The following is a 57,040-nucleotide window of genomic DNA, read 5'->3' as shown; positions in this document are numbered from 1 at the left end:
CCGTACTCCGCTGCCGAGCACCGCCAGGGACGGGCTGAAGATCGTGATCGTCGGCGGGTTCGGCGTCGGCAAGACGACCATGGTCCGTTCGGTCAGCGAGATCCGCCCGCTGAGCACCGAGGAAACCATGACGCAGGCGGGCGTCGGGATCGACGAGGGCGCCTCGCCCGGCAAGACCACCACCACGGTCGCGTTCGACTTCGGGCGGATCAGCCTGAACGAGCACATGGTGCTGTACCTGTTCGGCGCGCCGGGCCAGGAGCGGTTCTGGTTCCTCTGGGACCGGCTGTTCGCCGGGACCCTGGGCGCCGTCGTGCTGGTGGACACCCAGCGGCTGGCCGACTCCTGGTACTCCATCGACCGCCTCGAACACCACGGGACGCCGTTCATCGTCGCGCGCAACAACTTCGGCGAGCCGCAGCACTCCCTGGACCAGGTGCGCCACGCTCTCGACCTGTCCGCCGATGTCCCGCTGATCGACTGCGACGCCCGACGGCGCGATTCCAGCAAGACCGTCCTGCTCTCCCTCGTCAACCACCTCTTCGCCCTGTCCTCCGCACGGGAGACCACGCCATGAGCACCCCTCAGCCCGCACTCGCCACGCCGTTGTCCGGGCCGCTGTTCCAGCAGACGTCCGCGGATCTCTACGCGGAGATGCGGCGCGCGCACGGGCCGGTGGCCCCGGTCCTGCTCGACGGGGACGTACCGGCGTGGCTGGTGCTGGGCTACCGCGAGGTGCAGCACGTCGTGAGCAATCCGGAGGTCTTCGGGCGGGACTCACGGCGGTGGAACGCCTGGGACCGGGTTCCGGCCGACTGGCCCTTGCTGCCGCTGCTGGCCTACCAGCCCACGATGATGTTCGCCGAGGGCGCCGAGCACCGGCGGCGGGCCGGGGCACTCGACGAGGCACTCGGCGCCGTCGACCAGTTCGACCTGGGCGCACGGGCGCAGCAGGTGGCCGACGAGCTCATCGACGCCTTCGCCGGATCGGGCGAAGCGGACCTGATCACCCAGTACGCCGACGGGATACCGCTGCCCGTCGTGGCCCGGATGATCGGCGTGCCGGACGCCGAGACCGCCGACCTGGTCCAGGACGTCTACCGGACGCACGCCGCCGGCGAGGGCGCGAACGACGCCTACGCGCGCGTCCGGGACAAGGTGCGGCGCATGGTCGAGGCCAAACGACGCGCTCCCGGGCCGGACGTCACGTCGCGGCTGCTGGCCCACCCGGCGGCGCTCGCCGACGAGGAGATCACCGAGGACCTGCTCCACCTGATGAACGCGGGCCAGCTGCCCACCGCCTACTGGATCGGCAACACCCTGCGGCTGATGCTCACCGACGACCGCTTCGCGATGACCCTGTCCGGCGGACGCCGGAGCGTCGGCCAGGCGCTGAACGAGGTGCTCTGGGAGGACACGCCGACCCAGAACTTCCCGGGCCGGTTCGCCGTCCACGACCTCCGGCTGGGCGGCCGGCAGATCCGCCAGGGCGACCTGCTGATCCTCGGGCTCGCCGCGGCCAACCAGGACCCGCTCGTCCGGCCGGTCCCGCAGGCCTCGACCGGCAACCAGGCGTACCTGTCGTTCAGCCACGGCGAACACCGGTGCCCGTACGCCGCCCAGGAGATCGCCAAGGTCATCGCCGAGGCGGCGATCGAAGTCCTGCTCGACCGGCTCCCGGACGTGGTCTTGGCGGTGCCGGCCGACGCGCTGGAGTGGCGGCCGTCGCCGCTGTTCCGCGGCTTGGCGGCGCTGCCGGTGAAGTTCTCCCTGGCCTGGTGACGCCGAGCGCGACAACGCGGATATCGAGCTCATCTGGCCCTTCGCCACCACAATCCGCCCCGCCCGGCCGGCTTTTGTACGAAAGCTGTACGCCGCCGCGGAAGGGTCCGCGGCATGGACATCGCACACCTCCCGCGGCGCAGCTTCCTCCGCGGTGCCGCCGGGCTCGCCGTCGCCGGGGCCGCCGGACTGGTCCTCCCGAACGCCGCCCGGGCCGCCACCACGCCGCCGCGGATCTACAGCTGTGCCGAGTGGGGGGCCCGGCCGCCCGCCGATGCGCTCACCACCCTCGACCACCCCGCGAACCGCATCCTCATCCACCACATCGCCAGCGCCAACAGCACCGACTACTCCCTGGCCCACGCCTTCCAGGTCGCGCGCGACGACCAGCACGACCACATCGACAACAACGGCTGGTCCGACACCGGCCAGCACTTCACCGTCAGCCGCGGCGGGTACCGCCTCGAAGGGCGCCACGGCAGCCTGGACGCGCTGCGCGGCCGCACCACGATGATCCAGGGCGCGCACTGCCCGGGGCAGAACACGAACGCCATCGGCATCGAAAACGAAGGCCTCTACACCAGCGTCGAGCCGCCCGAGACGCAGTTCGCCTCGCTCGTCGTCTTCTGCGCCTACATCTGCCGCCAGTACGGCATCCCCGTCGAAGAGATCAAGGGCCACCGCGACTTCTACAACACCGAATGCCCGGGCGACCGCCTCTACGCGAAACTCCCGCAGCTGCGCACCGAGGTCGCCAAGGCGCTCAAGTCAATGTAGGTACCGCATCACCGCGCACAGCTCGTCCGGCGGCAGGGCGCCGAACCGGTCGAGCTCGCCGCGGCGGACGTCCACCAGCGTCGTCGCCAGCTCCGGGCCGAACGCGGAGGTCAACGCCGGGTCCGCTTCGAACGCCGTCACCGCGTCGGCCAGCGAGGTCGGCAGCCGCTCGGCGGAGGGGAGCGTTCCGGGGTCGACGTCGACCGGCTCCGGCAAGCTCTCCCCGGCCGCCACCCCGGTCAGGCCCGCGAAGATCAGCGCCGCCACCACCAGGTACGGGTTCGCCGTCAGGTCGAAGCACTTGACCTCGAAGTTCGCCGCCCGCTCGCGCTGCCCGGCCGGGCCCTGGACCAGCCGCAGTGGCGCCTCGCGGTTTTCCAGGCCCCACACCCGGAACACCCCGGCCCAGTGGTGCGGCTCGAGCCGCAGGTAGCTGACCACCGAAGGCGCGCCGATCGCCAGCAGCGCCGGCAGCCGGGAAAGGATCCCGGCGCCGAACGCCTCCGCCGTCTCCGTGAGCCCGAACCGCCGGTCGCCGCCGGCGCACAGGTTGCGGTCGCCGTCCCACAGGCTCAGGTGGACGTGGCCGCCGTTGCCGACGCCGTCCGGGGCGAACTTCGGCGTGAACGACGCCCGCAACCCGTGGTGCTCGCTGACCGTCCGGATGGTCTCGCGCGTCAGCACCGCGACGTCCGCCGCGCGCACCGGGTCGCCGGCCGCCACCGACACCTCGAACTGCCCGGCCGCGTACTCCGGGTGGATCTGTTCCACCGCGACCCCCTGGGCGGCCAACGTGGACACCAGGGTGCGCAGGTAGCGCGCCTGCGACGACAGCCGCGCGTAGCCGTAGGCCGGGCCCGCGGTGGCCGAGCGCGGGTCGTCCGGCGCGTCGGCCGCCGTGATGACCCACTCGATCTCGAACGCCGTCCGCGCGTTGTAGCCCAGCTCCGCGAGCCGGGCCGTCGCGGCCGCGGCCAGTGCCCGCGCGTCCTGCGGGTGCGGCTCGCCTTCCTGGTCGTACCGCCACGCCGGCGCCCACGCCCAGCCGGGCTGCGCGGCCAGCGGCACGAGCGCGTCGAGATCCGGGTGCAGCCGCAGGTCACCGACCGGGCCACGCGAATGCGTACCGCTCACGATGTCGTCGTTGGCGAGGAAGAAGTCGAACGAGTTCGACGCGCCGACGCCCCACGCAGCCGCCGACCACAGCCGGTCCACCGGCACGGCTTTCACCCGTGCGATGCCGCTGTTGTCCACGAAGGTCAGCGCGACGAGCTCCACGCCGGCGGCACGCAGGCCGTCGGCCCGGAGTGCGCCTTGTTGTGCGAGTTCCGCCCGATCGAGCTGGCTCATCCTGCCCCCGTGCCTGTTCACTGGATCCGCTCACCTGAGAAAGAGGTGAAGATCTTGTCAGACACCGCCGAAACCCGTCCAGGGCTGCGCCGGTCCCTCTCCGTCTGGCAGGCCGTCGGCCTGTCCGTGGCGTTGATGGCCCCGAGCATGGCCGCCAACATCAACCCCCAGCAGACCGCCGCGGCCGCCGGCCGCGCCGTGCCGCTCGCCTTCCTGCTCTCGGCGATCGGCGTCCTGCTGGTCGCGTACGGCTTCGTCAAGCTCTGCCAGTACTACCAGCACGCCGGTTCGGTGTACGCGTTCGTCGGCGCCACCCTCGGCCCGCGGGCGGGCGTCGTCTCGGGCATCGGTCTGCTCGGGACGTACACGTTCTACGCCGTCGTGACGAGCTCGGCCGCGGGCACGCTGGGCACGGCTTTCCTGACGCAGGTGGGCATTTGGCCGGACCCGCCGTCCTGGGGCCCGTTCGTGCTGACGGCCGTCGCCCTGGCCGGTGCCTGGCTGCTGTCCGTGCTGCCCGCCCGCCGCGGCACGAGCACCCTGCTCGCCGTCGAAGGCGCGACGATCGCGGTGATCCTGCTGGTCACCGTCGTGATCGGAGTCCGGCTCGTCGCCGGGAACGCCCCGGGCGGCGCCCGGTTCACCATGGCCGTCTTCGTCCCGGAAACCGGGCTGTCCGGCGTGTTCCTCGGCGCGGTCTTCGGGTTCCTGTCCTTCGCCGGGTTCGAAGCCGCCGCGACGCTGGGGGAGGAAACCCACGACCCGAAGCGCAACATCCCGCGCGCGATCCTCGGCACGGCGATCTTCGGCGGCCTCTACTTCGTGGTGGTGACGGCGGTCGAGATGATGGCGTTCGGCAGCGACGCGAGCGCGTTCCACGACTCGCCGTCCCTGCTCGGCGACCTCGGCAGCCGGTACGCGGGCGCCTGGGTCGGCGACGTCATCAGCGTCGGCGCCGCGATCAGCGCGTTCGGCTGCTGCCTGGCCTGCGTCGTCGGGGGTTCGCGGCTGCTCTACGCCCTGGGCCGCGACGCGGTCGGCGGCCGGGGCATCGGCCGGACGTCTTCGCGCGGCACACCGGTGGCCGCGGTGAGCGCCGTGACCGCCGCGGCGGCGCTGATCATCCTGGTGTGCGCGCTGTTCTTCGGCGCGACGGCGTCGGACACGTTCGCCTGGTCCGGTTCGATCGGGACGCTCATCCTGCTGGTGATCTACCTGCTCACGACGGTCGGCGCGATCCTGCTGCTGTTCGTGAAGCGGCGGATGCGCGTGCCGGGGTGGCACCTCGTCTTCCCGGTCGGCGCGCTCGCCGTGCTCGGGTACACCGTGTACGTCAACGTGGTGCCCTACCCGACCGAAGGCCCGGCGCGGTGGTTCCCGGTCGTCGCCGCGGCGGTGCTCGCGCTCGCGGTGATCTTGGTGCTGTCCGCGCCCGCTTACGCTCGTAGGGTGGGGGAAAGGCTGACGAGTGTGGACGGAGGCACATGACCGGTCTGCTCCCGTTCGTCGCGGACTTGCCGCTGGTGGACCACCACTGCCACGGCGTCGTCACCCGGGACGTCACCCGCGCGGGCTTCGAGGCGATGCTGACGGAGGCCGACGCGCCCTCGCCGCTCGGCACGAGCCTGTTCGACACGCTCATCGGGCTGGCCGTGCGCGAACGCTGCGCACCCGTGCTCGACCTGCCGAAGCACGCCCCGGCCGAGGACTACCTCGAGCGCCGCGCCGAACTCGGCGCGGCCGAGGTGGCCCGGCGGTTCCTGCGGGCGACCGGCACGACCGATTTCCTCGTGGACGGCGGCTTCCGGCCGGACTCGCTGACCACGACCGCGGAGTTCGCCGGGCTCGCGGGCACGCGCGCGCACGACGTCGTCCGGCTGGAACAGGTCGCGGAGGCGGTGATCGGCGGGACCACCGCGGCCGGCTTCGCCGCGGCCTTCGCCGACGAGCTGGAGAGGCGCGCCTCGACGGCCGTCGGGCTGAAGTCGATCGCGGCCTACCGCGCCGGCCTGGAACTGGCGGGGGAGCGGCCGACGCCGTCGGAGGTCGAAGCCGCCGCCGGGCGGTGGCTCGCCGCGGGCGGCACCCGGCTGGCCGACGAGGTGCTGCACCGCCACCTCGTGTTCACCGGCCTCGACCTGGGCCTGCCGGTGCAGTTCCACGTCGGCTACGGCGACGCCGACGTCGACCTGCACCGCGGCGACCCGCTGCTGCTCACCGGGCTGCTGCGGGCGACCCGCGGCAGCGGCGTGCCCATCCTGCTGCTGCACAACTACCCGTTCCACCGCCACGCCGCGTATCTGGCGCAGGTCTTCGAGCACGTGTTCGTCGACGCCGGGCTCATCACGCACAACGCGGGGTTCCGGGCGCCGGCCGTGCTGGCCGAGCTCCTGGAGCTCGCGCCGTTCGGGAAGGTGCTCTTCTCCACCGACGCCTTCGGCCTGGCCGAGCTGTACCACCTGGGCACCGCCCTGTTCCGGCAGGGTTTGTCGGACTTCGTCCGCGCCGCGTTGGCCGCGGACGCGATGTCCGAAAAGGACGCCGTCCGGCTGTGTGCTTTGGTGGGACACGAGAACGCGAAGAGGATCTACCGCTTGGAGCACGTGTGAGTGATCTGTGGAACCGGTGGACGCAGGCGATCGCCGACGAACTGCCCGCCGCCGTCGAGCTCCGGCACGCCGTGCACGCCGACCCCCGCGGATCCGGCGACGAGGAGGACACCGCCCGCCTGGTGGCCGGCGCGCTCGGCGCGGGCGACGGGACCCGCGTCGCCAAGACCGGCCGGGCCATCCCGGTACCCGGCGGGGACGGCCCGGCCGTGGCGCTGCGGGCCGAGCTCGACGCCCTCCCGGTGCTGGAGGGCACCGGGGTGCCGTGGGCGTCCGGGAACGAGTTCATGCACGCGTGCGGCCACGACGTCCACCTCGCCGCGCTGGTCGCCGTCTGCCGGGCCGCGCGGCGCGTCGCCGTGCCGCGGCCGATCCTGGCGCTGCTGCAGCCGCGGGAGGAGACGTCCCCGCCCGGCGCGCTCGACGTCGTCGAGTCCGGGGTGCTGGCCGAGCACGGGGTCGACACGGTGATCGGCGCGCACGTCCAGCCGCGGATCGCGCACGGCGTCGTCTCGGCGGCGCCGGGACCGGTGAACGCCTCCACCGACGAGTTCGAGGTGACCATGCAGGGTCAGGGCGGCCACGCCGGCTACCCGCACCTGCTGCGCGACCCGATCCTGGCGCTGTCGCAGCTGGTCGTGAGCCTGCAGCAGCTCGCGTCGCGCCGGATCGACCCGGTGTTCGGCGCGGTCTGCTCGATCGGCCGGATCCAGGCCGGCACGGCGGCCAACGTCGTCCCGAACAGCGCGAGCGCGTTCGGCTCGCTGCGCGTGATGCGCACGAAGGACCGAGAGCGCGCCCTGGAAACGCTTGCGGACATCGTGCACGGCACCGCGCGGGCGCACGGCTGCACGGCCGAGCTGGAGATCAGCCCCTGCGAGCCGGTGCTGGACAACGACCCGGCGCTGGCGGCGGGCGCACAGCAGTGGCTGCGGCACGCCGGCTTCGTCGTCGACGACCAGTTCCGCTCGTTCGGCGCCGACGACTTCGCCCACTACTGCGGCGGCGCGACCCGCGGGCTCATGCTGTTCGTCGGCCTCGGCGACACGGCGGGCGTGCCGAGCCTGCACGACGACCGGTTCCTCCCGCGTGACCAAGCCGTCACCCAGGTCGCGCACGCGCTGGTGGCGGGGTACCTGGCCGCCTTGGATGCTCCGGTGCCTTAGCAACCCGGCCAGAAAGTAGGGCCGCCCCCCTCCGAACGGCACGTGACCATTGCCGATAAGCCAGCGGCCGTAACTGCGGCCGGGTTGGTAACGAAGGGCACGCTAGCGCTACGGTGGCCGCGTGATGAGCGCCTACCTCGCGACGATCCCCAGCCCCGACCGCGGTGTCTGGCACCTGGGACCGATCCCGCTCCGCGCGTACGCCCTGTGCATCATCGCCGGCATCATCGTGGCGATCTGGTGGGGCGAGCGGCGCTGGGTGGCCCGCGGCGGCACCAAGGGCACGGTGGTCGACATCGCGGTGTTCGCGGTGCCGTTCGGCCTGGTCGGCGGCCGGTTGTACCACGTGATCACCGACCCCGAGCTGTACTTCACCGAGGGCCGCAATCCGTGGAACGCGTTCGCGATCTGGGACGGCGGCCTCGGCATCTGGGGCGCGATCGCCCTCGGCGCGGTGGGCGCGCTCATCGCCTGCCGCCGCAAGGGCATCCCGCTGCCGGCGATGGCGGACGCGGTCGCCCCCGGCATCGTCGTCGCGCAGGCGATCGGCCGCATCGGCAACTACTTCAACCAGGAGCTCTACGGCGCGCACACGGACCTGCCGTGGGGGCTCGAGGTCTTCCAGCGCTTCAACCCGGAGGACCCGGAGAACCTGCTGAACGGCGTCGCGACGGGCCACATCCCGCTGCCGGAGAGCCCGGTCCACCCGACGTTCCTGTACGAGCTGCTCTGGAACCTGCTGGTCGCGCTGCTGGTGGTGTGGGCGGACCGCAAGTTCAAGCTCGGCCACGGGCGGGCGTTCGCGCTGTACGTGGCGGGCTACACGGTCGGCCGCGGCTGGATCGAGATGATGCGGACGGACACGGCCAACCACATCCTCGGCCTGCGGGTGAACGTGTGGACGTCGATCCTGCTGTTCCTCGGGGCGGCGGCGTACTTCGTGGTCGCGGGCAAGCGGGGCCCGCGGGAGGCACCGGAGACGCTGGTGAGCAAGGACGCCCCGGGCCCGGACGAGGTCCCGGTGGCCGCGGAGGAGCCCGAAGCTTCGGAGGCCGACTCCGCCACCGCCGCCGAGCCCGAGCACGCGAAGGTCGCCGCCGAAGCCCCGGCCGAAAAGGCCCCGGCCGAGGAGGCACCGGCGGAAGAGCCGAAGAAGACCGACGAGAGCTGAGGGTCAGAGGTCGGGCAGGCCCAGCTCGAGGTTCGGCGCCTGCAACCCGCCGTCGACCTCGAGGATCTTGCCCGTGATGTACCCGCCGGCCCGCGACGCCAGGAACACCACCGTCGCCGCGATGTCCTCCGCTTCGCCGATCTTGTGCAGCGGTGTCGCCGACTCCATCTTCGACTTCAGCTCCGGGTTGCCGACCACGATCTCCAGCGCCGATGTCGCCACCGACCCCACCGAGATCGCGTTCACCCGCACCTTCGGCGCCAGGTCCGCCGCCGCCAGGCGCGTGTAGTGCGCCAGGGCCGCCTTCGCCGTCCCGTACGCCGCGAAGCCGCGGCCGCTGACCCGGCCCATCACCGACGAGATGTTGACCACCGAGCCGCCCGTCTTCACCAGCGACGGCGCCGCTGCGACCGTCAGCGCGTGGGCCGTGGCCACGTTGAAGCGGAACGCTTCCTCCATGAAGTCCACCGTCGACTCCAGCAATGGGCGCGGGTACGTGCCGCCGACGTTGTTGACCACCAGGTCGAGCCGGCCGAACTCCGACACCGCCGTCTCGGCCAGTGCCGCCGCGGCTTCGGGGGAGGAGAGGTCCACCGGCACCGGGAACGCCCGGCGGCCCGCGTCGGAAACGCGCGCAGCGACTTCCTTGAGCTGGGACTCGGTGCGGGACGCGATCACCACGTCGGCGCCCGCTTCGGCGAGGGCCAGAGCGGTGGCCGCGCCGATTCCGCGTCCGGCGCCGGTGACCACCGCGACCTGGTCGGTGAGCTTGAACCGATCGAGGATCATGCGGCGAAATGTAACACGTTCTAGTGAGCGGGGACACAGTGCGCCGATCACGGCACAGTGGTTTTGAGCCGGGTTCGCGGGCCGTATACTTAGCGGAACGAACTACCGGGAACCCATCAGGAACTATGTCGTTCCGCGCAGCCAGATCGTTACCGTCCGACGTCGTCCGAGGCGCTCTGAAGTGCTGCTGCGGTGTTTCCCAGGTGTTAAAGTCGCGCTAACAAGCGGGCCATCGTCGTCCCGTGCGCTCCCCCGGCCGGTAGCCCGGCCCCGCACGACAAGACGACGAAGGAGGTCCCGTTGATCTTCTCCGCCATGCCCGGCAAGCAGGGTCTGTACGACCCGGAGACCGAGCAGGACTCCTGCGGTGTGGCCATGGTGGCCGACATCCGCGGGCGCCGCTCCCACGGCATCGTCACCGACGGCCTGGCCGCGCTGACCAACCTCGACCACCGCGGCGCCGCGGGCGCCGAGCCCACCAGCGGCGACGGCGCCGGCATCCTGCTGCAGCTGCCCGACGCGCTGCTGCGGGCCGAAGCCGGCTTCGAGCTGCCCGAACCCGACGAGCACGGGCACCCCACCTACGCCGCGGGCATCGCGTTCCTGCCGCAAGACGCCGAGCAGCGCCGCAAGGCCGTCGGGCTCGCCGAACGCATCGCCGTCGAAGAGGGCCTGGAGGTCCTCGGCTGGCGGGAGGTCCCCGTCGACGCCGATCGCGCCGACATCGGCCCGACCGCCCGCTCGGTCATGCCGCACTTCGCCATGCTCTTCGTGGCCGGCGACCGAAAATCGGGCGTGGAGCTGGACAGGCTCGCCTTCTGCCTGCGCAAGCGCGTCGAGAACGAGAGCGCGAACGCCGGCTGCGGCACCTACTTCCCGTCGCTGTCCTCGCGGACGATCGTCTACAAGGGCATGGTGACGCCGGAGCAGCTGCCGGCGTTCTTCGCCGACCTGCGCGACGAGCGGCTGGAAAGCGCCATCGCGCTGGTGCACTCCCGCTTCTCCACCAACACCTTCCCGTCGTGGCCCCTGGCCCACCCGTTCCGGTTCGTGGCCCACAACGGCGAAATCAACACCATCCGCGGCAACCGCAACCGCATGCGGGCCCGTGAGGCGCTGCTGGAATCCGACGTCATCTCCGGCGACCTCTCGCGGTTGTTCCCGATCTGCTCGCCGGACGCGTCGGACTCGGCGTCCTTCGACGAGGTGCTCGAGCTGCTGCACCTGGGCGGCCGGTCGCTGCCGCACGCGGTGCTGATGATGATCCCGGAGGCGTGGGAGAACCACGCCACGATGAAGCCCGAGCGCCGCGCTTTCTACCAGTTCCACGCCAGCTTGATGGAGCCGTGGGACGGCCCGGCCTGCGTCACCTTCACCGACGGCAGCCTGGTCGGGGCGGTCCTGGACCGCAACGGCCTGCGCCCGGCGCGCTGGTGGCGCACGGCCGACGACCGCGTCGTGCTCGCCAGCGAGGCCGGCGTCCTGGACGTCGCTCCGAAGGACGTCGTCGCCAAGGGACGGCTCAAGCCCGGCAAGATGTTCCTGGTCGACACCGAGGCCGGCCGGATCGTGGACGACGAAGAGGTCAAGTCCGCGCTGGCCGCCGAGCTGCCCTACGACTCGTGGCTGCACGCGGGCCTGCTCAAGATCGCCGAGCTGCCCGACCGCGACCACGTCGTGCAGAGCCACGACTCCGTGCTGCGGCGCCAGCTTTCCTTCGGCTACACCGAAGAAGAGCTCAAGATCCTGCTCGCGCCGATGGCCGAGAAGGGTGCCGAGCCGATCGGCTCGATGGGCACCGACACCCCGCCCGCGGTGCTGTCGAAGCGGTCCCGGCTGCTCTACGACTACTTCAAGCAGAACTTCGCGCAGGTGACCAACCCGCCGCTGGACGCGATCCGCGAGGAGCTCGTCACCTGCATGGCGCGGATCATGGGCCCGGAGCGCAACCTCCTGGCCCCGGGCCCGGCGTCGTGCCGCCACCTGAAGCTGCCGTACCCGGTCATCGACAACGACGAGCTCGCCAAGCTCATCCACATCAACGACGACGGCGACCTCCCCGGCTTCGCCTGCAGTGTCCTTTCCGGACTGTACGAAGTGGACGGCGGCGCCGAGGCGCTGGCGTCGGCGATCGAACGTGTCCGGCGGGAGGCTTCCGAGGCGATCGCGGCCGGCGCGCGCACGCTCGTGCTGTCCGACCGCGACTCCGACCACCGGATGGCGCCGATCCCGTCGCTGCTGCTCGTGTCCGCGGTGCACCACCACCTGGTCCGCACCAAGGAACGCCTGCGCGTCGCCCTGGTCGTCGAATCCGGCGACGCCCGCGAGGTGCACCACATCGCGCTGCTGCTCGGCTACGGCGCCGCCGCGGTCAACCCGTACCTGGCCTTCGAGACCATCGAAGACATGATCGGGCAGGGCGCGGTCACCGGCATCGAAGCCGCCAAGGCCATCCGGAACTACGTCCAGGCGCTGGTCAAGGGCGTCCTGAAGATCATGTCCAAGATGGGCATCTCCACGGTCGGCGCGTACACCGCCGCCCAGGTCTTCGAATCCCTCGGCCTGAGCCAGGACCTGCTCGACGAGTACTTCACCGGGACGTCGTCGAAGCTCGGCGGTGTCGGCCTCGAGGTGCTCGCCGAAGAGGTCGCGACGCGCCACCGCCGCGCCTACCCGGAGAACCCGACCGACCGTGTCCACCGTGGACTCGACACCGGCGGCGAATACGCCTACCGCCGCGAGGGCGAGCTGCACCTGTTCACGCCGGAGACGGTGTTCCTGCTGCAGCACGCGTCCAAGACCGGCCGCGACGAGGTCTACCGCAAGTACACCGAAGAGGTGCACCGCCTCTACCGCGAGGGCGGCACGCTGCGCGGGCTGTTCGCGTTCAAGGACGGCGTCCGCGAGCCGGTGCCGCTCGACGAGGTCGAACCCGCCGAGTCGATCTTCAAGCGCTTCAACACGGGCGCGATGTCGTACGGCTCGATCTCGGCCGAGGCGCACGAAACCCTGGCCATCGCGATGAACCGGATCGGCGGCCGCTCCAACACCGGTGAAGGCGGCGAGGACCCCGAGCGGCTCTACGACCCCGAGCGCCGCAGCGCGATCAAGCAGGTCGCCTCGGGCCGCTTCGGCGTCACGAGCGAGTACCTGGTCAACGCCGACGACATCCAGATCAAGATGGCGCAGGGCGCGAAGCCCGGCGAGGGCGGCCAGCTGCCGCCGAACAAGGTGTACCCGTGGATCGCGCGCACCCGGCACTCCACGCCGGGCGTGGGCCTCATTTCGCCGCCGCCGCACCACGACATCTACTCCATCGAGGACCTGGCCCAGCTGATCCACGACCTGAAGAACGCCAACGAGCACGCCCGCATCCACGTGAAGCTGGTGTCCGCGCTGGGTGTCGGCACGGTCGCGGCCGGCGTGTCCAAGGCGCACGCGGACGTCGTGCTCATCTCCGGCCACGACGGCGGCACCGGCGCGTCCCCGATGAACTCGCTCAAGCACGCGGGCACGCCGTGGGAGATCGGCCTGGCCGAGACCCAGCAGACGTTGCTGCTCAACGGCTTGCGCGACCGGATCACCGTGCAGGTGGACGGCGCCATGAAAACCGGGCGCGACGTCGTCATCGCGGCGCTCCTCGGCGCCGAGGAATACGGCTTCGCGACGGCCCCCCTCGTCGTCGCGGGCTGCATCATGATGCGCGTCTGCCACCTCGACACCTGCCCGGTCGGCGTCGCCACCCAGAGCCCGGAACTGCGCAAGCGCTACACCGGCCAGGTCGAGCACGTCGTCAACTTCTTCAAGTTCGTCGCCGAAGAAGTCCGGGAAACCCTGGCGGCGCTGGGCTTCCGGACGCTCGACGAGGCCATCGGGCACGCCGAGCTGCTGGACACCGACGAGGCCGTCGACCACTGGAAGGCGTCCGGGCTGGACCTGACGCCGATCTTCGAGATGCCGTCGGAGACGCCGTACGGCGGCGCGAAGCGACGCACGCGCGGCCAGGACCACGGCCTCGAGCACGCGCTGGACCGCACGCTCATCCAGCTCGCCGAGGCGGCGCTGGAAGACGCGCACCACGTGAACATCGAGCTGCCGGTGCGCAACGTCAACCGGACCGTCGGCACGCTGCTCGGCTCGGAGATCACCCGCCGCTACGGCGGGGACGGCCTGCCCGAGGGCACGATCAACGTCACGCTCACCGGTTCGGCGGGCCAGTCGCTCGGCGCGTTCCTGCCGCGCGGCATCACCCTCGACATGGTCGGCGACGCGAACGACTACGTCGGCAAGGGTCTCTCGGGCGGCCGGATCATCGTCCGGCCCGACCCGGAAGCGAGCTTCGCGGCCGAGGCGCAGACGATCGCGGGCAACACGATCGCCTACGGCGCCACGGCCGGCGAGATCTTCCTGCGCGGCCAGGTCGGCGAACGCTTCTGCGTCCGCAACTCCGGCGCCACGGTCGTCGCCGAGGGCGTCGGCGACCACGCCTTCGAGTACATGACCGGCGGCCGCGCGGTGGTGCTCGGCCCGACCGGGCGCAACCTGGCGGCCGGCATGTCCGGCGGCATCGCCTTCGTCCTCGACGTCGACGCGAAGAAGGTCAACCAGGACATGGTGGACCTGCTGCGCCCGACCGCCGACGACCTGGCGTGGCTGAAGAAGACCGTGCAACAGCACTACGATCTCACCCGCTCCGCGGTGGCGGCCTCGCTGCTCGGCGACTGGCCGCGCCGGTCGGTGGCGTTCACGAAGGTGATGCCGCGCGACTACCAGCGGGTCCTGGACGCGGCGAAGGCGGCGCGCGCCGCCGGCCGCGACGTCGACGAGGCGATCATGGAGGCCGCTCGTGGCTGACCCGACCGGTTTTCTCAAGTACGAGCGCGAAGAGCCGAAGAAGAAGTCCAAAGAGGAACGGCTTTCGTCGTGGGGTGAGGTCTACGCGGACGTCGACCCGGCCGAGCGCAACGACCAGGTGCGCAAGCAGGCGTCGCGGTGCATGGACTGCGGTATCCCGTTCTGCCACTCCGGCGGCTCCGGCTGCCCGCTGGGCAACCTGATCCCGGAGTGGAACGATCTGGTCCGCCGCGGCGACTGGGCCGCGGCGAGCGACCGGCTGCACGCCACCAACAACTTCCCGGAGTTCACCGGGAAGCTGTGCCCGGCGCCGTGCGAAGCGGGTTGCGTGCTGTCGATCTCGCCGCTGTCCGGCGGCCCGGTGTCGATCAAGCGCGTCGAGCAGACGATCGCCGACCAGTCCTGGGAAGCGGGCTACGTCCAGCCGCAGGTGTCCGAGGTGTCCAGCGGGCGGCGGGTCGCCGTCGTCGGCTCCGGGCCGGCCGGGCTGGCCGCCGCCCAGCAGCTGACCCGCGCCGGGCACGAGGTCACGGTGTTCGAGCGCGACGACCGCCTCGGCGGGCTGCTGCGCTACGGCATCCCCGAGTTCAAGATGGAGAAGAAGGTCCTCGACCGGCGCCTGGCGCAGCTGCGCAAGGAAGGCACCCGGTTCGTGACGGGCTGCGAGGTCGGCGTCGACCTCTCGGTGGAGGACCTGCGCGCGCAGTACGACGCGGTGGTGCTCGCGGTGGGCGCGCTGCGCGGCCGCGACGACACGACGACACCGGGCCGCGAGCTGGCGGGCATCCACCTGGCGATGGAGCACCTGGTGCCGGCCAACAAGTACGTCGAGGGCGACGGCCCCCCGGCGATCGACGCGCGCGGCAAGCACGTGGTCATCATCGGCGGCGGCGACACCGGCGCGGATTCCTACGGAACGGCGACCCGCCAGGGCGCGCTGTCGGTGACCCAGCTCGACCAGTACCCGATGCCGCCGTCGGCCCGCGACGACGCGCGGTCGCCCTGGCCGACCTGGCCGTACATCCTGCGCACGTATGCGGCGCACGAGGAGGCGGGCGAGCGGAAGTTCGCGGTGGCGGTCAAGCGGTTCGCCGGTTCCGAGGGCCGTGTCACCGGAGTGGAGCTGCAGCAGGTCCGCGTCCAGAAGGACCCGGCGACGGGCCGCCGCGAGGTCATCCCGGTCAACGACGAGATCGAGACGCTCCCGGCCGACCTGGTCCTCCTGGCGATCGGCTTCGAGGGCGTCGAGGAGATGCCCCTGCTGGACGGGCTCGGCTTGTCGTTGACCCGCCGCGGAACCCTGTCGTGCGGCGCGGACTGGCAGACGGAGACGCCCGGGGTGTTCGTCTGCGGCGACGCCCACCGCGGGGCATCCCTGGTAGTGTGGGCGATCGCGGAGGGCCGGTCGGTGGCCAACGCGGTGGACACGTACCTGACGGGCGCGTCGGACCTGCCGGCCCCGGTGCACCCGACGGCGCTGCCGCTCGCGGTCGTCTGATCGGTTCGTCTCGGAGGCCCCCTCGCCACTGGTGAGGGGGCTTTCGGCGTAACGCCGGGCATTTCTGTAGCGACGCAGGGAAAGCCCCCGGTTCTGCAGCCGGACGAGCACCCCGGCCTGGCCGAGGTCGTCGACCAGTTCATCAGGATGCAGGAAGCTCGAATGGGACCTGACCCCGAGCCCGGCTGACCAGCCTGAACGCGTTACGCCGGACGGCGGCTGTGCAGTGTGTACACGGCCAACTACTTTCGAGTGGTTGTGTCGCCTTTGCGACGATTCACTTCTGCGGAAGGTGGGGCGTCTTGAAGCACACGAAACTCCGGGCCGCGGTGGTCACCGCCGTCCTCTCCCTCGCGTTCGCCCTGGTCGGCAGCCCCGCCCAGGCCGCTTCGAAACCGTTCTGGACGCCCGACGCCATGCGGGCGGCCGTGCCGATGGACTCGCTCGTCAAAGCCCCGGCCTTCACGCCGAAAGACGTGGCCAAAGGCCAGAGCGCAATCATCCGGAGCATCCCGAACGGCGGCGGGCCCTGGACCGGCGGCGGCAAGGTCACCCAGACCGCCGGGCGCGTGTTCTTCCTCTTCAACGGCCAAAAGGCCTCCTGCTCCGGGGACGCCGTCACCAGCACCAACGGCAGCGTCGTCGTCACCGCCGGGCACTGCGTGAAGTACCAGGGCACCTGGCACACCCAATGGGTCTTCGTGCCCGGCTACAACAACGGCAACGCCCCCTACGGCCAGTGGACGGCGAAGACCACCCTCACCACACCGCAGTGGGAAGCCAGCGAGGACATCAACTACGACGTCGGCATGGCCGTCGTCAACCCGCTGAACTCCCAGCGGCTCACCGACGTCGTCGGTGCGCAGGGCATCGCCTTCAACCAGCCGAAGAACCAGAGCATGTACACCTTCGGCTACCCGGCCGCGGCGCCCTACGACGGCACCAAGCTGATCTACTGCAGCGGTACCACCTTCACCGACTTCCTGCTGACCAAGGACCACGGCATGAGCTGCAACATGACCGGTGGCTCCAGCGGTGGCCCGTGGTTCCTCGCGTTCAACGAGGGCACCGGCGCCGGCGTGCAGGCCTCGGTGAACAGCTTCGGCTACAACTTCCTGCCGGGCTACATGTTCGGGCCGTACTTCGGCACCGACGCGCAGAACCTGTACAACCGCGCGCAAGCCGCGTGACCCACGTCAGCCCAGGGGCGGAGCCGGAGCTCCGGTCCCTGGGCTGACGTCCGCGCGAGCCCGCCGCGGCAGGGTCGGGGCATGCGAAAAACGCTGATCACGCTGGCCTTCCTGCCCTTGCTCGCCGCGCCGCCTGCCGAGGCGGCCCCGAGACTGCAGTGGACGGCCCCCTGCCCGGACTACGGCATGTCGCCGTCCCCGACCGCCGGCCTGGAATGTGCCACCCTGCGCGTGCCGCTCGACTACGCGCACCCGGATCGCACCATCGAGCTCACCCTGTCCCGCCGCCTCGGCACCCCCGGGAAGCGCCGCGGCGTGCTGCTGATGAACCCCGGCGGGCCGGGCAGCCCCGGGCTCGCCATGCCCGCCCAGCTGCAGCAGCGCGTGGGCGGCTCCGGCCTGCCGGACGCCTACGACGTCATCGGCTTCGACCCCCGCGGTACCACCTACAGCACGCCGGTCACGTGCGGCATGACGACTCCGGAGGAGCGCGGCGCCGTGCTCGGCCCGTACGCCGACGGGCCGCGGGACGTCGTCGCCACGGCGGCGAAAGCGCGGGCCGTGGCGGTGCGGTGCGGCTCCGCGTCCACAAAGGATCTCTTGCCGCACATGACCACCGCGAACACCGCCCGCGACCTCGACCGGATCCGGGAAGCGCTGGGGGAGAAGAAGATCTCCTACTACGGTGTCTCCTACGGCAGCTACCTCGGCGCCGCCTACGCGTCGATGTTCCCTGGCCGCACGGACCGGATCGTGCTCGACAGCGTCCTCGGCCCGCGCGGTCTCGACGTCCGCGCCAACCAGCGCTTCGCGGAGGGGTTCGAGGACCGCTTCCCGGACTTCGCCGCGTGGGCGGCCCAGCGCGACGACGTCTACCACCTGGGGCGGACCCCGGCGGCGGTGACAGCGAAGTTCTTCGAGCTCGCCGCCGTCCGCGGGCCCGGGTTCCGGTCCGACACGTGGAACGGCCTCTACGACGACGCGTCCTTCCCGGCCGTGGCCCGGGAGTGGGCGGGCACCGCGCGCGCCGCGGCCGGGCCGCTCGACGGCGACAACCACGCCGCGCTGCAGCTCCAGGTGCTCTGCAACGACGCCGACTGGCCCGAGCAGGTCGGCTACTACCAGCGCGCGGTCGAACGCGAACGGGCGCGGCACCCGATGTTCGGCCCGGCCGCGGCGAACGTGAACCCGTGCGCGTTCTGGCCCGTCGAACGCGCGGAGCCGCCGGTGCGCGTCGGCGGCCCCGGGCCGGCGAACGTCCTGCTGGTGCAGAACCTGCGCGACCCGGCGACCCCGCTGTCCGGCGCGCGCGAGACGCGGGCGGCGTTCGGGGCCCGTGCGCGGATGGTCACCGTCGACGCCGGCGGGCACGGGGTCTTCACGCGGGAAAACGCTTGTGGAAACGCGGCGGTGCTGGGCTACCTGCGTGACGGGGCCTTCCCCGCGGCCGACGGTTCCTGTCAGTCTGGAGGATGAGGGGGATCCCGCCGTTCGGGCCCGCACCGGACCCCGGGGGCCAACCGGGCGGAGGGGGCCGCGGCGCGAACCTTATCCTGGTCTGCGTGAACTGGACTGTGGACGTCCCCGTCGACACACTGCCCGAGCTGCCGCCGCTGCCGCCCGAACTGCGGACGCGGCTCGACAAGGCGCTGGCGCTGCCGGCCGCGCAGCAGCCGGAGTGGCCCGACCCCGAGGCGACCCGGCGGGTCCGCGGCGTGCTGGAGAGCGTGCCGCCGATCACCGTCCCGGCCGAGATCGACCGGCTGAAGGGCCGGCTGGCGATGGTCGCCAACGGCGAGGCCTTCCTCCTGCAGGGCGGCGACTGCGCGGAGACGTTCGAGTCCAACACCGAGCCGCACATCCGGGCCAACCTGCGCACGCTGCTGCAGATGGCCGTCGTGCTCACCTACGGCGCGAGCCTGCCGGTGGTCAAGGTCGGCCGCATCGCCGGCCAGTACGCGAAGCCGCGCTCGGCCGCGACGGACGCGCTGGGCCTGCCGGTGTACCGCGGCGACATCATCAACTCCCTGGTCGCCAAGCCCGAGCTGCGCGTGCCGGACCCCGGCCGGATGATCCGCGCCTACGCGAACGCGGGCGCGGCGATGAACCTGGTCCGCGCCCTCACCGCCGCCGGCATGGCCGACCTGCACCAGGTGCACGACTGGAACAAGGACTTCGTGTCGGCGTCGCCGGCCGCGCAGCGCTTCGAGTCGCTGGCCAACGAGATCGACCGCGGCCTGCGGTTCATGAGCGCCTGTGGCGTCACCGACACCTCGCTGCAGTCCACCGAGATCTTCGCCAGCCACGAGGCGCTGCTGCTCGACTACGAGCGGTCGATGCTGCGCCTCGACAACGCCGACGCCGCCAACCCGAAGCTCTACAACCTCTCGTCGCACTTCCTCTGGATCGGCGAGCGGACCCGCCAGCTGGACGGCGCGCACATCGCGTTCGCCGAGCTGCTGGCCAACCCGATCGGGTTGAAGATCGGCCCGACCACCACGCCGGAGCAGGCGCTGGAGTACGTCGAGCGGCTCGACCCGCGCTCCGAGCCGGGCCGGCTGACGCTCATCGCGCGGATGGGCAACGGCAAGGTCCGCGAGGTGCTGCCGGCGATCGTGGAGAAGGTCGAGGCGTCCGGGCACAAGGTCATCTGGCAGTGCGACCCGATGCACGGCAACACCCACGAGTCGTCCACCGGCTACAAGACCCGCCACTTCGACCGGATCGTCGACGAGGTCCAGGGCTTCTTCGAGGTGCACAACAAGCTGGGCACCTACCCCGGCGGCATCCACGTCGAGCTGACCGGGGAGGACGTCACCGAGTGCCTGGGCGGCGCCCAGGAGATCTCGGACGTCGACCTGTCGGGCCGCTACGAGACGGCCTGCGACCCGCGGCTGAACACGCAGCAGTCGCTGGAGCTGGCGTTCCTGGTCGCGGAGATGCTCCGCGGCTGAGGCCCGTTCACGCCCCGGCGCCGCCGTCGACCGGCACGATCGCGCCGGTCACCATGGACGCGCGGTCGCTGAGCAGCCAGGCCGCGGCTTCGGCGACCTCGCGGGGTTCGGCCATGCGGCCGAGCGGGATCGAGGCGTTGATCCGCTCGACGACCCCGGGGGCCGCGGCTTCCCACGCGTCGATCATGTCCGTGGCGGTGCCGCCGGGGGTGATCCCGTTGACCCGGATGCCGTGCGGGGCCCAGGTCACGGCCGCGGTCTCGGTGATGCTATTCAGCGCGCGCTTCATGGCGCCGTAGGCGGGCAGGGCGGGGTTGGCGCGGCGGCTGCCGATGCTGGAGGTGTTGACGATCGCCCCGCCGCCGCTGCGGCGCATGAGGGCGGCCTCGGCGGTCATGGCGGTCCAGTGCGCGCGGAAGTTCACCGCGAACTGCTCGTCGATCTCGGCTTCGGCGGTGGTCTCCAGCGGACCGGGCTGCTGGATGGCCGCCCCGTTGTTGAACGCCCCGTCGAGGCGGCCGTGCAGCCGCTCGACGTGGTCGACGGCGGCGCGGATGCTCGCGGGATCGGCCAGGTCCAGCGCGACGGCGTCGGCGGTGCCGCCCGCGTCGCGGATCTCGCCGGCGATGCGGTCGAGGGACTCGGTGCCGCGGGAGGCCAGCACGACTGCGGCGCCCTCCCGGGCGAACAGGCGGGCCGCGGCCGCGCCGATGCCGCGGCTGGCGCCGGTGATGAGCACGACCTTCCCGGTGAGCAGGCCGATCGAAGGAAACTCGCTGGTGTTCGTCATGCCCACGACGCTGCCCCGGTCCGCGGCCGCGAGACAGGCATCATCCGTACCAGGATCGGGCACCGGGGGCGTCCGCATACTGAAGACATGGACAAACAGGAGCTCGGGGCGTTCCTCCGCAGCCGTCGTGAGCGGCTGCGGCCGCAGGACGTCGGCCTGCCCGCCGGGCCACGCCGGCGAACGCCGGGCCTGCGCCGCGAGGAGGTGGCGGTGCTCGCGCACATCTCCACCGAGTACTACGTCCGCCTCGAGCAGGGCCGGGCGCCGCGTCCGTCGGGCGAGGTCCTGGCCGGGATCGCCGCTGCGCTGCGGCTGACCGAAGCCGAGTCCGAGCACCTGCACGTCGTGGCGGGCACCGCGCCGATCCGGAGCGGCCGGCACCGCCGTGACGTACGCCCCAGCATCCTGGCGCTGCTGCAGCGGCTGCCGCAGACGGCGGCCTTCGTCATCTCCGCCACGTTCGAGGTGCTGGCTTGGAACGACCTGGCGGCCGCGCTCATGGAGGACTTCGCCGCGGCCTCTCCCGACGGGCGCAACCTCGCCCGCAAGGCGTTCCTCGGGCCGGCCGAGCCGCCGTACGGGATCTCCGACGCCGCCGAGTTCCGGCTCACCGTCGTGATGGAGCTGCGCGCCACACTGGCCCGCTACCCCGCCGACCCCGCGGTGTGCGGGCTCGTCGACGAACTGCGGGCGGCCAGCGCCGATTTCACCCGGCTGTGGGACCGGCACGACGTGCAGGCGACGCCGGTGCTCACCAAGACCTTCCGGCACCCGGTGGTGGGCGAGGTGACCGTCGACTGCGACTCCCTCGCCCTGCCGGAGGGCGACCAGCACCTCGTGCTGTACACGGCACCGCCGGGCTCTCGGGGGGCCGAGGCGCTGGCGTTCCTGGAAGTGGTCGGATCGGCGGGCGTCACCCCCTGAGGAGCACCGTCAGGAGGCGTCGAGCAGCCGGGCCGCGGACTTCAGGACCGCGTCCCGCAGCGAGCCGACGTCCGGCACCGCCGCGCCGTTGGCCTGCAGTCCGATGTGGACCGAATCCCGGTACGTCGCGACCGCGATGCCGACCGCGTGGCGCGGGGCCAGCGGCACGAACGGGTAGACCTCCGCCATCCGGGCGCCGTCGAGGGACAGGCGGGCCGGGGGCACCGGGACCGTGGTGATCACCAGGTCGAACAGCATCGGCGCGGCCTGGCCCGCCGTGCGGGCGCCCAGGCGGTGCAGCAGCGGCGGGACGCGGCCGGCCAGCAGCGGCAGCGCGCCGGCGCCGCGGCTCGGGCCCGCCGCCTTGTTGCGGGTCATCGCCCGGCGGACCACCCGCAGCCGCTCGACCGGGTCGTCCTCGCCGACCGGCAGGTCGCACAGGTATCCCGAGAGCTTGTTGCCGCCGAGCTGCGCACCGGCCCGGCCGCGCACGCTCACCGGGATCAGCGCGCGCAGCGTGCGGCCGTCGGCACGCTGCCCGCGGTTCACCAGCCACTCGCGCAGGGCCCCCGCCAGCACCGCCAGCACGACGTCGTTGGTCGTCCCGCCGTGGGCGCGGCGCACCTGGCGCAGCTCGGCCAGCGGCAGCCGGACGAACCCGAGGCGCCGCTCGGCCGACGGCGGGGCCGACACCGGCGAGAGCGGCGGGCGGGCGGCCCGCACCAGCGACGACGCGATCCCGGCGGCCTCGTGCGCCTGGCCCCACGCCGTGCCCAGCGCGCCCTTCACCGTGTCCAAAGTGGAGCGCGGCGAGGGGATCGGGTGGGCCGGCGCGGAGGTGCGTTCCGGCGGCCTGACGCCGTCGAGCAGCCCGGCCGCGACCGCGTACGCGCCGGCGCCGTCGGTCAGCGCGTGGTGCAGTTTCAGCAGCAGCGCGAACTTCCCGGCCGGCAGCCCGGTGACCAGGGTGAGGTCCCACAGCGGCCGGGAGGTGTCGAGCGGCTCGGCGATCCACCGCGACGCGTACGCGGCCAGCGGGTCCGGCTCGTACAAGGAACTCAACACGACGTGGTGAATGTGGTCGCCCGCAACAAATCCCGGGTCGTCGGCCCAGCTGGCCGAGCCCGGCGGGAACAGTTCCGCGCGCGCCCGCTGGCGCAGTTTCGGCAACCGGATGGCCCGCTGCGCGAGCAACGCCGTCAACGCGGCCGGTTCGACCGGGCCGCGGGCGGTGAAGGTGACCACCGCCCCCATGTGCATCGGAGTGGTTTCGCTTTCCAGGCACAGAAAAGCGACGTCGAGTGCGCTGAGCGGCGAGCCTGCCATGGGCGACCTTTCCGGGTTCGCGGGGGGCGCACGGCCACGTGCGTCGGAAGGGAAGGAACCCACTGCACCAGCCCGACGTGACGGCCGGGTGGTCGAAGTGTTTCCACCACGCTAACGAGCGACCCCGTTCATCCATTCGAGATACCCCGGGCCGCGGTGCCCGGGCTCACAGAACGAGAAAGGGATTCATTCCCCCGGCGCAGGGCGGGGTTCTTCCGCCCGGGCGACCGGCGTCCCCCAATCGGGGGTGAGCGCGACCTGCTTGCCGACGCGGCGCACCGGCAGGCCGTTCACCTGGCGCCGGCCGAGCCCCGGCCAGATCTCCGCGGCGTCCTTCGCCGCGGACCGGATCGCGCCGCCGTCGAGCGTCGTGCGGGTTTCCGGGATCTCCCGCTCCGTCCACTGCACGACCAGCTTCAGCGGGCCGGCCGAGGGCAGCGGCCACAGGAACACCTCGTGCTCGACGGCGAACCGCGTGCCGCCGACCGGCTGGGCTCGCAGCACCGGGGCCTCCGGTTCGGACGCGGACGGCACCGAGATCGTCTCGGAGCTCGCCCGGCTGCCGTCGGCGTAGAGCACGCCGATCAGCAGCCCGTTGTAGTCGGGCTTGCGCCGGTGGTCGATCAGCCCCTCGGCGGGGTCCTCGACCAGGCTGTCCCGGGAGTACACCGTGACGCGCAGTGTCACCGCCTCCGGCCACACCTCGATGATCCGCAGCGCGACCACCGTGCGCTCGGACCGGCCCAGCGGCTGCGCCCACGGCAGCACGGCCGGGACGATGTGCTCGCGCGGGGGATCGGTCCAGTGCCGTCCGCTGAACGCGTAAAGCTCCTGCTCCGGAACGGGGAACAGGGGACGCTCACGGGGACCGCCGGTGAAGAAGCTCATCGGACGGCCCGCGAAGCACGGTCCGGCACCATGCGCCCACGGTAGGACAAGCGAGCGGGAATTTCCGCCCCCGAACGGGGGTACGGCCCCTGCGGCCCGTGATCCGGGACACAGAGGCCGTACGCAGAGCGTGATGGATCAGTCGCTGAGCTTCAGTTCGCCGTTGCGCCGGGCGGACTCGTCGAGCTCCTTCTCGGCCGGCTTGCCCATGGCGTCCATCAGCTGCCGGGCCAGGCCGAGACCGGTCCCGCCGAGCGACAGCGCCTTGGCGAACATGTCGGACATGCCGTCGGCGCCGTTGAGCACGACCATGTGGTCGATGTTGCCGAACGCGCTCGCGCCCGCCTCGACGATCTCCGGCCAGCGTTCGGCCAGCTGCTGCGCGACGACGGCTTCCTGGTTCTCCGCCAGCGCCGCCGCCCGCGCCTTGATCGCGTCCGCCTCGGCCAGGCCCTTCGCCCTGGCCGACTCCGCTTCGGCGAGCCCCTTCGCCTTCGCGGCTTCCGCCTCCGCCAGGCCGCGGGCCTTGGCCGCGGCGGCTTCGGCCTCACCGGTCGCCCGGGTCGCGCCCGCCATCGCCTCGGCACGGGCCTTCGTGGCCTGGGCCTCGGCCTCGGCGGCCGTCTTCACGCGGGTCGCGTCCGCCGCGGCCCGCAGCTCCGTCTCCCTCGCCTCGGCCTGGGCCTTGGCGATCGAAGCGTCACGGGCGGCGTCGGCCGTGGTCCGCGTGTCGTAGGCCTTCGCGTCGGCCGGCTTGCGGACCTGCGACTGCAGCCGCTGCTCGGCCAGCGCCGCCTCCAGCTCGGCGGCCCGGGTCTCCTGGACGACGACCTCCTGGCGCGCGGTCGCCTCGGCGAGCGGGCCCGACTGCGACGCCTTCGCCCGCGCCTGGTCGACCTCGGCCTGGTAGCCGGCCTGCTGGATCTGGCTTTCCCGGACCGCGGCGGCCTTCTTCGCGGCCGAGACCTGCTCGACCTCGGCGGCTTCCTGGTCGCGCTGCGCCTCGGCGATCCGGGCCGACGCGGCGATCGCGGCGGCGTGCGGCTTGCCGAGGTTGTTGATGTAGCCGGACTCGTCGTCGATCTCCTGGATCTGCAGCGAGTCGACGATCAGCCCCAGCTTGATCATCTCGGTGGCCGAGGACTGGCGCACCTCGCCGGTGAGCGCGTCCCGGTTGTGGATCATCTCCTCGATGGTCAGCCCGCCCACGATCGAGCGCAGGTGCCCGGAGAACAGCTCGTGGATCGTGTCGTTCATGCCCTTCTGCTGGTCCAGGAACCGGCGGGCGGCGTTGGCGATCGAGGCGAAGTCGTCCCCGACCTTGTAGATGACGACGGCCCGCACGGTGACCGGCAGCCCCTGCTTGGTGACGCAGGAGACCTGCAGGTTGACGCCGCGGGTGTCCAGCGACAGCCGGCGGGCGGTCTGGAACCCGGGGATGACGTTCACCCCGCGGCCGGTGATGATCTTGAAGCCCAGGCTGTCCGCGGTGTCCGCGCGGTCGACGCGGACCCCCAGCCCGGAGATGATCAGCGCCTCGTTCGGTTCGGCCACTTTGTACAGCAGGCGCAGGATCCCGAAGACGACGATCAGCACGGCGATGACGCCACCGGCGGAAACCAGCAGGATTTCCACGAGGCTCATGGCACCGACCCCCTCGCTCTTTTCTGTTGTGCGTGTGTTGGTGCCTCTTCCACGCCGTCAGCGGCTCAGGGGTTGCCACCGTTCGACATAAACCGTGCGCGGGGGCTCGAAGTCGACCACCAGCACCTGCGTGCCCGACTTGAACGTCTCCTCCGGGTCGGCCGGGTACGCGTAGAACGCCTCCGTGCCGCCCCGGACGTTCAGGAGCACCTCGCCGATGAGACCGGGGCCGATCGTGCCCGTCACGCGGCCCCGGCTGCCGATCATCCCCCGAAGCCCTTCAGCTTGACCTTGGAGTTCTTCGCCACGAACGTGCCCGGCTGCGGGTCCTGCTCGAAGACGAAGTCGAACCCGCCGCCGTTGCCGCGGCCGCGGCCGCCGTCACGATCGGCCTTCAGCCCGGCCTGCTCGAGGATCTTCTGCGCGTCGCCGAACGAACGGAACCGCACGTCCGGCACCTGGACGGCGTTGTTGAAGAACACGCCGATCCGCTTCGCCTTCGGCTGCGTGTTCGCCGGCGGGTCGGTGCGGGTGACGGCGCCGCCCGGGACGTCCTGCTTGAACTCCTCGCCCGCCTGGAACGGCTCGAACCCGGCCTGCTGCAGCAGCTTGAACGCGTCGTCCTTGGACTGGCCGGTGACGTCCGGGACCGGCGGCAGCGGGATCGGGCCCTTCGACACGATGATCGTGACCTGGCCGCCGATGGTCAGCTGGCTGCCCGCCGCCGGCGTCGTGCGGATGACCGCACCCTGCGGGACCTCGGCGTCGAAGTCGTCGGCGCCGCGCACCGGCGTCAGCTGGGCCGCCTTGATCGCCTGCTGGGCGTCGGGCAGCGCGGTGCCCGGCCGGATGTCCGGCACCTGCGGGCGGCCCTTCGACAGCACCACCGAGACCGTCTCGTTCGGCGAGAGCGACGTGCCCTCGGCCGGGTCGGCGCGCAGCACGGTGTTCGACGGCGCCGTGTTGTCGTACTCCTGGCTGAACCGCGGGTTCAGCTTCACCGCCCGCAGCGCGTCGCCGGCGGCGGCCTGGTTCAGCCCGACGAGCCGCGGCACCCGCGCGGTCTTGTCGCCGCCGGTGTCGGTGAGGATGAAGGCGAACGCCCCGATCAGCCCGCCGAGCAGCAGCACCGCGGCCGCGATCACGAGGATCCGCTTGCGGTTGTCCCGCGGCTTCTCCGGCTCGGGCCGGCTGCGCTGCCGCGGCGGCGGCGGGGTGAGCGACGGCGGGGCCGCCGGCAGCGGAGGTGCGGTGTGGCTCAGCGCCCGTGTCGCGTTCGGACGGTGCACCGGCATCGTCTTCGCGGTGTCCGGCACCTGCGGGATCCGCGGCAGCGTGCGCTCGGTGTCGGCGAGGTCGCCCTGGCCGTGGGACACCGGGATCGGCACGGTCACCGGCAGCAGCCCCAGCTGGGCGCGCACCGCGGTCAGCTCGGTGAGGAACTCCCCGGCGTCGGCCGGGCGCAGGTGCGGGTCCCGCCGCGTCGCGCGCACGACCAGGTCGTCGAGCGCCGGCGGCAGGTCCGGGCGCAGCTCGCTCGGCCGCGGCACGTCGTCGTTCACGTGCCGGTAGGCCACCGAGATGGCCGTGTCGCCGGTGTAGGGCACCCGGCCGGTCAGCATTTCGTAGAGCAGGATCCCGGCCGAGTAGACGTCGCCGCGCGAGGACGCCGCGCCGGTCGCGACCTGCTCGGGGGAGAGGTAGGCGACCGTGCCGAGGATGACGCTCGAACTGGTCGTGCCCGCGCTCGCCACGGCCCGCACCAGGCCGAAGTCCGCGACCTTCACCGCCCCGCCGGTCTGCTGCCCGACCCGGCCGATCAGCACGTTCTCCGGCTTCACGTCCCGGTGCACCAGGCCGGCCCGGTGCGCGGCGGCCAGCGCCGAGAGCACGGGCTCGGCGACGCTCAGCGCCAGCGCGACGTCCAGCGAGCCGTGGTCGTCCAGCAGGTCGCGCAGCGTCCCGCCGTCGACCAGCTCCATCACCAGGAACGCCAGGCCAGACTCCGCACCCTGGGGCAGGTCGAAGCCCTGGTCGTGCACCGCCACGACGTGCGGGTGGTGCAGCTGCGCCGCGGACTGCGCCTCCCGCACGAACCGGTCCACGAACGACCGGTCGTCGGCGAAGCGCGGGTCCATGATCTTGATCGCGACCGGACGGTCCAGCCGGGTGTCCGTCCCCCGATAGACGGAAGACATTCCGCCGTGGGCGAGCAGCCGGTCCACCCGGTAGCGCCGCTCCAAAAGCGTGCCGACCAGGCTGGGTTGGGTGCGTGTCACGAGTATGGATCGTACGGAACCGCGCACGCCTCGTGGAGGAGACCTCGCGGGTCACCCATGCGCACTAGCGGGTGAGGGGACGGAATGTGGCACAGTGTCACCTGTGAGTGGGATTCCTGTCGCCGAAGACGTCCTCGACGCCGCCATCGCGGTCCTTCCGCTGCCGGAGGTGGCGACCGCCCTCGGGACGTCGACAAACAAGGTCCGGCAGATGCTGCGCGACGGGCAGCTGATCGCGCTGAAGCGCGGCGGTGAACTGTGCGTGCCCAGCGACTTCTTCGTGCGGGACGGCGTCGTCAAGGGGCTGACCGGGACGATCACCGTGCTCGCCGACTCCGGGTTCTCCCGGACCGAGATGCTGCGGTGGCTGTTCACCGAGGACGACACGCTGCCCGGGAACATGCCCATCAAAGCGCTGCGGACCAGCCACGGCACCGAGGTCAAGCGGCGCGCGCAGGCCATGGCGTTCTGACCTGCAGCTCTTTCGGGGGTCCGGGTGGCGGAGCCCCCGGCCCGGGGCGAAGTCCCGGATGTCACTGGTGAAAGAGGTTGTCGCCGCGAGGAGCTGAACGGCCGCCGCCGTCACCAGGCACGCGGGCAGCGACCACGCGCCCAAGGGACCGGCGACGGCCGCGCCCGCGGCCAGTCCCGTGATCTTCACGCTCGCTGCGGTCGTGAACACCTGCGCGCGGACGTGCTCCGGTGCCTCCCGGTGGCGGATCGCGAACAACGCCGTGAGCTGCGGACCTTCGGCGAATCCGGCCAGCACGGCCGCGATGACGACGCCGTGCCCGCTCGCGGCGACGAGGCAGCTCGCCGCCAGGAGGAGCGTGCTCAGCCCGACGATCCGGTCGGGGGCCCACGGCAGCGGTTTCTTCGCGAGGACGGCGTTGGCCAGCAGGGACGCCACCGCCAGGACGGTGAGCAGCAGGGCGCCGTCCGCCGGGCCGCGCAGGTGCGCCGCGCCCAGCAGCGGGTAACACACGGTGACCATGCCGATCCCGGCGCAGGAGATCGTCGAGGCGACGGTCGCGCGCCGCAGCGGTGCGTTGCGGACCACAACCCTGAAGCCGTCCTTGAGACGGGTCTTCCGGGGCGTCCGCTTCGGCAGGGACCACGCCACCGGGAGAGCCGCGGCGACCAGGCCGACCGCGGCCACGAGCCCGGCCGGACCGCCGAGGAGCCCGGCCAGCCCGGGCCCGGCGAGCGCGGCGGCGGTGAACGTCATGGCGTCGAGGCGGCTGGCCTTCGGCAGGGCGGGCCCGGCGACCGCGGGCAGCTGCGCGGTCCAGCCACCGGCGATGGCCGGGTTGAGCAGGCCGGTCACGACCGCCACGGCAACGACGGCTTCCAGCGGCAGGCGGCCGAACACGGCGGTGACCAGCGCGATCCCGCCCGCGTAGCCGCCGAGGGCGACGGCGAGCAGCCGTCCCGGGGTCGCGCTGCGGTCCAGCAGGGCGCCGAACACCGGTCCGCCCACGGCGGCGGCCGCGGTCAGCCCGGCGAGCAGTGCCGCGCCGGCGTGCGGGCCTGCGGTCATCCCGAGCAGCAGCAGCGCGGGCCCGGACAGCTCGTCGCCGGTCCGGGCGAGCGTGGCACCGAGGAGGTAACGCCTTATCATTGGCAAGACGTTACAATGAGGAATGGCCTTTCCGCACCGGGATTCCGTGCAGCGCGCGGTGGATCTGCTGAACGTGTTGCTGGTTCCGGCCCCCGACCCGGCCTCGGTGGCGCGGGTGCTGCGCGATCACGGTGAACCGGAGCTCTCGCTGTCCCCGGAAGACGTCGCGGAACTACGCGCGGCGGCCCTGGAGCTGCGCGAGGTCTTCGCGGCGCCTGACGTGGCTTCGGCGGCTTCGGTGCTCAACGGGTTGTTCGCGGCGTACGCGGGCCCACCGCGCCTGACCGACCACGAAGAGGGCTACGGCTGGCACCTGCACGCGGACGCCGCCGACGACGGGCCATGGGGCGCGTGGCTGGTGACGTCGTCGGCGCTGGGCCTGGCAGCGCTGCTGGCGGAGCGCCAGGGAGTGCCGGGCGGGCTGTGCGCGGCACCGACGTGCGGCAAGCCGTTCGCGCACACGGGCGGCGGCAGCCCGCGCAGGTATTGCTCGCCCCGGTGCGCGACGCGCGAACGCGTCGCCGCACACCGGGCGCGATCGTGAAAGCTCAGCCCTGGGTCTTGTCGCGCCAGGCGATCCAGGACTTGAGGGCGTCGAGGTCGTAGTCCGGGCCGCCCACGCCCACCGTGAACGTCGTGACGCCCAGCTCCAGCAGCTTCGGGCCCAGCTCGTCCGGCTCGCCCTGGACGCCGCAGGAGCGCTCGATCTCGGCCGGGTCGCGGCCGACGTCCGCGCAGTGCTGGTCGAGGATCTTGACCTTGCGGCCGACGACCTCCGGGTCGCCGAAGCCGTGCCAGATGTCGCCGTGCTTGGCCACGAGGCGCAGTGTCTTCTTTTCGCCCCCGCCGCCGATCAGGACCGGGATCTTGCGGGTCGGCGCCGGGTTCAGCTTGGCCAGGCGCGACTCGATGCGCGGCAGGGACTCCGCCAGGTCGTCGAGCCGGCCGCCCGCGGTGCCGAACTCGTAGCCGTACTCGTCGTAGTCCTTCTCGAACCAGCCGGAGCCGATGCCGAGGATGAGCCGGCCGCCGGAGATGTGGTCGACCGTGCGGGCCATGTCGGCGAGCAGCTCGGGGTTGCGGTAGCTGTTGCAGGTGACGAGCGCGCCGATCTCCACCCGGGACGTCGACTCCGCCCACGCGCCGAGCATCGTCCAGCACTCGAAGTGCATGCCTTCGGGGTCGCCGTAGAGCGGGTAGAAGTGGTCCCAGTTGAAAACGATGTCGGCGCCGAGGTCTTCGGCGGCCGACGCGGTGCGCCGGATGCTGTCGTAGTCGGCGTGCTGCGGCTGGAGCTGCAGGCCGATCCGGATGCGTCGTTCGGTCATGATCGCAGCCTACGACCGCGGTCGAACCTCTCGCGCGCCCAGACGGTGGCCAAGGGGGGTAGCGCCACCACCAGCCGCCGCCGCTTCGGCACCACGGCCCGCCGCGTCAGGATGTCGTAATCCATGGCGACGATCTCGTCGAGGATCCCCTCGTACAGCGTCAACGCCGTCCGCGCGCACGGCCGCGATTCGGGACGCAGCAACGCCACGCCCGCTTCGGCCCGCCGGTACACCGCCCGGGTCCGCGCGACGAAGTACGCCAGCGCCGCCCGGATCCGCGGATCGGGCCGCCGCGCCTCGAGCAGCTCACGCGAAACGCCGAACGCGGCCAGCTCCGAAACCGGCAGGTACAGCCGTCCCCGGTCGAGGTCCTCGCCGACGTCGCGCAGGAAGTTCGTCAGCTGGAACGCCTCGCCGAGTGCCACCGCTCCCGGCTCGGCGTCGGCGAGCGGGCCGACCGTGCCGAACACCGGCAGCATCTGCAGCCCGATCACCGCGGCCGAGCCGTACATGTACTCGCCCAGCTCGGCGAAGGTCGCGTACTCGACCGGCGAAAGGTCCATCCGCATGGACTTCAGGAACGCGTCGAACAACTCACGTGAGAGGCCGTAGCGCCGCACAGTGTCCGACAACGCCACGAGCACCGGGTCGTCCGGGGTCCCGCCCGCGAAGACGACGTCGACCAGCTCGCCGACCCGGTCGAGGGACGCCGCCGGGTCGGTGCCCGGCGCCGGGTTGTCGACCAGTTCGTCGGCCATCCGCGCGAATCCGTACAGCGTGTGCGCGGCGGGCCGGGCCCGGGCCGGCAGCAGCCGCGTCGCGAGGAAGAACGTGCGTCCGTAGTGGGCGTTGATGCGCCGGCACTCGGTGTAGGCGGCGCGCAGGCCCGGTTCGGTGATGCCCGCCGCGTCGAGTTCGTTCACCGGCCGGTGATCCTTTCCGCCGCCAGTCGTCCGGAGATGAGCACCGGCGGGATGCCGACGCCGGGGGTGGTGCCGCAGCCGGCCAGCACGACGTTCCCGGCCGCGCGGACCAGGTTCGCCGGCCGGAACGGACCCGTCTGACTGAACGTGTGCGCGAGCGAGAACGGCGTTCCGGCGGTGAGGCCGCGCGCCGCCCAGTCCGCCGGGGTGATCGTCTCGTCGACGGTGAACTCGCCGCCGAAACCGGTCAGCCCGCGCGCCTCCAGCGTGCGAAGCAGCTCTTCGTGGTACGGCCCGCGGATGCGGTCCCAGTCGATCGGGCCGCGGCGGAGGTTCGGCGCGGGCGCGAGCACCGAGACGATCTCACCGCCGCGCCCGGCCAGTCCCGGATCGGTCGCCGTGGGCCGCGTGACCAGCAGCGACGGGTCGCTCATCAGCTTGCCCTCGCGGATGATCTCGGCGAACGTCCGCTCCCAGGCCCCGCCGAAGAAGATCGTGTGGTGGCCGAGGTCCCACTTCTCGCTCGTCCGCCCGTGCAGCACCACGGCCGACGGCGAGTAGCGCAGCGGCAGCGGGCGGCGGGGCCGCGCGCCGAGGAGCCGGTAGGCCGTGCCCAGCTCGGTGGCCAGCACCACGGCGTCGCAGGCGATCCGCTCGCCCGAGCGCGTCCGGACCGCGCGCACCCGCGAATTCACCCGTTCGAGCCACGCCGCTTCGGTGCCGAACCGCACGTCCGCGCCCGCCCGCGCGGCGGCCCCGGTCATCGCGCGGCCGATCTCGCCCATCCCGCCTTCGGGGTAGTGGACACCGCCGACGGTGTCCATGTAGGCGATGACGCCGTACGCGCCGATCGCGCGGGCCGGGTCGAGGCCCGCGTAGAGCGCCTGGAAGGTGAACAGCCGCCGGACCCGCTCGTCCCGCAGGTAGCGGGCGACGCGCGGACCGAGCCTGCCGAACCCGCCCAGCGCGCCGAGCTTCGCCAGCTCGGGGCGGGCCAGGTCGAGCGGCGAGTCGAAGTTCGCCGCCAGGAAGTGGTCCTTCTGCACGGCGTACAGCTCGGTCAGCCAGCGGCGCAGCGCCCGGTAGCCGGCCGCTTCGCGGGCGCCGGCGAAGGCGCGGATTTCGGCCTCCATCGCGTCGCCGTCCGTGCGCAGCGCCAGCGAGCTGCCGTCGGCGAACCGCGCCCGGTACGCCGGGTCGAGCCGGGTCAGACGCAGGTTCTTGGCCAGCGGCTCGCCGACCGCGGCGAACGCTTCTTCGAGGAGCTCCGGCATGGTGAGCACGCTCGCGCCGGTGTCCACGGCGTTGCCGTCGAAGCTCTGCTGCCCGGCCCGCCCGCCCGGGACGTCCGCCTGTTCCAGCAGCGTGACCCGACGTCCGGCGCCGAGCAGGTGCAGGGTCGCCGAAAGCCCGGCCAGCCCCGCTCCGATGACGACGACGTGGTCCGCGGGGCTGTCGATCGTCCGCACGTCAGTACGTCCGCTGGGTGGCCTTGACGACCAGCCCGGTCAGCGCGGCGGGCGCCGGCTCGGCCAGGTGCGCGCGGTCGAGGGCGGCCATCGCCGCCGTCGTCAGCTCGTCGATCCGCCGCTCGACCGCGTCGACCGCGCCGACCTGCTGCAACGCCATCCGGACGGTCTCGACGCCCCCGTCGGACAGGTCCGCGTCGCCGATCGCGTCCGCGATCACCGTGGCCGCGGCCTGCTCGCCCTTCTCCGCCGCGAGCTGCAGGCCGAGGGCGGCGAGCAGGGTGCGCTTGCCCTCGCGCAGGTCGTCACCGGCGGGCTTGCCGGTGACCGAGGGGTCGCCGAAGACGCCCAGCAGGTCGTCGCGCAGCTGGAACGCCACGCCGACCTCGCCGCCGAACTCCAGCAGCGTGGCGATCAGCTCGGCCGACGCCCCGCCGAGCGCGGCGCCCAGGTGCAGCGGCCGCTGCACGGTGTAAGCGGCGGTCTTGAGCCGGTCGATCTTGAGCGCGGCCTCGACGGAGGCGTCCCCGGTGGCCTGCGTGCGGACGTCGAGGTACTGCCCGGCGAGCACCTCGGTGCGCATCGCGCGCCAGGCCGGGCGGGCCGCGGCCAGGGTTTCGGCGGGCAGCGGCGCGTCAGCGAACATGTCGTCCGCCCAGGCCAGCGCCAGGTCGCCGACGAGCACCGCGGTGGCCAGGCCGAACGTGGCGGGGGAGCCGAGCCAGCCACGGTCGGCGTGCAGCTTCGCGCCCGCGATGTGCACGGTCGGGTTGCCGCGGCGGGAGTCGGAGGAGTCGATGAGGTCGTCGTGGATCAGCGCGCACGCCTGGATCAGCTCCAGGCTGGCCACCGCCTGCAGCACGCCCTCGGCGTCCGGGCCGGCCGGGTCGCCGCCCGCGCCGCGCCAGCCCCACCAGGCGAACGTGGGGCGCAAACGCTTGCCACCGCCCAGCACGAACCCGCGCAGCGCGTCGATCCCGGCGGCCACGGTGGGCTCGGTTCCGAGGATCGCGGTGCCCGCCCGATCGAGGAACCCGGCCAGCGCGCGCTCGACGTGGGCGGGCAGGTCACTGTCGGCGGCGGGCGCGTTCATCTCGCCATCCTCGCCGAACCCGCGGGCGCGCGGGCGCGCGGGGCACCCGGATGTGGCGAATCAGACTCCGGCCGCGGCGGCCCAGAACGGACCGGTGAGGCCCGCTTCGGCAAAGTACGCGACGGCGTCGCGCGGTTCGCGCCGCCGGTAGCCGCGCTCCAGCCGGCCCGCGTACCAGCCGCGCGCGAGCCGCCACAGGGTGACCAGGTCGAGCACGGAACCCTTGGCCTGCCCGGTTTCCGCCAGCCAAGCGTCCACACAGGACTCACAGCAGAAGAGGCGCTGGTTCGCGCACGTGTGCAGAACGTCGTCCCACATCCGGGCGGCGGGCACCAGGAAGTGCGCCACCTGAACGCCTTCTGGCGGCACGGTCCGGTTCACGACCAGCGCGTGCGGCTGCCCGCAGCCGGGGCAGCGGGTCGCGACGAGCACCTCCGGCTCGGCGTCGACCAGGTGCGGGATGGCGAACGAATCCCACGCGCAGCCGCCCCACCACAGCGTGCGCGCACCCATCACGGAGAAGCCGAGCGACTTCGCGGCGAAGGGGTGGGCCAGCACGACGTGCTCGCACTCGTCGAGCACCAGGTGGTGGGCGCCGGCGAGGCGGTGCAGGGCCTGCTTCGCGACGGCCAGCGACCCGCCCGCGGCGTCGGCCAGCTCCGGCGCGCCCGGCGCGCGGCCGTGGCGGGCGAAGGCGCGGTAGACCGCGAGGCGCACGTCCTCGTCCCAGCTCGCGTCGTCGTCCCGCACCACCCCAGCCTAATCCTCGAAGGTGACTCGAATGACTGTCCCGCGACGCGGACGGGGGCTCCCGCATGGCGGGCGGCGGCCCTTAACATGCCGGTATGACGTCGGTGATCGAGCGGTTGCGAGGAGACGGGCCGAAGTTCTCCATCGAGTTCTTCCCACCCCGGGACACGGCGGACGAGGCCGTCCTCTGGAAGGCGATCCGGGAGCTCGAGCCGTACGACCCGGCCTACATGTCGATCACCTACGGCGCCGGCGGCTCCAGCCGCGACGGCACGATCCGCAGCATCGCCCGCGTCGCGACCGAGACGACGCTGGTGCCGATGGCGCACCTGACCGCGGTCAACCACTCCGTCGCCGAGCTGCGCAACGTGATCGGCTGGTACGCCTCGGTCGGCGTCCGCAACATCCTCGCGCTGCGCGGCGACCCGCCGGGCGACGTCTACGGCGACTGGATCCCGCACCCGGAGGGCCTGACCTACGCCGAAGAGCTGGTCCAGCTGGTCCGGGAGCTGGGCGACTTCTGCATCGGCGTCTCGGCGTACACCTACGGCCACCCGCGCTCGGCAGACCTGGATTCGGACACGAAGTACCTGGTCCGCAAGCTGCACGCGGGCGCCGACTTCGCGATCGCGCAGCTGTTCCACGACGCCGAGGACTTCCTGCGGCTGCGCGACCGGGTGGCCGCGACCGGCTGCGACGTGCCGGTGCTGCCCGGCGTCATGCCGCTGACCACCATGCGGACGCTGCAGACGACGATCAAGCTGTCCGGCGCCCCGGCGCCCCGCAAGCTCCTGGACCGGCTCGAACCGCTGGCCGACGACCCCAAGGCGTTCCGTGCGGCGGGCATCGACGTCACGACGGAGCTGTGCGAGAAGCTGATCGCCGAGGGCGTGCCGAACCTGCACTTCTACACGTTCAACCGCTCGAAGGCGACGCGCGAGGTGATCGCCCGGCTGGGCCTCGTCCCCGCCCGTGCTTAAGGCTGTGACAACCGGGGCTTCGCCACCCGGACCCCCGAACTGAAGTCCGTACCACCGGGTACACGTGGCCCGGTAGCGTGCGGCGTATGGCTTCTACTGCTTCCGAAGGCGTGCACGAAATCTGTGACCGCTACGTCGACGACTACGTGGCCGCGGACCCGGTCGCGGCGACCGTCCACGGCGTCACCGGCCACGACCACCGGCTGACCGACTACTCGGCGGACGGCTTCGCCGAGCGCGCCGGCCTGGCCGCGCGAGCGCACGCCGCCGTCACCGCCGCCGAGCCGCGGGACGCCGCCGAGCGCGCCGCCAAGGCCGTGTTCACCGAGCGCGTCGGCCTGGAGCTGGAGATCCACGAGGCCGGCCTCGACGTGGCGAACCTGAACGTCATCTCCAGCCCGGTGCAGGACCTGCGGATGGCGTTCGACCTGATGCCGTGCGAGACCGAGCAGGACTGGGCGGTCGTCTCGGCCCGGATCGCCGAGGTGCCCCGGGCACTCGCGAACGTCCGCGGCGGCCTGCTCGCGGCGGCCGACGCGGGGCGCGTCTCGGCGCTGCGGCAGGTCGCGAAGGTGGCGGAGCAGTGCGAGACGTGGGCCGGTCTGAAGGAGGAAAAGGGCTTCTTCACCGCGCTGACCGGCGGCGCGTCCTCGCAGGGAGAAGCCTTGAAGGCGGACCTCGCGCACGGCGCGCGGGCCGCGGACGAGGCGTTCGCGGAGTTCGCCGGGTTCCTGCGGGCCGAGCTGGCGCCGAAGGCCCCGGTCAAGGACGCCGTCGGCGAGGACGTCTACCGCCTGTGGTCGCGCTACTTCGTCGGCGCGGCGCTGGACCTGCGGGAGGCCTACGAGTGGGGCTGGGCGGAGTTCGCCCGGATCGAGGCCGAGATGCGCGCGGTGGCGAACCGGATCAAGCCGGGCGCTTCGCCGGCCGAGGCCGCGGCGGTCCTGGACGCGGACCCGCGGTACCGCGTCCGCGGCCGTGCGGAGTTCGAGGCGTGGATGCAGCGCCTCTCCGACGACGCCCTGAAATCCTTGCGCGGCAAGCACTTCGACATTTCCGACCGCGTGCTGGCCCTGGAGTGCAAGATCGCTCCGCCGGGCGGTGGAGTGGGCGCGTACTACACGCCCCCGAGCGAGGACTTCGCGCGTCCGGGCCGCATGTGGTGGTCCCTGCCGGCGGGCCGCGACGAGTTCAGCACCTGGCGCGAGACGAGCACGGTGTACCACGAGGGAGCACCGGGTCACCACCTCCAGATCGCGACGGCGGTGGACCAGTCGAGCGGGCTGAACAAGTACCAGCGGCTGCTGGCGTTCACCTCGGGCCACGCGGAGGGCTGGGCCCTGTACGCGGAGCGCCTGATGGAGGAACTGGGTTACCTCTCGGACGACGGCGACCTCCTGGGCATGCTGTCGGAGCAGTTGTTCCGCGCGGCCCGCGTGGTGGTGGACCTTGGCATGCACCTGGAGCTGGTGATCCCGGCCGGAACGGGCTTCCACGAAGGCTCGCGGTGGACGCCCGAGCTGGGGCTGGAGTTCATGCTGACCCGCACGATCACGGACCAGGCCCACATCCGCGACGAGATCGACCGGTACCTGGGCTGGCCGGGCCAGGCCCCGGCGTACAAGATCGGCGAGCGCCTCTGGCTGACGGCCCGGTCGGAGGCCCAGGCCCGCGCGGGCGCCGGGTTCGACATCAAGCACTTCCACACGGAGGCGCTGAAGATGGGCGGGATGGGGCTGGACACGCTGCGGGAGCAGCTGGCCACCCTGGACTGACGGCTCACGCCCCGCCGGGTCACCCGGGTCACCCGGGTCACCCGGGTGACCCGGCGGGGCGGCCGGGTGACCCGGCGGGGCGAGAAGCGCGGACAGCTGAGCCGGGGTGAACTTGCCCTCGGCGGACCCCTGGATCTGCTTCACGACCCGCCGGCGGCTGACCTCGCGGATGACGGTGCGGCGACCACGATTTTCGTGAGATCCATGCTCGGCTCCCTGCCGCTCGGACCTCGCGGAGCGCGACCCGCGCCGTCGGAAAACCGGTGGCTGCGCCGCGCACGCCCCATTAGGTTGATCTCGTGCGCCGAATCCTCTTCGTCACCCCACCGCCTCGCGCCTGAGCGGGGTGGTCCCTCGCCGCGTGGCCTCCGAGGCCCGCGGCTGATTCGTGGTGCGCACCGCCCCGCGTTCGTCGAATTCCCCTTCCTTCGACGCAGACGCAGGAGCGTTCATGTTCGTTGTCCTCCCCACGCGCGCCCGATCGTCGGCCGCGCTCGTTCTCGCCGGTGTCCTCTGGGGCACCGGCGGCCTCGCCGGCTCGCTGCTCGGCCGGCGAGCCGGCCTCCACCCGCTCGCCGTCGCCGACTACCGGCTGCTCGTCGGCGGCGGGGTCGCCACCCTCTTCGTCCTCCTGATCGGCGGCACCTTCCCACGCACTCCCGAAGCCGTCCGGCGCATCCTCGCCGTCGGCGGGCTGTTCGCCCTGTTCCAGGCGAGCTACTTCGCCGCCGTCGCGCTCAGCTCGGTGAGCGTCGCGACCATGACGACGATCGGTGCCGCGCCCGTCTTCGTCACCCTCGCGTCGGTGCGGAAATTCCGTCGCTGGACGGTGGTGTCCGTGGCGGGCACCCTCGCCGGCCTGGTGCTGCTCCAGTGGTCACCGGGCGAAGCCTTCTCGTTCGGGGGCCTGGGCTGCGCCTTGCTCGCGGCAGCGGGCTTCGCGACCCTGACGCTGGTCACCGCGAAGCCGGTCGAAGGCCTTGAGCCGCTGTCGACGACGGCGTTCGGCTGCCTCGCCGGCGGTCTGCTGCTCGTCCCGGTCGCGAGCTGGTCCGGCATGGCGATCCCGCTGCACGCGGACGTCCTCGCGATCGTCGGCTACCTCGGCGCGATCCCGACCGCGCTCGCGTACGCCGCGTACTTGCGGGGCCTGGCCGACGCGCATCCCGTGCTCGGCTCGCTCTCGGCGGTGCTCGAGCCGCTGACGGCCGCGGTGCTGTCCGCCGCGCTGCTCGGTGAACGGCTGAGCGTCACGGCGTGGTGCGGCGCCGGCGTGCTGGTCGCGGCGCTGGTCGTCGGCTACTGGCGGCCCGAGCCGCGCTGAGGAACGCTGCCCCTCGGCTCAGCGCGGGTCGAGGGGCAGTTCCCGCCCCAGGATCGCGAACGGCCGCGGGTCGCCCGCGAAGTGGTAGTCGCGCAGGACGTCGACGAAGCCGGTGCGGCGGTAGAGCTTCCACGCCCGGCTCGTGCCCTCGGGCGTCGACAGGAGCACGTTCGCGCTCGGGACGCCGTCCAGGAGGCCGCGCAGCAGGTCCTCGCCGATCTGGTGGCCCTGGTTCTCCGGCCGGACGTGGATCTCGGTCAGCTCGAAGTAGTCCGACAGCCAGCGGTCGGCCTCGGCGGCCCCGGAGCGGCGGCTCAGGCCGTGGCGCACCTGCTCGTGCCACCACTGCCCGGCGCGGCCGCGGTAGCCGTAGGCCACGCCGAGCAGGACGTCGTCGGCGTCGAGCGCGGCCATGCAGCGCCAGCCCTCGCGCAGCGCGTGGGTGAGCCACATCGGCGCGCGCTGCTCGGCGGTGCCGGCCGGGTACCGCATCGCCCGGACGTAGATGTCGAGCGCTTCGGGCAGGCGGGCGCGGAAATCGTCCGAGGAGAGCTGGACGTAGCGAGAGCAGCCGGCGGGCATCGCGGTCACGGCTGCCCATCTTCCTCCGCGCCGGCGAGCGCGCCCGGGGTGCCCCCGGTCAACGCCACCAACCCGGCGAAGGTCGTGGGGAACACGGCCTTCGGGTGCCCGGCGGCGGCCCACACGACGTCGTGGGCGCGCAGCGCGGTGTCGACCAGGGTGGGCAGCGGCTCGGGGTGCCCGACCGGGGCGACGCCACCGATCGGCTGCCCGGTGTGCGCCCGCACGAAATCGGCGTCGGCCTTGGCGATTTCGCCGCCGGCCAGCCGGGCGAGCGTGCCCGGGTCGGCGCGGTGGGCGCCCGACGTCAGCGCGAGGAGCGCTTTTTTGTCGGACCCCAGGCGGAAGATGAGGCTGTTGGCGATGGCCCCGACGGGCACGCCGAGTGCTTCGGCCGCCTGGGCGGCGGTCCGGACCTCGGCGGGCAGGACACGGATGCCCTCGGCGGCGGCGTGCTGTCCGGCTTCGGCCAGCGCGGCCGCCACCTTGGCGACGGCGGGGTGCTCCAGCGAACTCATGAACCTATGAGATCACGCCACCGACCTGGTGTGCCGCACACGTCCGGGGATCGGCCCCCTGGGGTTGAGCGGGCAGCGGGTCCGGGGTTACTCTGGAAATTGTTCGAACAGGCGTTCGACGTCAGGTGAGTGCGCACCGATCAGGTGCCGGAGCCGTCCCGGCCTCGGACACCCGCCGGGCTCACCCGCGCAGGAGGAGGGTCGCCATGTCCGTCGAGGTCGTGTCCCCCACGGATCCCGGGCAGCCGGAGCTGCCCATGTCGCCGCGCCCGCAGCCGGCCCCGCCCGGAACCCGGCGCGGGCGATCCCGCCAGTGCTTGTCGGCGCCGGCCGAGCCCCACCAGCGCGCATCGGCGGTGGACGCCCGCCAGCCTCAGCTGCCGATCGCCCTGTGCACTTCGGCCGCGGGGGTCGCGGATGCCGAGCAGCGGTCCTCGTCTTCGGTTGCCGCGGGTCCGGGGGAGTCCTGGTCGGCGGGTGCCCAGGCGGATTCGGGGTCGCCGGGTTCGCTGCGACCTTCGTCTTCGGTTGTTGCGGGTCCGGGGCAGGCTCGGCCGGCGGGCGGCGCGGCGGATGCCGGGCAGTCCGAGCTGCCGCTTCCGGTCCCGGCGATCCCGGAGCAGGCCCGGCCTGCGCGCGCGGGCGCTGGTCGCCGCCAGTCGCCCACGGGTGCGGAGGCCGGGCAGCTCGAGCTGTCGGCGTCGGCGGAGTCCGGCCACTCCGAGCTGCCGGTTCCCGAAGCCCCGGTGCCGACCCCGGCCGGCGCCGATGGACCGTCCGAGCTGCCCCTGTCCCTGCGGCCGCCCGGGGCCGGGTCCGACCAGTCCCAGCTGCCCATGTCCCTGCGCCCGCCCGCTTCTCCGGCCGCCGCCGGGTTGCTCGCGCAGGCGCGGCGCGGGCTCGCCGAGGCCGCGCAGGAAACCCGGCCCGCCGAACGCTTCATCGGTGCCTACCTCGCCGCCCTCCGGGGTGCTGCCGCCGTGCTCGCCGCTCGGGGGCGGCCGCACCGGGGGCGGGCTCGTCCCGCCAGCACCTGGGTGCTGCTCGACTCCGTCGCCCCCGAACTGCGGGAGTGGTCGGCCTTCTTCGCCAGCAACTCGGCCACGCGCGCCGCCGCGCAGGCCGGGATCACCGGGAAGGTGACCGCCGAGTCGGCCGCCGGGCTGGTGGGGGCCGCCACACCGTTCCTGGAACTCGTCCGCCGTCTCGTGCACGGCCTGCCGATCACCGGGGAAGCCCATGTCGCGTGAGCACGGCCCGGTCGACCAGGGGCGGTTGCTCACGGCGTTGGGAATCGAAGGCAGGCTGCTGGCCGAAGCGGTGCACGCGGCGCCGACCGAAGCGCCGGTGCCCGCCTGCCCCGGCTGGTCGCTCGGCGAGGTCGCCCGGCACGTCGGGAGCCTCTACCGGCTGGTCCGGCGCCGGCTGACCGACGGCCGGAGCCCCGACGACTGGCCGCGCGACCCCGAGCCGGGGCAGAGCCTGCAGGACTTCCTGGAAACGGGTTTGACCGAACTGCTCGACGAGCTCGCCGCCCACGACCCGGAGGACCGCGCCGACACCTGGTGGCCGGCGGACCGGACCTACGGGTTCTGGCGCCGGCGGATGCTGCACGAGACGGTCGTCCACCGGGTGGACGTCGAGCAGGCGGCGGGCGCGGAGCCGCACGGCGTGCCCGACGACGTCGCGATCGACGGCATCGACGAGGTGCTCACCCTGTGGTTCGGGCAGAAGCTGCCGATGCTCGGCCTGACCGGCACGAAGGCGGGCTCGGTCGGCGTCCGGACCGGCGCGCACAGCTGGATCGCGCGGGCCGGGCCCGTCACCACGGAGGCCTGGCGCTGTTCGGCCGAGGAGGCCGAGGCCGCGGACGACGTCGTCACGGCCAGGCCCGCGCAGGTCTACCTGTGGCTCTGGGGCCGCGCGTCCCTGACCTCGGTGACCGTGCGCGGCGTCCACGACCAGGCGGCCCAGCTCTGGGCACTGCTGCGGCTCGCGACCCGATGACCCGGCCGGTGGGGAAGCCGAACCGGAATTGTCGGAGGTGGCGGTTAGCCTGCGGCGCATGACCACGCGCCTGGTGAACCTGGTGATCGACGCGGCGCGCCCGGATGCCCTGGCGGGCTTCTGGGCCGCGCTGCTCGGCTGGCACGTCGCCGTCGAGGAGGCCGGCGAGGTCGACGTCCGCGCCCCGGAGAGCGACGGCTGGGACCTGGACCTCGTCTTCGTGCCCGTTCCGGAACCCAAGGAGGTCAAGAACCGCATCCACCTGGACCTGGCGAGCACGACCCGGGCGCACCAGGCCGAGCTGGTGTCGCGCGCCGTGGAGCTGGGCGGCCGCCGGGTCGACCTCGGGCAGGGTGACGTGCCCTGGGTGGTGCTCGCGGACCCGGAAGGCAACGAATTCTGCGTCCTCGAACCCCGCGAGCGGTACGCGGACACCGGCGCGGTGGCGTCGATCCTGGTCGACGCCCACGAACCGGAGCTCCTGGCGGGCTTCTGGGCGCGGATCACCGGCTGGCCGGTCCAGGCCCGCGAAGGCGGCGAACTGGTGGGCCTGCGCGCGCCGTCCGGCCGGGGACCGTGGCTGGAATTCCTGCGCAACGACGACGTCAAGCGGGTCAAGAACCGCGTCCACCTGGACATCGCGCCCCCGGCGGACGCCGGCCACGCCGCGGCGGTGACGGAGGTCGTCGCGGCCGGTGCGGCGCCGGCGGACCTGGGCGGTCCCGCGCTGCCGTGGCGGGTGCTGACCGACCCGGAGGGCAACGAGTTCTGCGTGCTGACCCCGCGCTGAGCTGGGATTCCCGACGGGCGGGGGCGCCGGATCGCCGGGAAACGCACCTCGACCGGCCGGCGGTCACGCCGGCGGCCGAGCCGTGGTCCGGGCCGGGTGTTTCGGCCGCGTTGCCGGGGCGCGTCGAACGCTGATCTGCGCGAAACACCGGCGTCCTGGGGCGGCAACAACCCCGGGGGAACGTGGAGGCATGGAGACTTCCAGAGCGTTGCCCCAGCCGGTCCGGACGGTCGCCGCCGAGGAGACGGCGGTGCCGTCGGCGTGGCGGGTGCGGATCCGGATGCACGACCACCCGGGCACCCTCGCCCGCATCGCCATCCGGCTCGCCGACCTCGAGTGCAACATCCTCGGCCTGTCCGTGCTGCCGGTGCCGGGCGGCGTGCTCGACGAGATCGTGCTGCGCCCCGCGACCGGCCTGCCCCGGCGGCACCTGGCCGACGCGATCCGCGCCGAGGGCTGCGAGTGCACGGCGATCATCGACGCCGACGTCCACGAGCTGGTCGACCCGTCGGCGTCGACGCTGCTCGCGGCCCGCCGCGCGGTCGACGCCCCGGCCCGCCTCGCCGAAGTGCTGAAGGACATCCTGGCCGCGGACGTCGTCACGCTCGTCCCCGCCGCCGAGGCGAACCCGGCGCGCACGGAGAGCGGGCACCGGGCCGTGTTCGGGCTGGCCGGCGGCAGCGCGCTGGTGGCGCGCCGCCAGTGGGCGCCGTTCGTGCAGCTGGAGCTGACCCGCGCCGAAGCGCTGGTGACACTGCTCGCGGCGGCGGCCCGGAACGCGGCCGGCCCGGTGGTCCTGGACCGCCCGGACGGCGCGGCGATCGTCCTGCGCAAGGGCGTCCCCGGCGATGCCGACGCGGTGGCCGAACTGCATCGCCGGTGCTCGATGGCCACGCTGTTCCGGCGCTACCACACGGGAGTGCGGACGATCCCGCGCCGCCGCCTGCACCGGCTGCTGGTGCCTCCGCGCGGCACGAGTGTGCTCGCCGTTTTCGGCCGCGAGGTGATCGGCCTGGCCCAGCTCATCCCGATGAATTCAGGCGGTGCCGAGATCTCCCTCCTGGTGGAGGACGACTGGCAGCGGCAGGGAATCGGCACGGCCCTGCTGGCGCGGCTCGCGGTGCTGGCGGAGGCTCAGGGCATCACGGAGCTGTCCGCGGACTGCCTGGCGGGCGACGACGTCCTGCCCCGCACGGCGGCCCGAGCCGGTCTGCGCACGGAACGCAGCATCGAGGACGGCGCGCGGCTGAGGATGTTCCTGCCGGCCTGAGCTCAGCGCTTCCAGAACCAGTCTTTGTCACGCGCTTCACGCAGGGCGGACTTCTTGCGCTCGGCGGTGAGCCGGTCGAGGTAGAGAACGCCGTCGAGGTGATCGGTCTCGTGCTGCAGGCATTGGGCCAGCACGTCTTCGCCTTCGACCTCGATGGGTTCGTTGTGGACGTCGACGCCGCGGACCTTCGCGTGCTTCGCCCGCTTGGTGGGGAACCACAGTTCCGGCACCGACAGGCAGCCTTCGTTGATCTCGTGCGTTTCTTCGGACAGTTCGACGATTTCGGGGTTGACGACGTACCCGGTCAGCCCGGCGACGTCATAGCTGAAGACGCGCAGCCCCACCCCGATCTGCGGCGCGGCCAGCCCGGCCCGCCCGGCGGGCTTGACGGAGTCGACCAGGTCCCGCACGAGCGCCTCGAGCTTCTCGTCGAACACGGTGACCGGGTCGCAGACGGACTTGAGGATCGGGTCCCCGAAATAGCGCAGTTCGCGCATCGCCATGAGCAGAACATCCTTCGTGCGTGTCGGACTGGCAGCTTAGGCCAGCGAGGAAGAAGGTCGCGCCGGAATAGCCAACCCGGCCCGCCCGGCGACGCACAAAGGCGCGCGGCGGCGAATCGGCGCTGGTGGCGGATGGCCGGTGCCGGGAGGTGGATTGCCGTGCAGCGGATCGATTCCGGCAGCAAGGCGGAGGTGCGGGCGAGCTGCCGGGCCTGCGGCTGGCGACCCGGCCCCGACCAGCAGCGCGGCCTCAGGCTCGTAGCCGCAGGCCTGAGGGCGTGGCTCGGAAGCCGGCCTCCTGGAGTACCTCCGCCAGGTCCGAGGTCAATGCTTGCTCGCCGTCCGCGCGTTGGACCGACAGCTGGCCCAGCCAGCCCTCGCGGACCGCGGCCGACAGTGCCTTGGCCGCCTCCGACAACGCCTGGCGCTCCTCTGTGAAACTCAGCAGGGATCGGCCTCCTCGCTCCACATACAGGGCCGGAACCCCGTCGACCAGGACGGCCAGTGCGCCGGCCTTGCGGGCGGGGCGGTGCTTCGTGTCGCCCGTGGCCGCCGGCCAGGGCAGCGCCGCGCCGTACGGCTGGGCCGGGTCCGCCGCCGCCAGGACCACCGGCCGGCTCGGAGCCGGACGGCCCGGGCCCGACAGGGCACGCAAGCGGTCCACCGCGCCCTTCGCCGCGAACTGGGCCGCGCCGAGGCCTTCCACGACGTAACCGCGGATCACCTGGCCCGTGTCCTCCATGCCGCGCAGCACCTTGTAGATCCCGGAGAACCCGCCCGTGACGCGCTCGGTGTCGAGCGCACCGCGGGTCAGTACGCCGTGGCGCTCCAGGAACGCCTCCGTCCGCGCGTGCGCCCGGCGGGTCGCGTCGGTTTCGCGGGGCGGGGTCAGCGCCCACCGGCCCGCGACCGTCGGCGGTCCGGATCGCGAGGGCATCTGGGGCCGCCCCGCCCGCAGCCGTGCGTACCGGCCACGGGGAGCCTGGCGCCGGGGCTTGTGGGCGCCGTGCCCGGCGACCTGGGCGCGCAACGGCCCCAGCGTGTCGCCCGTGACCAGGCCCGCCCAGACCAGGTCCCACAGCGCCGCCACGACTTCGGCGTCGTCCGGGGCCTTGTCCACCAGCACCGTCGCGCGGTCCACCAGCTGGCGGAAGAACAGCGCGCCACCCTCCAAAGTGGACACAATGGCGTCGTGCAGCGGGCCGGTCGGGATGTCCTCGACGACTTCGGGCAGCAGCAGGTCGGCCACATCGGTCGGGGCCAGGGCGATCCAGCCGTCCCCGCCGGAGAGCGCGCCGCAGCCCGCCCACGTGACCTCGCCCGCGGTCGTCAGCTCGTCCAGCAGCGCGGGGGAGTAGCCCGGCAGCCGCCCGGGCAGGATCAGCGACTCCACCGCGCTCGCCGGCAACGGTGCCCCGGCGAGCTGCTCCACCACCGACAGGACGTCGTCGGCCGTCGGGGCCGCCCGGACGCGGCCGCCGAACCCGTGCCACGCGGGCAGGAACCGGCCCAGTGCCGCCGGTTCGACCGGCTCGACTTCGGCTCGCAGCTTCGCCAGCGACGCCCGCCGCAGCCGGCGCAGCACGGCCGAATCGCAGTATTCGACCCCGACCCCGTGGGTTTCCGGATGGCCGACCGGGCTCAGCTCGCCACGCACCAGGCGGCCTTCCCCGGTCATCCGGTCGAGCACGCCGGTGACGACCGCCGTGCCGAGCCCGAACCGCGCGGCCGCATCCGCCGCGGCGAACGGGCCGCGGCCGCGGGCGTAGCGCGACAGCAGGTCACCGAGCGGGTCCGCGACCGGTTCGGTGAACGCCTCGGGCACGCCCACCGGCAGCGCGGTGCCCAGCGCGTCACGCACCCGGCCGGCGTCCTCGATCGCCAGGAACCGTTCCGAGCCGCCGATCCGCACCCGGATCGCCCGCCGCGCCGCCTCCAGTTCGGTGAGCCACTCCGCCTGGATCCCGCGCTCCGCGGCCTCCTCGACGGTCAGGTCGCCGAGGAACCGCAGCAGGTCGGCGGCGTCCTCGGCCGAGCGCGCGTGACGCTCGGGATCGAGCCGCTGTAGCGACCGTTCCACTTCGGCGACGGCTTCGGGATCCAGCAGCTCCCGGATCGCCTCGGTGCCCAGGAGCTCGGCCAGCAGCCCCGAATCCAGCGACAGCGCCGCCGCCCGCCGCTCGGCCAGCGGTGCGTCGGTCTCGTACAGGAACATCCCGATGTAGCCGAAGAGCAGGCTGCGCGCGAACGGCGACGCGGCCGGCGTTTCGACCTCGACCAGCCGGACCTTGCGGGACCGGACGTCGGCCATCAGCTCGCGCAGGCCGCTGACGTCGTAGACGTCCTGCAGGACCTCCCGCATCGCCTCCAGCACGACCGGGAACCGCTCGTACTTCGCCGCGACCGACAGCAGCTGCGACGCGCGTTGCCGTTGCTGCCACAGCGGAGTCCGGCGGCGTGGGTCCCGGCGGGGCAGCAGCAACGACCGGGCCGCGCACTCCCGGAACCGCGCCGCGAACACGGCCGAGCCGCCGACCTCGGCGACGATCAGCTGCTCGACCTCCTCGGGGTCGAGCAGCACGTCGTCCGCGCCGATGGTCACCTCGCCGCCGTCGGCGTCCAGCGCGTCCGGCAGCCGCAGGACGATGCCGTCGTCGGAGTGCGCCACCTGCGCGTCCACCCCGCGGTTTTCCCGCAGGCGCGCGGCGATCGCGAGGGCCCACGGCGCGTTCACCTGCGCGCCGAACGGCGAGTGCACGACGATCCGCCAGTCGCCGAGCTCGTCGCGGTAGCGCTCCAGCAGGATCGTCCGGTCGTTCGGGACGTGCCGGGTGGCGGCCTTCTGCTCGGTCAGGTACGCGAGGAGGTTGTCGCACGCCCGCTCGTCCAGCCCGGCCGCCCGGGCCCGCTCGCGCGCCTTTTCGTCGTCCGAAGTGGACAGTTCGCGGACGAACTTCCCCAGTGCCCGGCCGAGTTCCAGCGGGCGGCCCGGCGCGTCACCCTTCCAGAACGGCATCCGCGCCGGCTCGCCCGGCGCCGGCACCACGATGACCCGGTCGTGCGTGATGTCGGTGATCCGCCACGACGACGTGCCGAGCAGGATGGTGTCGCCGACGCGCGACTCGTACACCATCTCTTCGTCGAACTCGCCGACGCGCGAACCGGGTTTGTCGTCCGCGCCCGGGGTCATGACGGTGAACAGGCCGCGGTCCGGGATGGTGCCGCCCGACGTGACGGCCAGCCGCTGCGAGCCGGGACGTCCGCGCAGCTCGCCCCCGATGCGGTCCCAGGTGATCCGCGCCCGCAGCTCGCCGAACTCCTCGCTCGGGTAGCGGCCGGCCAGCATGTCGAGCACCGCGTGCAGGGCGTCGTCCGGCAGCGCGGCGAAGGGGGCCGCCCGCCGGACCAGCGCCGCGAGGTCCGGCACCGTCCACGGTTCCAGCGCCACCATGGCGACGACGTGCTGCGCCAGGACGTCCAGGGGGTTGCGCGGGTAGCGGACCGCCTCGATCGCCCCGCTCGCCATCCGCTCGGCGACGACCGCGCAGGAGACGAGGTCACCGCGGAACTTCGGGAACATCACCCCGGACGACACCGCGCCGACCTGGTGCCCTGCCCGGCCGACCCGCTGCAGGCCGGACGCCACCGTCGGCGGTGCCTCGATCTGCACCACGAGGTCGACCGCGCCCATGTCGATGCCCAGTTCCAGTGACGACGTCGCCACCACGCACGGCAGCTGCCCGGACTTGAGCGCTTCTTCGACGTGGGTGCGCTGCTCCCGCGACATCGACCCGTGGTGGGCGCGGGCGATCACCGGCGGCGCGCCGGTGCTCACGCCGGACTGCCCGACGGCTTCCGCCGGGAACGCGTCGGCCGGGGTGAGCTCGGTCTGCTCGAGGGCCAGCTCGTTGAGCCGGGCGGTGAGCCGCTCGGTGAGCCGGCGCGAGTTGGCGAAGACGATGGTCGAGCGGTGCGCGCGGATCAGGCTCAGCACCCGCTCCTCGACCGCCGGCCAGATCGACGGCCGCTGCACGGGGTTGCCGGCCATCTCTTCCAGGGTGCCCAGGCCGCCCGGTGCGATGTTTCCAGGCGGGAACGCTTCGGTCAGCGATTCCAGGGACTCCAGCGCGTCGAGCGGGCTGGGCGCCGGCCCGCTGCGCGGCGCGTCGAGGTTGCTCATGTCCTCCACCGGGACCTCGACGCGGACCTCGATGGTCTTCGCCAGCTTCGGCTGGACCACGCGCACCGGGCGGCCGCCGGCCAGGAACGCGCTCACCTCGTCGATCGGGCGGACCGTCGCCGACAGGCCGATCCGCTGCGCCGGCTTCGGCAGCAGCGCGTCCAGCCGCTCCAGCGAGAGCGCGAGGTGCGCGCCGCGCTTGCCGCCGGCGACGGCGTGCACCTCGTCGACGATCACGGTCTCGACGCCGCGCAGCGACTCCCGCGCCGACGACGTGAGGATGAGGAACAGCGACTCCGGCGTGGTCACCAGCACGTCCGGCGGGGTCTTGCCGAACGCGCGGCGCTCGGCCGCGGTGGTGTCGCCGGTGCGCATGCCCACTTCGATCCCGGGCACCGGCAGCCCGAGCCGGCGGCTGGCCTGCGAGATGCCGGCGAGCGGGGCCCGCAGGTTCCGCTGGACGTCGACCGCCAGGGCCTTCAGCGGCGAGACGTAGAGGATCCGGCAGCGTTTCGTCGCTTCGGCCGGCGGCGGCTCCACCGAGAGCCGGTCCAGCGCCCAGAGGAACGCGGACAGCGTCTTGCCGGACCCGGTGGGCGCGACGACGAGGGCGTGCTCACCCGCGTGCGCGGCCCGCCAGGCCCCTTCCTGCGCCGCGGTGGGCGCGGCGAAGGCCCCGGCGAACCAGTCCCGGGTCGCGGGGGAGAAGAGGTCGAGCACGTCGGTTGCCACGTCATTCATGATGCGCGGCACCACCGACAATTTCCGGCGCCCCGGCGACGATCACGCTCTGGGCGAACCGCGGGAACACGACGTCGACCTTCGGCTCGTCGGTGATCAGCCGGTAGTCGCGGTCCAGCGGCGTCCAGTAGGAAAAAGGGGCCTGGTCCAGCTTGGAGTGGTCGGCCAGCACGTACGCTTCGCCGCCGGCGTGGAGCATCGCGTGCTTGACCACGGACTGCTCCAGAGACGGGCAGCACAGCCCCCGGCCGGCGACCACGCCGTCCGCGTCCAGGAACACCCGATCGGGTGAGATGTGCCGCAGCTGCGCCAGCACACTCTCGCCGAGGATCGCTTCGGTGGGGTGCCGCAGCCGGCCGCCGAGGACGATGAGGTCGATCCCGGAGAAGCCCGCGAGCTCGCGGATCGCCGTGACGCCGTTGGTCACCACGGTCAGCCCCTCGCGGTGGGCGAGGTGCCGGGCGAGCCTGCCGGTGGTCGTGCCCGCGTCGAGCAGCACCACTTCACCGTCCTGGACGAGCGCGGCGGCTTCCCGGGCGATGGCGTCCTTGGCCGCCGCGTGCTCCCGGTCCTTCTCGAGGGGACTGCGCTCGGTGTCCAGCGCGCCGCCGTAGGTGCGGACGACGTGCCCGGCGCCCGCGAGCGACGCGAGGTCGCGGCGGATCGTCGACTCGGAGACGCCGAACTCTTCGGCCAGCTCCGCGATGCCGCCGGAGCCGTCGCGGACGGCCTCCAGGAGCATCGCGCGCCGATCACGGGTGCCTGGTCGCGGCTGGGGCATGCGCCGAGCCTTCCACAGTCACGGGTTTCAGCCCGAAGAACGCCAGCCCGGCGGCCACGGCGAGGAATCCGGCCAAGACGACGAACCCGGTGGTCGCGGTGCCGGTGACGTCGGTCAGCCAGCCGACCAGGTAGGGACCGGCGAACCCGCCGAGGTTGCCCAGCGCGTTGATCAGGCCCATCGCCACGGCGACCACTTCGAGGCCGAGGATCCGGCTCGGGATGGCCCAGAACGGCCCGTACGGCATGTAGACGCCGGTCGCCACGACGCAGAGCAGCCCCAGCTGCACGGCCGCCGGCCAGTGCCCGAGGTTGCCCAGCAGCAGCCCGCCGATCGCGACGAGCAGCGGCACCGTGACCGCGAGCCGCCGGTTGCCGGTCCGGTCCGACCAGTGCGCGCACGCGACCATCCCGGCCAGGGCGAGGACGTACGGCACGGCCGAGAGAAAGCCGACGGCGGTGGCCGAGCCGCCGGTCATCGTCTTCACCACCGACGGCAACCACAGGCTGAAGCCGTAGAAGCCGGTGATCCAGAAGAAGTAGATGCCGATCAGCAGCAGCACCTGCCGGTTCGCCAGTGCCTGCCGGTAGCCCTGCTTGGCGAACGCCGGCTTCGCGTCTTCTTCGGCCTTCAGGGTCGTTTCGAGGTACTCGCGTTCTTCCGCGGAGATCCAGCGGGCCTGCACCGGCCGGTCGGCGACCGCGAACCACCAGACGACCGCCCACACCAGCGGCGGCAGTCCCTGCAGGACGAACACCCAGCGCCAGGACATGTGGTCGAGCATGAACCCGGACAGCGGCGACATGAGGATCGCCGAGATCGGCAGGCACGTCATCCACAGCGCGTTCGCCCGCGCCCGTTCCGCCTGCGGGAACCAGGACGCCAGCAGGATCAGCACCGCGGGCCACACCCCGCCCTCGAACAGCCCGAGCAGCAGCCGGGCCAGGTGCAGCTGGGTTTCGTTCCGCACCAGTCCGCAGAGCACCGCCGCGAACGCCCAGGCGATCATCAGGATCAGCACGGTCTTGCGGGCGCTCCACTTCGCCGCCAGCACCGCCGCGGGGATCTGCAGCACCAGGTAGCCGACGAAGAAGATGCCGCTCGCCAGCCCCTTCGCGCCGGCCGACAACGGGAAGTCGTCGCCGATGTAGGGCAGGATCACCGCGACGTTCGTGCGGTCGAGGTAGGCCAGCATGTACATGACCACTGCGACCGGGATGACGTACGCCCAGCGCTTGCGGGGGATCACCGGAGGCCCGGTGGGTAGATGACCGGCAGCTTCCGCGCGTATGGCGCCAGGGTGGCCGCGGCCTTGAACGCCGCCCGCATGGTGCCGTGCGACGCCCGGCCGGTGCCGGCGATGTCGAACGCCGTGCCGTGGTCGACCGACGTGCGCAGGATCGGCAGGCCGACCGTCACCGACACCGTGCCGTCGAAGTCGTAGGTCTTCGACGCGATGTGCCCTTGGTCGTGGTAGAGCGAGAGCACGCCGTCGAACCGGCCCTGGATCCCTTGGTGGAACACGGAATCCGCGGGGATCGGGCCGACCACGTCGAGCCCGGCGACCCGCGCGGCGGCGACCGCCGGGGCGATCGCGATGATCTCCTCGTCGCCGAACTTGCCGTTCTCCCCGCCGTGCGGGTTGAGCGCCGCCACGGCCAGTCTCGGCTTCTCCGTGCCGAACACTTCCAGAGCGGTGTACGCCTCCCGGATCGCGTACTCGATGTTCTCCCGGGTGATCTGGTTGATCGCTTCGCGCAGGGAGAGGTGCCGCGTGGCGAAGAAGATCTTCAGCCCGGAGACCCAGAACATCGTGTTGAACCGGGTCGACCCGGTCAGCTCGCCGAGCATCTCGGTGTGCCCGAGGTGCTGCGAGCCCGCCGCCCAGATGGCCTCCTTGTTGATCGGCGCGGTCACCACCGCGTCGACCTCGCCGGCCAGCGCGAGCCGGGTGGCGACCTCGATCGCCCCCACCGCCGCGGCGCCAGCGGTCGCGTTCACCTCGCCCCACGGGAGGTCTTCGGTGACCACGCCGAGGTTGAGCACGTCGATCACGCCGGTGGTGAAGCGCGCGTCGGCGACCGTGGCGATCGGGTTGATCTCCAGGTGCAGGCCCAGGTGCCGGACCAGGCGTTCCAGCACGATCGCGTCACCCACCGCCACCCCGTGCGCCATCTGCAGGGCCTCGGGCTCGGCGAGGGTCTTCAGGGTGATCTCCGGGCCGATGCCCACGGGGTCGCCGAGGGTGACGGCGAGGATGGGGAGGTCGCTCACGGGTGATTCCTTCCGGTGGCCAGGACGTGGTTCAGGTGTTCCGGGCAGGTGACTGTGACAACCGGGGCTTCGCCTCGGGCCCGGGGGCTTCGCCACGCTGACCCTCGAAAGCGGTCGCGCCCGCCGATCCGGTGCTTGCCCGGCATCGATCGGGCGGCCTCTCACGGCCCGGAGCCCACCGAGATCCACCGCGAGCCGGGCCGTGGCGCGGGCGACGGTGGTGAGGTGCCGGTTCGTCGTGGCGTCGCAGACGACGATCCCGGCGGGTCGGCGCAGGACTGCTTCGACCGCGTCCACGGGTTTCACCGTGAGCTCGACGGGCCCGACGAGGTCGATGGCTTTCCGTACCGCCTGCGCGGCGTGTGGTGACGAGGCGTACCGGGTACCCAGGTTCACCACCGGTGCGTCGCAGTTCCGGCATCCGCCCCTCCCCTCTTGCGCACTTCGGTCAACTCAGTTGCGCGAACCGTGCAACTATCGTGCACCTTGATCGCCGTCCCCGTCAAGGAGCAGTGACTTTCCCGGGTCCGCACGCACGGTGACCGCGCGCATGGCAGCATCACGCGGGCGCCGTCGGGGCGTGTTTTTCGCGAAGGGGAGTGCTGTGCGGATCCTGTCCGTGGACCTCGGGACGTCCAACACCGTCGCCGTGCTTTCGGCGCACGGGATGCCGCCCCGGGTCGTCGAGGTGGACGGCTCGGCCAACATGCCCTCGGCGGTGTTCGCCACCGAAGAGGGCACGATCATGGTCGGCCGGGACGCCGAGCGCCGCGCCCGACTCGACCCGACCCGCTTCGAGCCGAACCCCAAGCGCCGCATCGACGAGCAGACCCTGCTGCTCGGCACCGACGTCGTCCCGGTCGCCGACGCGCTGGCCGCGATCCTGCGCCGCGTGCTCGAGGAGACCTCCCGCCAGCTCGGCGGCGAGCAGCCCGACGAGGTCCGGCTGACCCACCCCGCGCAGTGGGGGCAGCCGCGCCGCAACGTGCTGATGTCCGCCGCCCGGCTCGCCGGGATGGGCCCGAACATCCTGCTGGTGCCCGAGCCGGTCGCCGCCGCGGCGCACTTCGCGTCGTTCCCCGGCAAGTCGCTCGCGCCCGGCCAGGCCCTCGCCGTCTACGACCTCGGCGCGGGCACCTTCGACGTCGCCGTCGTCGGCGCCACGCAGAACGGGTTCACCGTGCTCGCCGAGGACGGCCTGCCCGACCTCGGCGGCCTCGACGTCGACCAGGCGCTGATGGTGCACGTCGGACGCGAGGTCTCGCACTCCGACCCGCAGCGCTGGCAGCGGCTGCTGCGCCCGGAGTCCACCGCCGACCGGCGCACCCGGCGCGCGCTGCAGGAGGACGTCAAGGCGGCCAAGGAGGCGCTCTCGCGGCACCCGCAGACCGAGGTGCCGATGCCCGAGCCGTTCAAGGACGTCCTCGTCACACGCGGCGAGCTGGAAGGCCTGGTCCGCCCGGCGATGCTGCGCAGCGTCGAACTGCTGTCGCGGACGCTGCGGTCGTCCGGGCTGACCCCGGACCGGCTGGCCGGCATCTACCTCGTCGGCGGGTCGAGCCGGCTGCCGCTGGTCGGCGCCATGATCGCGGAGAAGCTCGGTGTCGTGCCCGGCAGCCTCGACCAGCCGGAGACCGCCGTCGCGCTCGGCGCGCAGCACGTGGCCCGCGACGGGCTGTCCGTGCGCACCCAGAACGTCGAAGGGGCGGTGGCCGCGGGTGCCCCGCCGCGCCGCCCGCAGTACGCGCCACCGCAGCCACCGGCGCAGTACCCGGGTTACGCGCCGTCGAACTTCCCGCCCAGCGGCCCGCAGCCGGTGCCGTCGAACTTCCCGGCGTACTCGCCCGCACCCGACAAGGCCGAGCCGAAGCCCGGCGGGAAGAAGAAGCTGCTGATCGGGATCGCCGCCGCGGTCGTCGTGGCGCTCGCGGTGGGGCTGACGGTGTTCCTGACGTCGTCGTCCTCGGTGACGACCTACACCGCCGACCAGTGCAAGACGCCGGGGCAGGCGGACGACAAGGGCTTCACGGGCTGCCTGCGCCAGCTCGCCGGGAAGATCGCCGACACCGGGGACTGCAAGCGGGGCATGGGCAACGGCCCGGCGGCACCGGCGCAGAGCCTGGGGGCCGCCTCGACCTGCTCCGCGCCGGGCCGGGCGGGCACGCAGGTGACCTACGTCCACGGCGACAGCGCCGACGCGCTCAAGCAGTACACCGACGGCCTGCTCGCCTCGGCCGGCGGCGACCGCACCGAGGCCGACTGGGGCGGCAACGGGCTCAAGGGGCACTACTCGTCGGCCGCGGGGAAGACGTCGGCGGTGCTGGTGTTCACGGTGTCGGACCGGCCGCTGGCCGGGTTCATCTACCAGCTGAACACGAGTGACCAGGCGGCGGCGCCCACGCCCGGCACGCTGGCCGACTACTTCGAGGCGAGCGTCCAGCCGGGCCGGTAGACGGCGCGAAGGAGCCGTTCGCGCCCCGGTTAGAGTGGGTCCGATGCGGATCACGGTTTTCCGGCGGCTGATGGCCGAGGAGTTCGGCCCCGGACGGGCCCAGGTGCTGGCCAGTGACCACGTCCTCAGCGGGCTCGGCGGACGCACCATCGACCAGGCGCTGACCGCGGGAATCCCGGCCAAGGAGGTCTGGCGCGAGGTCTGCGACGCCTTCGACGTCCCGGCCGAACGGCGTTGACCTGGGCGGATACGCTCAGGTCCTGACCCGGGCGGGCGAAAACCCTACCGCAAGGGTGTGTCGCTGCCGACCTCGAACAGGTGTTCGTCTAAGGTGTTGTCCACATCGGGTCCAGCGATCCACAGATCGGGCGCCGCGCCTGGAATTGTCGGTCCCCGCCGCTAGCGTCGGACCGGACAGCTGAAGAACCGACACAGAGAGCCCTCGACGGGGCTCCGACCAGCGAGGTGGACTTCCATGCCTGCAGCACCCGACAAGGACAAGGCGCTCGAGCTCGCGCTCGCGCAGATCGACAAGCAGTACGGCAAGGGCTCGGTCATGCGCCTCGGCGAAGAGGGCCGCGCGCCCATCGCCGTGATCCCCACCGGCGCGATCGCCCTCGACGTCGCCCTCGGCATCGGTGGCCTGCCCCGCGGCCGGGTCATCGAGGTCTACGGTCCGGAATCCTCCGGTAAGACCACGGTCGCCCTGCACGCGGTGGCGAACGCACAGCGCAACGGCGGCATCGCGGCGTTCATCGACGCGGAGCACGCGCTGGACCCCGACTACGCCAAGAAGCTCGGCGTGGACACCGACGCGCTGCTCGTCTCCCAGCCGGACACCGGTGAGCAGGCGCTGGAGATCGCGGACATGCTGATCCGCTCCGGCGCGCTCGACATCCTGGTCATCGACTCCGTGGCCGCGCTCGTGCCGCGCGCCGAGATCGAGGGCGAGATGGGCGACTCGCACGTCGGCCTCCAGGCCCGCCTGATGAGCCAGGCGCTGCGCAAGATCACCGGTGCCATGAACAACTCCGGCACCACCGCGATCTTCATCAACCAGCTGCGCGAGAAGATCGGCGTCATGTTCGGCTCCCCGGAGACCACCACCGGTGGCAAGGCGCTGAAGTTCTACGCCTCGATCCGGCTCGACGTGCGCCGCATCGAGACGCTCAAGGACGGCGGCGAGCCGGTCGGCAACCGCACCCGCGTCAAGGTCGTGAAGAACAAGATGGCCCCGCCCTTCAAGCAGGCCGAGTTCGACATCCTGTACGGCCACGGCATCTCCCGCGAGGGTTCGCTGATCGACATGGGCGTCGACCAGGCCATCCTCCGCAAGTCCGGCGCCTGGTACACCTACGAGGGCGACCAGCTCGGCCAGGGCAAGGAGAACGCGCGGAAGTTCCTGCGCGACAACCCGGACATCGCCAACGAGATCGAGAAGCGGATCAAGGAGAAGCTCGGCATCGGCGCGCAGCTCGACGCGGAAGCCGTCGAAGCCGTGCCGGCGCCGGTTGACTTCTGATCGTTCGGCGAGGGATTGGGTGAGGGCTTCGGGATTGGGTGAGGGCTGCGGGATTGGGTGAGGTGTGCTCGCGGAATGCGCTCGCCCTTATCCCTTCGCCGTGTCTCGCGCGGGGGGTAACCCCCGCCCCCCCCCCCGGGGGGGGGTTTGGGGGTTCGACCCCCAA

General features: G+C 72.6%; 46 protein-coding genes and 1 pseudogene. 26 read left to right on the top strand and 21 right to left on the bottom strand.

Features of this window, described 5'->3' with window-relative positions:
- The first annotated feature begins 43 nt into the window (after positions 1–43).
- The 3 genes from ACFVYA_RS03745 (at position 44) to ACFVYA_RS03735 (ending at position 2,559) form a co-directional block, all read left to right on the top strand.
- Positions 44–577 (top strand): ATP/GTP-binding protein, encoded by a 534-nt coding sequence (locus ACFVYA_RS03745; RefSeq protein WP_387042252.1) that lies wholly within the window; start codon positions 44–46, stop codon positions 575–577.
- On the top strand, positions 574–1,782 hold the full coding sequence (locus ACFVYA_RS03740; RefSeq protein ID WP_387042048.1) for a cytochrome P450: 1,209 nt from the start codon (positions 574–576) through the stop codon (positions 1,780–1,782). Before ACFVYA_RS03745 ends, ACFVYA_RS03740 begins: the two co-directional genes overlap by 4 nt.
- A 114-nt stretch (positions 1,783–1,896) precedes the next feature.
- Positions 1,897–2,559, top strand: a complete 663-nt coding sequence (locus tag ACFVYA_RS03735) for a peptidoglycan recognition family protein (RefSeq protein ID WP_387042045.1) — start codon at positions 1,897–1,899, stop codon at positions 2,557–2,559.
- Here the strand turns inward: ACFVYA_RS03735 and ACFVYA_RS03730 are convergent.
- Positions 2,551–3,909 (bottom strand): glutamine synthetase, encoded by a 1,359-nt coding sequence (locus tag ACFVYA_RS03730; RefSeq protein ID WP_387042043.1) that lies wholly within the window; start codon positions 3,907–3,909, stop codon positions 2,551–2,553. The two genes, ACFVYA_RS03735 and ACFVYA_RS03730, sit on opposite strands and share 9 nt — an antisense overlap.
- 45 nt (positions 3,910–3,954) lie before the next feature.
- On the opposite strand from ACFVYA_RS03730, the gene ACFVYA_RS03725 reads away from it, so the two are divergent.
- The 4 genes from ACFVYA_RS03725 to lgt all read left to right on the top strand — a co-directional run bounded on the left by ACFVYA_RS03725 (position 3,955) and on the right by lgt (position 8,855).
- Positions 3,955–5,397: an APC family permease gene (locus ACFVYA_RS03725; protein WP_387042040.1), complete on the top strand. Its 1,443-nt coding sequence runs from the start codon at positions 3,955–3,957 to the stop codon at positions 5,395–5,397.
- Positions 5,394–6,518, top strand: a complete 1,125-nt coding sequence (locus tag ACFVYA_RS03720; RefSeq protein WP_387042037.1) for an amidohydrolase family protein — start codon at positions 5,394–5,396, stop codon at positions 6,516–6,518. Before ACFVYA_RS03725 ends, ACFVYA_RS03720 begins: the two co-directional genes overlap by 4 nt.
- Positions 6,515–7,684, top strand: a complete 1,170-nt coding sequence (locus tag ACFVYA_RS03715) for a M20 family metallopeptidase (RefSeq protein WP_387042036.1) — start codon at positions 6,515–6,517, stop codon at positions 7,682–7,684. Before ACFVYA_RS03720 ends, ACFVYA_RS03715 begins: the two co-directional genes overlap by 4 nt.
- 124 nt (positions 7,685–7,808) lie before the next feature.
- The gene (gene lgt, locus ACFVYA_RS03710) at positions 7,809–8,855 is read left to right on the top strand and encodes a prolipoprotein diacylglyceryl transferase (protein ID WP_387042033.1); all 1,047 of its coding nucleotides are present in this window, start codon (positions 7,809–7,811) and stop codon (positions 8,853–8,855) included.
- 3 nt (positions 8,856–8,858) lie between these two features.
- On the opposite strand, the gene ACFVYA_RS03705 is transcribed toward lgt, so the two are convergent.
- A complete protein-coding gene (locus ACFVYA_RS03705) occupies positions 8,859–9,644 on the bottom strand; it encodes an SDR family oxidoreductase (RefSeq protein ID WP_387042030.1) in 786 nt (261 codons plus the stop codon).
- A gap of 300 nt (positions 9,645–9,944) precedes the next feature.
- Between ACFVYA_RS03705 and gltB the strand changes: the two genes are divergently transcribed.
- From gltB to ACFVYA_RS03680, 5 genes are all read left to right on the top strand, one after another.
- Positions 9,945–14,498 carry a glutamate synthase large subunit gene (gene gltB / locus ACFVYA_RS03700; RefSeq protein ID WP_387042027.1) on the top strand — a complete coding sequence of 1,518 codons (4,554 nt, stop codon included), beginning with the start codon at positions 9,945–9,947 and terminating at the stop codon, positions 14,496–14,498.
- Entirely contained in the window at positions 14,491–15,996 is a 1,506-nt protein-coding gene (locus tag ACFVYA_RS03695; protein ID WP_387042024.1) for a glutamate synthase subunit beta, read from the top strand. Before gltB ends, ACFVYA_RS03695 begins: the two co-directional genes overlap by 8 nt.
- Positions 15,997–16,298: 302 nt before the next feature.
- Positions 16,299–17,186 (top strand): trypsin-like serine peptidase, encoded by an 888-nt coding sequence (locus ACFVYA_RS03690; protein ID WP_387042021.1) that lies wholly within the window; start codon positions 16,299–16,301, stop codon positions 17,184–17,186.
- 81 nt (positions 17,187–17,267) lie between these two features.
- Positions 17,268–18,662 (top strand): alpha/beta hydrolase, encoded by a 1,395-nt coding sequence (locus ACFVYA_RS03685; protein ID WP_387042018.1) that lies wholly within the window; start codon positions 17,268–17,270, stop codon positions 18,660–18,662.
- Positions 18,663–18,748: 86 nt separating this feature from the next.
- Positions 18,749–20,140, top strand: coding sequence for a class II 3-deoxy-7-phosphoheptulonate synthase (locus ACFVYA_RS03680; protein ID WP_285989576.1), 1,392 nt, complete (start codon positions 18,749–18,751; stop codon positions 20,138–20,140).
- Between the two features lie 7 nt (positions 20,141–20,147).
- Here ACFVYA_RS03680 and ACFVYA_RS03675 read toward each other — a convergent pair whose 3' ends face one another.
- Positions 20,148–20,930, bottom strand: a complete 783-nt coding sequence (locus tag ACFVYA_RS03675; protein WP_387042015.1) for an SDR family NAD(P)-dependent oxidoreductase — start codon at positions 20,928–20,930, stop codon at positions 20,148–20,150.
- Positions 20,931–21,017: 87 nt separating this feature from the next.
- Here ACFVYA_RS03675 and ACFVYA_RS03670 point away from each other — a divergent pair, with 87 nt between their 5' ends.
- Positions 21,018–21,854 (top strand): helix-turn-helix transcriptional regulator, encoded by an 837-nt coding sequence (locus tag ACFVYA_RS03670; RefSeq protein ID WP_387042012.1) that lies wholly within the window; start codon positions 21,018–21,020, stop codon positions 21,852–21,854.
- A gap of 9 nt (positions 21,855–21,863) precedes the next feature.
- Here the strand turns inward: ACFVYA_RS03670 and ACFVYA_RS03665 are convergent, their stop codons facing one another.
- The 5 genes from ACFVYA_RS03665 to pknB all read right to left on the bottom strand — a co-directional run bounded on the left by ACFVYA_RS03665 (position 21,864) and on the right by pknB (position 27,991).
- On the bottom strand, positions 21,864–23,180 hold the full coding sequence (locus ACFVYA_RS03665) for a wax ester/triacylglycerol synthase family O-acyltransferase (protein WP_387042009.1): 1,317 nt from the start codon (positions 23,178–23,180) through the stop codon (positions 21,864–21,866).
- A gap of 186 nt (positions 23,181–23,366) precedes the next feature.
- Positions 23,367–24,068, bottom strand: a complete 702-nt coding sequence (locus tag ACFVYA_RS03660) for a hypothetical protein (RefSeq protein ID WP_285989580.1) — start codon at positions 24,066–24,068, stop codon at positions 23,367–23,369.
- A 138-nt stretch (positions 24,069–24,206) separates the two neighbouring features.
- Positions 24,207–25,712, bottom strand: coding sequence for a flotillin family protein (locus ACFVYA_RS03655; RefSeq protein WP_285989581.1), 1,506 nt, complete (start codon positions 25,710–25,712; stop codon positions 24,207–24,209).
- A gap of 57 nt (positions 25,713–25,769) precedes the next feature.
- Positions 25,770–25,979: a hypothetical protein gene (locus ACFVYA_RS03650; RefSeq protein ID WP_013224191.1), complete on the bottom strand. Its 210-nt coding sequence runs from the start codon at positions 25,977–25,979 to the stop codon at positions 25,770–25,772.
- Positions 25,976–27,991, bottom strand: coding sequence for a Stk1 family PASTA domain-containing Ser/Thr kinase (gene pknB, locus ACFVYA_RS03645; RefSeq protein WP_387042004.1), 2,016 nt, complete (start codon positions 27,989–27,991; stop codon positions 25,976–25,978). The genes ACFVYA_RS03650 and pknB overlap by 4 nt, the downstream gene beginning before the upstream one ends.
- A 103-nt stretch (positions 27,992–28,094) precedes the next feature.
- On the opposite strand from pknB, the gene ACFVYA_RS03640 reads away from it, so the two are divergent.
- Entirely contained in the window at positions 28,095–28,463 is a 369-nt protein-coding gene (locus ACFVYA_RS03640; protein ID WP_285989583.1) for an Rv2175c family DNA-binding protein, read from the top strand.
- A 207-nt stretch (positions 28,464–28,670) separates the two neighbouring features.
- On the opposite strand, the pseudogene ACFVYA_RS03635 reads toward ACFVYA_RS03640, so the two are convergent.
- Positions 28,671–29,612, bottom strand: a pseudogene (locus ACFVYA_RS03635) (MFS transporter); the annotation flags it as partial.
- A 22-nt stretch (positions 29,613–29,634) separates the two neighbouring features.
- Between ACFVYA_RS03635 and ACFVYA_RS03630 the strand changes: the two are divergent.
- Positions 29,635–30,156 carry a CGNR zinc finger domain-containing protein gene (locus ACFVYA_RS03630; RefSeq protein ID WP_387042001.1) on the top strand — a complete coding sequence of 174 codons (522 nt, stop codon included), beginning with the start codon at positions 29,635–29,637 and terminating at the stop codon, positions 30,154–30,156.
- 4 nt (positions 30,157–30,160) lie between these two features.
- On the opposite strand, the gene ACFVYA_RS03625 is transcribed toward ACFVYA_RS03630, so the two are convergent.
- Genes ACFVYA_RS03625 through merB form a run of 5 tightly spaced genes read right to left on the bottom strand, consistent with a single transcriptional unit; the run spans position 30,161 to position 35,175 of the window.
- On the bottom strand, positions 30,161–30,940 hold the full coding sequence (locus ACFVYA_RS03625; protein WP_387041999.1) for an LLM class F420-dependent oxidoreductase: 780 nt from the start codon (positions 30,938–30,940) through the stop codon (positions 30,161–30,163).
- Positions 30,937–31,863 carry a phytoene/squalene synthase family protein gene (locus tag ACFVYA_RS03620; RefSeq protein ID WP_387041997.1) on the bottom strand — a complete coding sequence of 309 codons (927 nt, stop codon included), beginning with the start codon at positions 31,861–31,863 and terminating at the stop codon, positions 30,937–30,939. The genes ACFVYA_RS03625 and ACFVYA_RS03620 overlap by 4 nt, the downstream gene beginning before the upstream one ends.
- Positions 31,860–33,332, bottom strand: coding sequence for a phytoene desaturase family protein (crtI, locus tag ACFVYA_RS03615; RefSeq protein WP_387041994.1), 1,473 nt, complete (start codon positions 33,330–33,332; stop codon positions 31,860–31,862). Before crtI ends, ACFVYA_RS03620 begins: the two co-directional genes overlap by 4 nt.
- A 1-nt stretch (position 33,333) precedes the next feature.
- On the bottom strand, positions 33,334–34,425 hold the full coding sequence (locus tag ACFVYA_RS03610) for a polyprenyl synthetase family protein (protein ID WP_387041991.1): 1,092 nt from the start codon (positions 34,423–34,425) through the stop codon (positions 33,334–33,336).
- Between the two features lie 60 nt (positions 34,426–34,485).
- Positions 34,486–35,175, bottom strand: a complete 690-nt coding sequence (gene merB, locus ACFVYA_RS03605) for an organomercurial lyase (RefSeq protein ID WP_387041988.1) — start codon at positions 35,173–35,175, stop codon at positions 34,486–34,488.
- Between the two features lie 95 nt (positions 35,176–35,270).
- On the opposite strand from merB, the gene metF reads away from it, so the two are divergent.
- The 3 genes from metF (at position 35,271) to ACFVYA_RS03590 (ending at position 39,254) form a co-directional block, all read left to right on the top strand.
- Positions 35,271–36,155 carry a methylenetetrahydrofolate reductase [NAD(P)H] gene (metF, locus tag ACFVYA_RS03600; RefSeq protein WP_387041985.1) on the top strand — a complete coding sequence of 295 codons (885 nt, stop codon included), beginning with the start codon at positions 35,271–35,273 and terminating at the stop codon, positions 36,153–36,155.
- A gap of 86 nt (positions 36,156–36,241) precedes the next feature.
- Positions 36,242–37,930 carry a DUF885 domain-containing protein gene (locus ACFVYA_RS03595; protein ID WP_387041982.1) on the top strand — a complete coding sequence of 563 codons (1,689 nt, stop codon included), beginning with the start codon at positions 36,242–36,244 and terminating at the stop codon, positions 37,928–37,930.
- Between the two features lie 451 nt (positions 37,931–38,381).
- A complete protein-coding gene (locus ACFVYA_RS03590; protein WP_387041980.1) occupies positions 38,382–39,254 on the top strand; it encodes a DMT family transporter in 873 nt (290 codons plus the stop codon).
- An 18-nt stretch (positions 39,255–39,272) separates the two neighbouring features.
- Here the strand turns inward: ACFVYA_RS03590 and ACFVYA_RS03585 are convergent, their stop codons facing one another.
- Together ACFVYA_RS03585 and ACFVYA_RS03580 are read right to left on the bottom strand one after the other, a co-directional pair.
- A complete protein-coding gene (locus ACFVYA_RS03585; protein WP_387041978.1) occupies positions 39,273–39,845 on the bottom strand; it encodes a GNAT family N-acetyltransferase in 573 nt (190 codons plus the stop codon).
- Positions 39,842–40,354: a YbaK/EbsC family protein gene (locus ACFVYA_RS03580; protein WP_285989598.1), complete on the bottom strand. Its 513-nt coding sequence runs from the start codon at positions 40,352–40,354 to the stop codon at positions 39,842–39,844. The genes ACFVYA_RS03585 and ACFVYA_RS03580 overlap by 4 nt, the downstream gene beginning before the upstream one ends.
- Before the next feature lie 206 nt (positions 40,355–40,560).
- Here ACFVYA_RS03580 and ACFVYA_RS03575 point away from each other — a divergent pair, with 206 nt between their 5' ends.
- The 4 genes from ACFVYA_RS03575 (at position 40,561) to ACFVYA_RS03560 (ending at position 44,421) form a co-directional block, all read left to right on the top strand.
- Entirely contained in the window at positions 40,561–41,604 is a 1,044-nt protein-coding gene (locus ACFVYA_RS03575) for an SAV_6107 family HEPN domain-containing protein (protein ID WP_387041975.1), read from the top strand.
- Complete coding sequence (locus ACFVYA_RS03570) at positions 41,594–42,361, top strand: maleylpyruvate isomerase family mycothiol-dependent enzyme (RefSeq protein WP_285989600.1); 768 nt, start codon at positions 41,594–41,596, stop codon at positions 42,359–42,361. The genes ACFVYA_RS03575 and ACFVYA_RS03570 overlap by 11 nt, the downstream gene beginning before the upstream one ends.
- A gap of 58 nt (positions 42,362–42,419) precedes the next feature.
- A complete protein-coding gene (locus ACFVYA_RS03565; RefSeq protein WP_387041972.1) occupies positions 42,420–43,151 on the top strand; it encodes a VOC family protein in 732 nt (243 codons plus the stop codon).
- A 190-nt stretch (positions 43,152–43,341) separates the two neighbouring features.
- Positions 43,342–44,421, top strand: coding sequence for a GNAT family N-acetyltransferase (locus tag ACFVYA_RS03560; RefSeq protein WP_387041969.1), 1,080 nt, complete (start codon positions 43,342–43,344; stop codon positions 44,419–44,421).
- Between the two features lie 2 nt (positions 44,422–44,423).
- Here ACFVYA_RS03560 and def read toward each other — a convergent pair whose 3' ends face one another.
- The 5 genes from def to pdxA form a co-directional block, all read right to left on the bottom strand.
- The gene (gene def / locus ACFVYA_RS03555) at positions 44,424–44,924 is read right to left on the bottom strand and encodes a peptide deformylase (RefSeq protein WP_387041967.1); all 501 of its coding nucleotides are present in this window, start codon (positions 44,922–44,924) and stop codon (positions 44,424–44,426) included.
- A gap of 250 nt (positions 44,925–45,174) precedes the next feature.
- On the bottom strand, positions 45,175–49,845 hold the full coding sequence (locus ACFVYA_RS03550) for a DEAD/DEAH box helicase (RefSeq protein ID WP_387041966.1): 4,671 nt from the start codon (positions 49,843–49,845) through the stop codon (positions 45,175–45,177).
- Positions 49,838–50,626 carry a DeoR/GlpR family DNA-binding transcription regulator gene (locus ACFVYA_RS03545; RefSeq protein WP_387041963.1) on the bottom strand — a complete coding sequence of 263 codons (789 nt, stop codon included), beginning with the start codon at positions 50,624–50,626 and terminating at the stop codon, positions 49,838–49,840. The genes ACFVYA_RS03550 and ACFVYA_RS03545 overlap by 8 nt, the downstream gene beginning before the upstream one ends.
- Entirely contained in the window at positions 50,598–51,875 is a 1,278-nt protein-coding gene (locus ACFVYA_RS03540) for an MFS transporter (protein WP_387041960.1), read from the bottom strand. Before ACFVYA_RS03540 ends, ACFVYA_RS03545 begins: the two co-directional genes overlap by 29 nt.
- Positions 51,872–52,900 carry a 4-hydroxythreonine-4-phosphate dehydrogenase PdxA gene (gene pdxA / locus ACFVYA_RS03535; RefSeq protein ID WP_387041957.1) on the bottom strand — a complete coding sequence of 343 codons (1,029 nt, stop codon included), beginning with the start codon at positions 52,898–52,900 and terminating at the stop codon, positions 51,872–51,874. The genes ACFVYA_RS03540 and pdxA overlap by 4 nt, the downstream gene beginning before the upstream one ends.
- Positions 52,901–53,035: 135 nt before the next feature.
- Here pdxA and ACFVYA_RS03530 point away from each other — a divergent pair, with 135 nt between their 5' ends.
- From ACFVYA_RS03530 to recA, 4 genes are all read left to right on the top strand, one after another.
- Positions 53,036–53,269, top strand: a complete 234-nt coding sequence (locus ACFVYA_RS03530; protein WP_387041954.1) for a hypothetical protein — start codon at positions 53,036–53,038, stop codon at positions 53,267–53,269.
- 235 nt (positions 53,270–53,504) lie between these two features.
- Positions 53,505–55,352 carry an Hsp70 family protein gene (locus tag ACFVYA_RS03525; protein ID WP_387041952.1) on the top strand — a complete coding sequence of 616 codons (1,848 nt, stop codon included), beginning with the start codon at positions 53,505–53,507 and terminating at the stop codon, positions 55,350–55,352.
- Positions 55,353–55,395: 43 nt separating this feature from the next.
- Complete coding sequence (locus tag ACFVYA_RS03520; RefSeq protein ID WP_285989608.1) at positions 55,396–55,590, top strand: DUF3046 domain-containing protein; 195 nt, start codon at positions 55,396–55,398, stop codon at positions 55,588–55,590.
- 237 nt (positions 55,591–55,827) lie between these two features.
- The gene (gene recA / locus ACFVYA_RS03515; RefSeq protein WP_387041949.1) at positions 55,828–56,874 is read left to right on the top strand and encodes a recombinase RecA; all 1,047 of its coding nucleotides are present in this window, start codon (positions 55,828–55,830) and stop codon (positions 56,872–56,874) included.
- The last annotated feature ends 166 nt before the right edge of the window (positions 56,875–57,040 follow it).

The sequence above is a fragment of the Amycolatopsis sp. NPDC058278 genome, assembly GCF_042881395.1.
GTDB lineage: Bacteria > Actinomycetota > Actinomycetes > Mycobacteriales > Pseudonocardiaceae > Amycolatopsis.
Note: the sequence above shows the minus strand (reverse complement) of the source record. Positions and strands in the feature narration are given on the sequence as shown.

What these genes read in the sequence shown, in the direction of transcription:
- ACFVYA_RS03740 (WP_387042048.1), top strand. Translation starts at nt 574, where the DNA reads ATGAGCACCCCTCAGCCCGCACTCGCCACGCCGTTGTCCGGGCCGCTG.
- ACFVYA_RS03735 (WP_387042045.1), top strand. Translation starts at nt 1,897, where the DNA reads ATGGACATCGCACACCTCCCGCGGCGCAGCTTCCTCCGCGGTGCCGCC.
- ACFVYA_RS03730 (WP_387042043.1), bottom strand. Translation starts at nt 3,909, where the DNA reads ATGAGCCAGCTCGATCGGGCGGAACTCGCACAACAAGGCGCACTCCGG.
- ACFVYA_RS03720 (WP_387042037.1), top strand. Translation starts at nt 5,394, where the DNA reads ATGACCGGTCTGCTCCCGTTCGTCGCGGACTTGCCGCTGGTGGACCAC.
- lgt (WP_387042033.1), top strand. Translation starts at nt 7,809, where the DNA reads ATGAGCGCCTACCTCGCGACGATCCCCAGCCCCGACCGCGGTGTCTGG.
- ACFVYA_RS03705 (WP_387042030.1), bottom strand. Translation starts at nt 9,644, where the DNA reads ATGATCCTCGATCGGTTCAAGCTCACCGACCAGGTCGCGGTGGTCACC.
- ACFVYA_RS03685 (WP_387042018.1), top strand. Translation starts at nt 17,268, where the DNA reads ATGCGAAAAACGCTGATCACGCTGGCCTTCCTGCCCTTGCTCGCCGCG.
- ACFVYA_RS03675 (WP_387042015.1), bottom strand. Translation starts at nt 20,930, where the DNA reads ATGACGAACACCAGCGAGTTTCCTTCGATCGGCCTGCTCACCGGGAAG.
- ACFVYA_RS03670 (WP_387042012.1), top strand. Translation starts at nt 21,018, where the DNA reads ATGGACAAACAGGAGCTCGGGGCGTTCCTCCGCAGCCGTCGTGAGCGG.
- ACFVYA_RS03665 (WP_387042009.1), bottom strand. Translation starts at nt 23,180, where the DNA reads ATGGCAGGCTCGCCGCTCAGCGCACTCGACGTCGCTTTTCTGTGCCTG.
- ACFVYA_RS03660 (WP_285989580.1), bottom strand. Translation starts at nt 24,068, where the DNA reads ATGAGCTTCTTCACCGGCGGTCCCCGTGAGCGTCCCCTGTTCCCCGTT.
- ACFVYA_RS03655 (WP_285989581.1), bottom strand. Translation starts at nt 25,712, where the DNA reads ATGAGCCTCGTGGAAATCCTGCTGGTTTCCGCCGGTGGCGTCATCGCC.
- ACFVYA_RS03650 (WP_013224191.1), bottom strand. Translation starts at nt 25,979, where the DNA reads ATGATCGGCAGCCGGGGCCGCGTGACGGGCACGATCGGCCCCGGTCTC.
- ACFVYA_RS03630 (WP_387042001.1), top strand. Translation starts at nt 29,635, where the DNA reads ATGGCCTTTCCGCACCGGGATTCCGTGCAGCGCGCGGTGGATCTGCTG.
- ACFVYA_RS03625 (WP_387041999.1), bottom strand. Translation starts at nt 30,940, where the DNA reads ATGACCGAACGACGCATCCGGATCGGCCTGCAGCTCCAGCCGCAGCAC.
- ACFVYA_RS03610 (WP_387041991.1), bottom strand. Translation starts at nt 34,425, where the DNA reads ATGAACGCGCCCGCCGCCGACAGTGACCTGCCCGCCCACGTCGAGCGC.
- metF (WP_387041985.1), top strand. Translation starts at nt 35,271, where the DNA reads ATGACGTCGGTGATCGAGCGGTTGCGAGGAGACGGGCCGAAGTTCTCC.
- ACFVYA_RS03595 (WP_387041982.1), top strand. Translation starts at nt 36,242, where the DNA reads ATGGCTTCTACTGCTTCCGAAGGCGTGCACGAAATCTGTGACCGCTAC.
- ACFVYA_RS03590 (WP_387041980.1), top strand. Translation starts at nt 38,382, where the DNA reads ATGTTCGTTGTCCTCCCCACGCGCGCCCGATCGTCGGCCGCGCTCGTT.
- ACFVYA_RS03580 (WP_285989598.1), bottom strand. Translation starts at nt 40,354, where the DNA reads ATGAGTTCGCTGGAGCACCCCGCCGTCGCCAAGGTGGCGGCCGCGCTG.
- ACFVYA_RS03575 (WP_387041975.1), top strand. Translation starts at nt 40,561, where the DNA reads ATGTCCGTCGAGGTCGTGTCCCCCACGGATCCCGGGCAGCCGGAGCTG.
- ACFVYA_RS03570 (WP_285989600.1), top strand. Translation starts at nt 41,594, where the DNA reads ATGTCGCGTGAGCACGGCCCGGTCGACCAGGGGCGGTTGCTCACGGCG.
- ACFVYA_RS03565 (WP_387041972.1), top strand. Translation starts at nt 42,420, where the DNA reads ATGACCACGCGCCTGGTGAACCTGGTGATCGACGCGGCGCGCCCGGAT.
- ACFVYA_RS03560 (WP_387041969.1), top strand. Translation starts at nt 43,342, where the DNA reads ATGGAGACTTCCAGAGCGTTGCCCCAGCCGGTCCGGACGGTCGCCGCC.
- def (WP_387041967.1), bottom strand. Translation starts at nt 44,924, where the DNA reads ATGGCGATGCGCGAACTGCGCTATTTCGGGGACCCGATCCTCAAGTCC.
- ACFVYA_RS03550 (WP_387041966.1), bottom strand. Translation starts at nt 49,845, where the DNA reads ATGAATGACGTGGCAACCGACGTGCTCGACCTCTTCTCCCCCGCGACC.
- ACFVYA_RS03545 (WP_387041963.1), bottom strand. Translation starts at nt 50,626, where the DNA reads ATGCCCCAGCCGCGACCAGGCACCCGTGATCGGCGCGCGATGCTCCTG.
- ACFVYA_RS03520 (WP_285989608.1), top strand. Translation starts at nt 55,396, where the DNA reads ATGCGGATCACGGTTTTCCGGCGGCTGATGGCCGAGGAGTTCGGCCCC.
- recA (WP_387041949.1), top strand. Translation starts at nt 55,828, where the DNA reads ATGCCTGCAGCACCCGACAAGGACAAGGCGCTCGAGCTCGCGCTCGCG.